Origin of the sequence: Pseudohaliea rubra DSM 19751 (assembly GCF_000764025.1) — a bacterium.
GTDB lineage: Bacteria > Pseudomonadota > Gammaproteobacteria > Pseudomonadales > Halieaceae > Pseudohaliea > Pseudohaliea rubra.
This window is the reverse complement of the sequence record NZ_KN234759.1, coordinates 1-57,671: the sequence shown is the minus strand read 5'-3', so window position 1 is coordinate 57,671 and position 57,671 is coordinate 1. Positions and strand designations below refer to the sequence as shown.

The 57,671-nt window shown below is 67.0% G+C and carries 40 protein-coding genes, 1 other RNA gene and 2 pseudogenes (1 of these 43 running past the window's edge); 17 read left to right on the top strand and 26 right to left on the bottom strand.

Features of this window, described 5'->3' with window-relative positions:
- The 6 genes from HRUBRA_RS07450 to HRUBRA_RS07425 form a co-directional block, all read right to left on the bottom strand.
- A protein-coding gene (locus HRUBRA_RS07450; RefSeq protein WP_035515983.1) for a FecCD family ABC transporter permease crosses the window boundary here: on the bottom strand, nucleotides 1-797 show its 5' portion. Its footprint begins 250 nt before the window's first position; 797 of the gene's 1,047 nt are visible here — the first part of the coding sequence; the start codon lies at nucleotides 795-797; its stop codon lies beyond the left edge, outside the window.
- On the bottom strand, nucleotides 794-1,654 hold the full coding sequence (locus tag HRUBRA_RS07445) for a heme/hemin ABC transporter substrate-binding protein (RefSeq protein ID WP_161787605.1): 861 nt from the start codon (nucleotides 1,652-1,654) through the stop codon (nucleotides 794-796). The genes HRUBRA_RS07450 and HRUBRA_RS07445 overlap by 4 nt, the downstream gene beginning before the upstream one ends.
- Nucleotides 1,655-1,662: 8 nt before the next feature.
- Nucleotides 1,663-3,915 (bottom strand): TonB-dependent hemoglobin/transferrin/lactoferrin family receptor, encoded by a 2,253-nt coding sequence (locus tag HRUBRA_RS07440; RefSeq protein ID WP_035515978.1) that lies wholly within the window; start codon nucleotides 3,913-3,915, stop codon nucleotides 1,663-1,665.
- A 592-nt stretch (nucleotides 3,916-4,507) separates the two neighbouring features.
- Nucleotides 4,508-5,521: a dihydroorotate dehydrogenase-like protein gene (locus HRUBRA_RS07435; RefSeq protein ID WP_035515977.1), complete on the bottom strand. Its 1,014-nt coding sequence runs from the start codon at nucleotides 5,519-5,521 to the stop codon at nucleotides 4,508-4,510.
- A 1-nt stretch (nucleotide 5,522) separates the two neighbouring features.
- Entirely contained in the window at nucleotides 5,523-9,173 is a 3,651-nt protein-coding gene (nifJ, locus tag HRUBRA_RS07430) for a pyruvate:ferredoxin (flavodoxin) oxidoreductase (protein ID WP_035515974.1), read from the bottom strand.
- Between the two features lie 101 nt (nucleotides 9,174-9,274).
- The gene (locus tag HRUBRA_RS07425; protein ID WP_052094509.1) at nucleotides 9,275-10,072 is read right to left on the bottom strand and encodes a thioesterase family protein; all 798 of its coding nucleotides are present in this window, start codon (nucleotides 10,070-10,072) and stop codon (nucleotides 9,275-9,277) included.
- 150 nt (nucleotides 10,073-10,222) lie between these two features.
- Here HRUBRA_RS07425 and HRUBRA_RS07420 point away from each other — a divergent pair, with 150 nt between their 5' ends.
- From HRUBRA_RS07420 to HRUBRA_RS07410, 3 genes are all read left to right on the top strand, one after another.
- Nucleotides 10,223-10,876, top strand: coding sequence for a peroxiredoxin (locus tag HRUBRA_RS07420; protein WP_035515969.1), 654 nt, complete (start codon nucleotides 10,223-10,225; stop codon nucleotides 10,874-10,876).
- 108 nt (nucleotides 10,877-10,984) lie between these two features.
- The gene (acnA, locus tag HRUBRA_RS07415; protein WP_035515966.1) at nucleotides 10,985-13,738 is read left to right on the top strand and encodes an aconitate hydratase AcnA; all 2,754 of its coding nucleotides are present in this window, start codon (nucleotides 10,985-10,987) and stop codon (nucleotides 13,736-13,738) included.
- Between the two features lie 147 nt (nucleotides 13,739-13,885).
- A complete protein-coding gene (locus tag HRUBRA_RS07410) occupies nucleotides 13,886-16,489 on the top strand; it encodes an acyl-CoA dehydrogenase (RefSeq protein ID WP_084592522.1) in 2,604 nt (867 codons plus the stop codon).
- Between the two features lie 21 nt (nucleotides 16,490-16,510).
- Here the strand turns inward: HRUBRA_RS07410 and HRUBRA_RS07405 are convergent, their stop codons facing one another.
- Nucleotides 16,511-17,596 (bottom strand): AI-2E family transporter, encoded by a 1,086-nt coding sequence (locus HRUBRA_RS07405; RefSeq protein ID WP_144244422.1) that lies wholly within the window; start codon nucleotides 17,594-17,596, stop codon nucleotides 16,511-16,513.
- A gap of 165 nt (nucleotides 17,597-17,761) precedes the next feature.
- On the opposite strand from HRUBRA_RS07405, the gene ssrA reads away from it, so the two are divergent.
- From ssrA to HRUBRA_RS14690, 3 genes are all read left to right on the top strand, one after another.
- Nucleotides 17,762-18,131, top strand: a transfer-messenger RNA (tmRNA) gene (gene ssrA / locus HRUBRA_RS14955).
- Between the two features lie 256 nt (nucleotides 18,132-18,387).
- A complete protein-coding gene (locus HRUBRA_RS07400) occupies nucleotides 18,388-18,588 on the top strand; it encodes a hypothetical protein (RefSeq protein ID WP_035515964.1) in 201 nt (66 codons plus the stop codon).
- A gap of 104 nt (nucleotides 18,589-18,692) precedes the next feature.
- Nucleotides 18,693-19,085, top strand: a complete 393-nt coding sequence (locus HRUBRA_RS14690; protein WP_052094507.1) for a hypothetical protein — start codon at nucleotides 18,693-18,695, stop codon at nucleotides 19,083-19,085.
- 228 nt (nucleotides 19,086-19,313) lie between these two features.
- Here the strand turns inward: HRUBRA_RS14690 and HRUBRA_RS07390 are convergent, their stop codons facing one another.
- The 3 genes from HRUBRA_RS07390 to HRUBRA_RS07380 are packed head-to-tail and all read right to left on the bottom strand — an operon-like array spanning nucleotide 19,314 to nucleotide 22,119.
- Entirely contained in the window at nucleotides 19,314-20,390 is a 1,077-nt protein-coding gene (locus tag HRUBRA_RS07390; RefSeq protein ID WP_052094506.1) for a diacylglycerol/lipid kinase family protein, read from the bottom strand.
- Nucleotides 20,387-21,028: a hypothetical protein gene (locus HRUBRA_RS15400; RefSeq protein ID WP_035515962.1), complete on the bottom strand. Its 642-nt coding sequence runs from the start codon at nucleotides 21,026-21,028 to the stop codon at nucleotides 20,387-20,389. The genes HRUBRA_RS07390 and HRUBRA_RS15400 overlap by 4 nt, the downstream gene beginning before the upstream one ends.
- Nucleotides 21,022-22,119 carry a mitochondrial fission ELM1 family protein gene (locus HRUBRA_RS07380; RefSeq protein WP_052094505.1) on the bottom strand — a complete coding sequence of 366 codons (1,098 nt, stop codon included), beginning with the start codon at nucleotides 22,117-22,119 and terminating at the stop codon, nucleotides 21,022-21,024. The genes HRUBRA_RS15400 and HRUBRA_RS07380 overlap by 7 nt, the downstream gene beginning before the upstream one ends.
- A 181-nt stretch (nucleotides 22,120-22,300) precedes the next feature.
- Between HRUBRA_RS07380 and HRUBRA_RS07375 the strand changes: the two genes are divergently transcribed.
- The 3 genes from HRUBRA_RS07375 to HRUBRA_RS07365 are packed head-to-tail and all read left to right on the top strand — an operon-like array spanning nucleotide 22,301 to nucleotide 25,526.
- Nucleotides 22,301-23,215, top strand: coding sequence for a lysophospholipid acyltransferase family protein (locus tag HRUBRA_RS07375; RefSeq protein ID WP_052094504.1), 915 nt, complete (start codon nucleotides 22,301-22,303; stop codon nucleotides 23,213-23,215).
- A complete protein-coding gene (locus HRUBRA_RS07370) occupies nucleotides 23,170-25,011 on the top strand; it encodes an ABC transporter ATP-binding protein (protein WP_201771556.1) in 1,842 nt (613 codons plus the stop codon). The genes HRUBRA_RS07375 and HRUBRA_RS07370 overlap by 46 nt, the downstream gene beginning before the upstream one ends.
- A 2-nt stretch (nucleotides 25,012-25,013) precedes the next feature.
- Nucleotides 25,014-25,526 carry a LuxR C-terminal-related transcriptional regulator gene (locus HRUBRA_RS07365; protein ID WP_035515961.1) on the top strand — a complete coding sequence of 171 codons (513 nt, stop codon included), beginning with the start codon at nucleotides 25,014-25,016 and terminating at the stop codon, nucleotides 25,524-25,526.
- Nucleotides 25,527-25,627: 101 nt separating this feature from the next.
- On the opposite strand, the gene HRUBRA_RS07360 is transcribed toward HRUBRA_RS07365, so the two are convergent.
- The 11 genes from HRUBRA_RS07360 to HRUBRA_RS07310 all read right to left on the bottom strand — a co-directional run bounded on the left by HRUBRA_RS07360 (nucleotide 25,628) and on the right by HRUBRA_RS07310 (nucleotide 37,667).
- Nucleotides 25,628-27,112 (bottom strand): complex I subunit 4 family protein, encoded by a 1,485-nt coding sequence (locus HRUBRA_RS07360; protein ID WP_035515960.1) that lies wholly within the window; start codon nucleotides 27,110-27,112, stop codon nucleotides 25,628-25,630.
- Between the two features lie 7 nt (nucleotides 27,113-27,119).
- Nucleotides 27,120-29,156: an NADH-quinone oxidoreductase subunit L gene (locus HRUBRA_RS14685; protein ID WP_052094503.1), complete on the bottom strand. Its 2,037-nt coding sequence runs from the start codon at nucleotides 29,154-29,156 to the stop codon at nucleotides 27,120-27,122.
- 5 nt (nucleotides 29,157-29,161) lie between these two features.
- On the bottom strand, nucleotides 29,162-30,625 hold the full coding sequence (locus HRUBRA_RS07350) for a complex I subunit 5 family protein (protein WP_035515959.1): 1,464 nt from the start codon (nucleotides 30,623-30,625) through the stop codon (nucleotides 29,162-29,164).
- Nucleotides 30,622-31,008 (bottom strand): sodium:proton antiporter, encoded by a 387-nt coding sequence (locus HRUBRA_RS07345; RefSeq protein ID WP_035515957.1) that lies wholly within the window; start codon nucleotides 31,006-31,008, stop codon nucleotides 30,622-30,624. Before HRUBRA_RS07345 ends, HRUBRA_RS07350 begins: the two co-directional genes overlap by 4 nt.
- Nucleotides 31,001-31,474, bottom strand: a complete 474-nt coding sequence (locus HRUBRA_RS07340; protein ID WP_052094502.1) for an MnhB domain-containing protein — start codon at nucleotides 31,472-31,474, stop codon at nucleotides 31,001-31,003. The genes HRUBRA_RS07345 and HRUBRA_RS07340 overlap by 8 nt, the downstream gene beginning before the upstream one ends.
- Nucleotides 31,471-31,995, bottom strand: coding sequence for a DUF4040 domain-containing protein (locus HRUBRA_RS07335; RefSeq protein ID WP_035515956.1), 525 nt, complete (start codon nucleotides 31,993-31,995; stop codon nucleotides 31,471-31,473). Before HRUBRA_RS07335 ends, HRUBRA_RS07340 begins: the two co-directional genes overlap by 4 nt.
- Nucleotides 31,985-32,290 (bottom strand): monovalent cation/H(+) antiporter subunit G, encoded by a 306-nt coding sequence (mnhG, locus tag HRUBRA_RS07330; RefSeq protein ID WP_035515953.1) that lies wholly within the window; start codon nucleotides 32,288-32,290, stop codon nucleotides 31,985-31,987. Before mnhG ends, HRUBRA_RS07335 begins: the two co-directional genes overlap by 11 nt.
- Nucleotides 32,287-32,571 carry a monovalent cation/H+ antiporter complex subunit F gene (locus HRUBRA_RS07325; protein ID WP_052094501.1) on the bottom strand — a complete coding sequence of 95 codons (285 nt, stop codon included), beginning with the start codon at nucleotides 32,569-32,571 and terminating at the stop codon, nucleotides 32,287-32,289. Before HRUBRA_RS07325 ends, mnhG begins: the two co-directional genes overlap by 4 nt.
- Entirely contained in the window at nucleotides 32,568-33,035 is a 468-nt protein-coding gene (locus HRUBRA_RS07320; protein WP_052094500.1) for a Na+/H+ antiporter subunit E, read from the bottom strand. The genes HRUBRA_RS07325 and HRUBRA_RS07320 overlap by 4 nt, the downstream gene beginning before the upstream one ends.
- Nucleotides 33,032-35,908 (bottom strand): DUF2309 domain-containing protein, encoded by a 2,877-nt coding sequence (locus tag HRUBRA_RS07315; RefSeq protein ID WP_035515950.1) that lies wholly within the window; start codon nucleotides 35,906-35,908, stop codon nucleotides 33,032-33,034. The genes HRUBRA_RS07320 and HRUBRA_RS07315 overlap by 4 nt, the downstream gene beginning before the upstream one ends.
- Nucleotides 35,909-36,026: 118 nt before the next feature.
- Entirely contained in the window at nucleotides 36,027-37,667 is a 1,641-nt protein-coding gene (locus HRUBRA_RS07310; RefSeq protein ID WP_035515947.1) for a SulP family inorganic anion transporter, read from the bottom strand.
- Nucleotides 37,668-37,897: 230 nt separating this feature from the next.
- Here HRUBRA_RS07310 and HRUBRA_RS15795 point away from each other — a divergent pair.
- Both HRUBRA_RS15795 and HRUBRA_RS07305 read left to right on the top strand, forming a co-directional pair.
- Nucleotides 37,898-38,065, top strand: a pseudogene (locus tag HRUBRA_RS15795) (helix-turn-helix domain-containing protein); the annotation flags it as partial.
- A 15-nt stretch (nucleotides 38,066-38,080) separates the two neighbouring features.
- Nucleotides 38,081-38,815, top strand: a complete 735-nt coding sequence (locus HRUBRA_RS07305) for a LysR substrate-binding domain-containing protein (RefSeq protein WP_052094499.1) — start codon at nucleotides 38,081-38,083, stop codon at nucleotides 38,813-38,815.
- A 9-nt stretch (nucleotides 38,816-38,824) separates the two neighbouring features.
- On the opposite strand, the gene HRUBRA_RS07300 is transcribed toward HRUBRA_RS07305, so the two are convergent.
- The gene (locus tag HRUBRA_RS07300; protein WP_035515942.1) at nucleotides 38,825-39,706 is read right to left on the bottom strand and encodes a LysR family transcriptional regulator; all 882 of its coding nucleotides are present in this window, start codon (nucleotides 39,704-39,706) and stop codon (nucleotides 38,825-38,827) included.
- A gap of 160 nt (nucleotides 39,707-39,866) precedes the next feature.
- On the opposite strand from HRUBRA_RS07300, the gene HRUBRA_RS07295 reads away from it, so the two are divergent.
- Genes HRUBRA_RS07295 through HRUBRA_RS07285 form a run of 3 tightly spaced genes read left to right on the top strand, consistent with a single transcriptional unit; the run spans nucleotide 39,867 to nucleotide 41,379 of the window.
- Nucleotides 39,867-40,058, top strand: a complete 192-nt coding sequence (locus tag HRUBRA_RS07295; RefSeq protein ID WP_035515940.1) for a hypothetical protein — start codon at nucleotides 39,867-39,869, stop codon at nucleotides 40,056-40,058.
- Nucleotides 40,055-41,041, top strand: coding sequence for a universal stress protein (locus tag HRUBRA_RS07290; protein WP_052094498.1), 987 nt, complete (start codon nucleotides 40,055-40,057; stop codon nucleotides 41,039-41,041). The genes HRUBRA_RS07295 and HRUBRA_RS07290 overlap by 4 nt, the downstream gene beginning before the upstream one ends.
- Nucleotides 41,038-41,379 carry a hypothetical protein gene (locus tag HRUBRA_RS07285; RefSeq protein WP_035515937.1) on the top strand — a complete coding sequence of 114 codons (342 nt, stop codon included), beginning with the start codon at nucleotides 41,038-41,040 and terminating at the stop codon, nucleotides 41,377-41,379. The genes HRUBRA_RS07290 and HRUBRA_RS07285 overlap by 4 nt, the downstream gene beginning before the upstream one ends.
- Here HRUBRA_RS07285 and HRUBRA_RS07280 read toward each other — a convergent pair.
- From HRUBRA_RS07280 to HRUBRA_RS07265, 4 genes are all read right to left on the bottom strand, one after another.
- Complete coding sequence (locus HRUBRA_RS07280) at nucleotides 41,376-44,477, bottom strand: efflux RND transporter permease subunit (RefSeq protein WP_035515935.1); 3,102 nt, start codon at nucleotides 44,475-44,477, stop codon at nucleotides 41,376-41,378. The two genes, HRUBRA_RS07285 and HRUBRA_RS07280, sit on opposite strands and share 4 nt — an antisense overlap.
- Nucleotides 44,474-45,835, bottom strand: coding sequence for an efflux RND transporter periplasmic adaptor subunit (locus HRUBRA_RS07275; protein ID WP_035515933.1), 1,362 nt, complete (start codon nucleotides 45,833-45,835; stop codon nucleotides 44,474-44,476). The genes HRUBRA_RS07280 and HRUBRA_RS07275 overlap by 4 nt, the downstream gene beginning before the upstream one ends.
- Nucleotides 45,832-47,160, bottom strand: coding sequence for a TolC family protein (locus HRUBRA_RS07270; RefSeq protein ID WP_052094497.1), 1,329 nt, complete (start codon nucleotides 47,158-47,160; stop codon nucleotides 45,832-45,834). Before HRUBRA_RS07270 ends, HRUBRA_RS07275 begins: the two co-directional genes overlap by 4 nt.
- Nucleotides 47,161-47,317: 157 nt before the next feature.
- Nucleotides 47,318-47,677 carry a hypothetical protein gene (locus HRUBRA_RS07265; protein WP_035515931.1) on the bottom strand — a complete coding sequence of 120 codons (360 nt, stop codon included), beginning with the start codon at nucleotides 47,675-47,677 and terminating at the stop codon, nucleotides 47,318-47,320.
- Between the two features lie 498 nt (nucleotides 47,678-48,175).
- Here HRUBRA_RS07265 and HRUBRA_RS07260 point away from each other — a divergent pair, with 498 nt between their 5' ends.
- From HRUBRA_RS07260 to HRUBRA_RS07250, 3 genes and pseudogenes are all read left to right on the top strand, one after another.
- Nucleotides 48,176-53,593: an AMP-binding protein gene (locus HRUBRA_RS07260; protein ID WP_144244421.1), complete on the top strand. Its 5,418-nt coding sequence runs from the start codon at nucleotides 48,176-48,178 to the stop codon at nucleotides 53,591-53,593.
- Entirely contained in the window at nucleotides 53,590-57,219 is a 3,630-nt protein-coding gene (locus HRUBRA_RS07255; RefSeq protein WP_035515926.1) for an SDR family NAD(P)-dependent oxidoreductase, read from the top strand. The genes HRUBRA_RS07260 and HRUBRA_RS07255 overlap by 4 nt, the downstream gene beginning before the upstream one ends.
- A 10-nt stretch (nucleotides 57,220-57,229) precedes the next feature.
- A pseudogene (locus tag HRUBRA_RS07250) lies at nucleotides 57,230-57,671 on the top strand (class I SAM-dependent RNA methyltransferase); the annotation flags it as partial.

Here is a 57,671-nt window from a genome sequence, read left to right as displayed (position 1 = left end):
CCCACGGCCACGGCCACGCCGAAAACCAGGCGGCGCTTGAGCGCTACCACGCAGACACCGAGCCGCGCAGCTTCAAGCTCCCCGAGCTGCAGAAGGTCGAGACGTCGCGCCGCGGGCAGCAGGTAGGCTGTAGCCAGAGCAATCAAGGCCATCGCCGGCAGGGCCGTGCGCCACTGCGTGCCGCCGAAGCTGCCCATGCTCCAGAACGTCAGTGAACGCAGTTCACCATCGTTGGCAAGCCAGGTGAACAGGCCAATACCGACCCCCGCAAGGGCATTGACGGCGATCCCCACGAGCAGCAGCGTGGTCACGCCGCCCTGCCCCCGCCGGCTGGCAAAGGCGTAGAGGGCGCCGGTGACGGTGACCGCGCCGAGGATGGCGGCGGCCGGAAGACTGTAGGGGCTGAGCGCCTCGGGGAGCGCCAGGGCTTCCCCGAAAACGATCATGGCGATGGCGCCGAGCGCCGCGCCGGAAGACACTCCGATCAGCTGCGGCTCCGCCAGCGGATTGCGAAAAAGCCCCTGCAGGCAGGCCCCGGCAAGCGCCAGGCCGGCGCCGACCATGCCCGCAAGGACGACCCGGGGAAGGCGCAGCTCGCTGAAGACCATGGCCTGCAGAGGCGTCACCGTCGAGCGGTCGAGCAGGAGGTCCAGCACCGGAACCGGCACGGCCCCGACGCTGACCCCCGTGGCGGCGGCCAGCAGCATGAGGGCAGCCAGGGCCAGCAGCCGCGGCTCGGGCAGCGGGATCGCCCGGAGCGGCCATAGCTGCCGCCACGGCAGGGGCAGCTCGTTCATGGCGCAGCCTGCAGCTGCTTGCGGAGCCTGGCAGCCGTGGCCACGGTACGCGGGCCGAAACCGAGCATTGCCATACCGTCCATGGTGATGACCCGTCCGGCCTGCGCCGCCGGCGTCAGGCGCAGGGCCGGATGAGCAAGCAGCGCGTCCAGACCGCCGGCGTCAGCAACGCCGCGCTCCGGAACCACGATAAAGGCCGGCGCCGCCAGCGCCATGGCTTCTTCGGAAACGGGCTTCCAGCCCTCGAAGCCCTCGAGGGCATTGCGCACCCCGGCCATGGCGAGCAGGCCGCTGCCGGAGGTGTCGCGGCCGGCGGCCACCGGGGAGCCTCCCCGCAGGCCGAGAAGGACCATGCCCCGGGGTGCATCCGGCGCCGCCGGCGCAGTCACAGCACCGGCAAGGGTCTCGGCTACAAGGGCCTCGCCCGCAGCCGCACGCCCCACCGCGGCGGCGACACAGCGGATCTTGGCAGCGACCCCCTCGGCGTCGAAGCGCTCAGGCACGACCAGCAAGTCGAGGCCCAGCGCCGACAGCTGATCGACAACCGCCGGCGGCCCCATATCGTGTTCGCCCAGCACCAGCGTCGGCTGCAGCGACAGCAGGCCCTCGGCAGACAGGTTCCGCACGTAGCCGATCTGCGGCAGCTCACGCGCGGCCACGGGGTAGGTGGCCGTGCGGTCGACAGCGACGATGCGCGCCTCCTCGCCGAGGGCGTAGAGGATCTCCGCGAGGGAGCCACCGGCCACAGCGATGCGGCTGGGATCCGGCGCAGGCTGACTGCATTCGAGGGCGGCTACGCCGGTCGCCAGCAGGCAGCTGCCCAGGAAGGCAAGCCCGCGCTGCAGGGGTTTCAGCACGGCGCCCATCACCAGTCCGCCCGCAGCGTCACGCCCACGTTCCGCCCCGGCCGGGTGAACCGCTCCGGGTTGTCGAGCTCGGCGATGCCCGCCGTATCCGCCCAGCGCAGGTAGGTCTCATCGAGCAGATTGAACACACCGATATCCAGCTGCAGGTTGTCGCGAAGGTCGATATGAGCGAGCAGATCCAGCACATGGAGGCTATCGGAAGCAAAGCGTGGGCCGTCGATGTCCTCCTCGTCTTTGTCCGCGGCGAAGGTCCAGACCAGCTCTGTCTCCCAACGGGCCTGGGGAGGCGCCCAGCGCAGCCCGAGTACCGCGTTGAAAGGATCCACGGTATTAACGGGAACACCGTTGTCGTCGTCGCCCTCGGCCCAGGCGGCGGCCGCTTCCAGAGAGAAAGCAGCAAGCCGCGGCGCCAGGACTTCCAGGCTCAGGCGCCCGCGGAACTCCAGGCCCTCGATGTCGACGCGCCCGCGATTAATGGACTGGAAGGTCAGCAGCCCATCGCGCGGGTCGACGCCGCCGGTTGCGAGAAACGCCGGGGCGATGGCGTTTGCCTCGATGAAGTTGTCGTACTCCGTACGGAAGGCGGCGAACTGCGCCTGCCCCCAGTCGCCCTGGAAGCGAAGGCCGACCTCGAAGCCCGCGCTGGTCTCGCTTTCCAGGTTGGGGGCGGCAATGGACTTGTAGCCACCGAGGAAATTGGAAAAGCCGACGTTGACGTCGTCATAGGGCGGCGCACGGAAGCCCTCACTGTAGCGACCCCAGGCCGAAACCGACTCGGTGAAGCGATAGAGCGCGCCGAGCTTGAGGGTCAGATCCGAGTCGTCGTAGTCCTCTGGCGGCGCCACGCCCGGGTTGCCCTCAAAATACAGGGCGTCCGGCGACACATCGGCGCTGTAATCGTCAAAGCGCAAGCCCGGCGTCACGCGCAAGCGGCCGTCCATGAGCACGATCTCGTCCTGAAGAAAAAAGGCGCGGTTCTCGACCTGAGTAGATGGAAAGTCTCGCGTCGGCAGGGGCATGAACTGAAACTGCCGCTCACCGGTAAGCGCGTCAAAGGTGCCGCCGTCGCGGATGTTCTCATTGTCTGTGCGGTACCAGTCGATGCCGAAGGTGACCGTGTGCTGTGCCCCGGCGAACGCCAGGTTTCGGCTGCCTTGAGCAAAGAGGCCCTGGATTTCCTGATCGAAGGTCGAGAAGCGCTGCCGCGTCTGTGCCCGGAAACCCGGCGCGGTTTGCTCCTCGAAGGTAGCCTGGAAGGTCTCGGAGGTCTGCTGGTACAGCGTCACCCGCGCCGAGTCGATGACGCCGCCGGCGTTGTCGTAGCGATATTCGAGACTGTAGCGTTCGCGCTCGCGCTCATCACCGGACACACGGCTGTCGGTCACCGTGCCGCGCACCACTGTGCCGAAGTTCGAGAGAAGCGTGGTGTCAACGGTGCTCTCGAAGCGCTCGAGGCCGAGGATGAGTTCATGGCCCTCAGCCGGCATAAAGGCAAGCTTGGCGCCCAGACTTTCCGTGTCGATGGCCTGGGGGTCGGCCTGACTGCGGCCCGGGCCGTTGCCGCCGACGCTGCCGCCGGTCTCGGTCTCGTCACCGCTGCGGTAGGTGTAGTTGATGAGACCGGCAAAACGCTCGCCACCGTAGGCTCCGGTCACGGCGCCGACATAGCTGTTGTCTTCACTGGAGTACCCGGTCTTGACACCAAGAAACCCGGGATCGCCATCATCGAGATACTCCCGCGGCGACCGGGTCGTGATGGCCACTACCCCGCCGAGGGCATCGCTGCCATAGAGCGTAGACACCGGGCCCCGGGCAATTTCAACCCGTGAGACCGTGTCGACGTCGACGAAGTCCCGCCGCGCCGAAAGAAAGGGGCCGAAGGAGAACTCCTCCGGCATGCGGATGCCATCAACCATGGTGAGCACCCGGTTGCCGCCCACGCCACGGATGGTAAAGCCCTCCAGGCCAAAGCGGCTGCCGGTACCGCCGACACTGACGCCGGGCTCGTAGCGGACAAGATCCTGGATATCGCGCACGACCTGCCGCTCGATGTCCTCCCGGCCGTAGACGGAGATGGTAGCCTCTACCTCGTCAAGGGTGCGCTCCGTACGCGTGCCGACGACGGTGACTGTTTCCAGGCGGGCCTCCAGTGCGCCGGGCTCTTCCTCCGGGGCTGCGACGCCGCCCAGAGGCAGGAGGGCCAGGCCCAGAAAGGACCAGCGATGACGGGTGGGGGGGAGCGAGCAAGACACGGGTAACCTCCATTCTCATATGCAAATGCGAATTAGATGCATTTGATTAAAGGTTACGTTTATTGGCTTGTCAAGCCCGGGGGTGGACGCAAGCCAGCGCGCAGGCGTGCTGCTGCTTTTGCGAAGCTCCGGGCCTTCCGTCTGGTCCTCGCAATGCCGGTACGGACCAGAAGCGCTGTTAACCGAGCAGCACGAGGATGTACCGGGGCCGGTCGAAGCAGCGCCGGCAATTATTATTGATAATTATTTGCATTTGCCGGCCGATGGACTATGCTCGGTACTCAGCCGTTACCCGAGGCCGCTCCATGACACATCAGACGCCCGAAAAGCATGCCGGCCTGAAACCTGCCCACTCTCTCTTCGACTGGCCCTCTGCCCCCGAAGCCGGGACCCGGACACCAGCACAGCGCTGGCCCGGCCAGGGAATGCGGATGCACCCGGCAATGGCGGGCACCGCCTGGGTGGTCACCGGTGCGGCCCTCATCGCGCTCTATATCGTAAGCTGGCGGTACTTTCCTTACTGACCCGCCCTTACTGACCCGCCTCTATTGACCGGCCCCGACTGGCCGGCTGCACCGGCAGCGGTCACCCCCTAGAAACGCACCCCTGAAGGCACGCTGTAGTTCTCCAGCACCTGCACATAATTGGCCCTGGCATAAGCTGCCGGGTCCGGCGCATGCTGGCAACTCAGGCTGCCCTTGAGCTGGTCAACGGACTCGTACTCGCGCTCTTCGAGCCAGCAGCGGAGCGCCACGAGCATGGCCGCAAGGGCTGCGGGACCCTCCCGGAGCAGCACACTGCACAGGTGAACCACATCGGCACCGGCCAGCAGCGCCTTGAGGGCGTCATCGGCGCTGTGGAAGCCCCCGGTCACAGCGATAGCACAGCGGGTATGGCCACGGAGCATGGCGGTCCAGCGGATCCGCAGGAGTGCTTCCTCCGGCGTCGACAAGGCGAGTCGCGGCACCACCTCCAGCGTCTCCAAGTCGATGTCTGGCTGGTAAAAGCGATTGAATAGGGCCACCCCGCGTACGCCTACGCGCTCCAGCGCCCGCACAAGGTCCAGGGGCGCCGTGAACTGTGGCGATAGCTTGACCGCGACGGGCAGGTCCACCGATGCCACCAGCTTCTCCGCCACCGCAAGGTAACGCGCCTCCACGGCAGCTGCCGTAGCAAGGGGATCCGCCGCCAGGTAGTAGATGTTGAGCTCCAGCGCGTCGGCGCCGGCTTCGGCGAGGCTTGTTGCGTGGCTGAGCCAACCGCCGTCTGTCGTGCCGTTGAGACTTGCGATCACCGGGATGGCCAGCGCCTCCTTGAGTTGCCGCAGCCGGTTGAGGTAGGTCTCTTCGGTGCCCTGAAAGCGCGCCGGCAGCGGGCGGAAGCTGTCTGCCTCCCCATGGCCGATGCCCTGATCGTCGAGGAAGCGCGTCATGCGCGCCTCCTCGGCAAGGATCGTCTCTTCGAAGAGGGACGGCAGCACGATCGCCGCCGCGCCGGCATCCTCGAGGCGGCGGGCGCCATCGAGGTCACCGGTCAGTGGCGACGAGGACGGTATCAGCGGGTTCTTGAGGGCCAGGCCCAGATAGGCGCTGCTGAGGTCTGCCATATCACTCGTCCTCCCCGCGGCTGCTTTCCACCTGCTTGCGACGCTGCGCCTTGGCGGCGCTGAGCGTCTCGCCTTCGTTCCAGTCCAGGGCCGCCAGCTGCCGATAGTGCTCAAAGCGGGTGTCGATTTCGCGCTGAGCCTGGTCGGCGAAGGTCTCCGCGTCGTCAGGATGGCTGTGCCAGAGCATACTGAAGCGCGTTTCCGATGCCATGTACTGCCGGTAGGGTACGCTTGGCGCCTTTGAATCCAGCTGCAGCGGGTTCTGCCCGTTCGCAAGGCGCGCCGGGTTGAAGCGGAACAGGGGCCAGTGGCCGCTCTTCACAGCGAGATCCTGCTGGTGGTGGTTGTTCGACAGGTCGACCCCGTGAGCGATGCAGGGGCTGAAGGCGATGATCAGCGACGGCCCCGGGTGCGCCTCGGCCTCGAGAAAGGCCTTCAGGGTCTGCGTATCCTTGGCGCCATAGGCAATGTGGGCGACGTAGACGTCCGGGTACTCCATGGCAAGCAGAGCCAGGTCTTTCTTCGCCACGGCCTTGCCGCCGGCAGAGAACTTCGCCACGGCGCCCCGTGGCGTCGCCTTGGAGGTCTGGCCACCGGTATTGGAGTAGACCTCCGTATCCAGCACCAGGATGTTGATGTCCTGCCCGGACGCCAGGACGTGGTCGACACCGCCGAAGCCGATATCGTAGGCCCAGCCGTCGCCGCCGACGCACCAGACCGACTTGCGGCACAGGTTTTCCGACAGCTCCACGAGGTTTGCCGCGGCCTCGCCGTCAAGGCGGGCGAGGGCCTCGCGCAGGGCGGCAACGCGCTGGCGCTGCTCGTGAATGCCCGCCTCGTCGCTCTCGTCCGCGCCGAGGATGGCATCGACCTGGGTTGGATCGAGCCGGTCCCGGAGCGACAACAGCAACTCCTGCGCGTGGACAGCCTGCTGGTCAATCGCCATACGCATGCCGAGGCCGAACTCCGCGTTGTCCTCGAACAGCGAGTTGTTCCAGGCCGGACCCCGCCCCTCCGCATTGGCCTTCCACGGCGTGGTCGGCAGGTTGCCGCCGTAGATAGATGAGCAGCCGGTGGCGTTGGCGACCACCATGCGGTCGCCGAAGAGCTGGCTGACGAGCTTGAGGTAGGGCGTCTCGCCACAGCCCACGCAGGCGCCGGAAAACTCGAACAGCGGCTCCAGCACCATCGCGCCGGGAATCGTGCCGGTCTTCAGCGCCGGCCGCGGGTACTCGGGCAGGCCCGTAAAAAAGGTCCAGTTATCGCGCTCATCGTCCCGGAGCGGCGGCTGCGGCGCCATGTTCAGGGCCTTGTGGCTGGCGTTGGACTTGTCGCGGATCGGGCAGATGTCCACGCACAGAGTGCAACCGGTGCAGTCCTCCGGCGCCACCTGGTAGCTCATGAGGGTACCGTCGGGGTAATCCTTGCTGCGGGTGGGTACGGCCTTGAAGGTCGGCGGTGCATCGTCCATGAGCCCCGCATCGAACACCTTGGCGCGGATCGCCGCGTGCGGGCAGACCAGCGCGCACTTGCCGCACTGGGTGCAGAGGTCCGCATCCCACACCGGAATTTCCAGCGCGAGGTTCCGCCTCTCAAGGGCGGCGGTCCCCACCGGGAAGCTGCCGTCCACAGGCAGGGCACTGACCGGGATCAGGTCGCCCTGCCCCGCCATGATACGGCGCGTGACCCGGTCAGCGAAGCTGTCGCCGGGAACATCCCCTGCCTCGCTGTGGGAGAGACGTCCCCGCGCCGACGCATCCGCCACCGTGCCCACGGGTACCTCGTACAGCGCGGCCAGGGTCGCGTCGATCGCGGCGAAGTTCACCTCGACGATACGGCGACCCCGGCGGCCGTAGGTTTTCTCGACGGCGTCCTTGATGGCGACCATGGCGTCTTCCCGCGGCAGCACGCCGGAGATGGCGAAGAAGCAGGTCTGCATGATGGTGTTGATGCGCTTGCCGAGGCCACAAGCGGCAGCCACCTGGTAGGCATCGATGCAGTACAGCGAAAGCCCCTTGGCCGAGACTTGCGCCTGCACTTCAGTCGGAAGACTTTCCCAGAAGCGCTCCGGAGGCTCCGGGGAATTCACCAGAAAAACGGCCCCGGGCGCCGCCCCGGCAAGCATAGCGACGCTGCCGAGGAAGTTCGGCTGGTGGCAACCAACGAAGTCGGCGCCGTCGTCCTCGATGAGGTAGCTCGAGCGGATCGGCCGGGGTCCGAAGCGCAGATGGGACACGGTCGTCGCGCCGGACTTCTTGGAGTCGTAGACAAAGTAGCCCTGGGCGTAGAGGTCCGTCGCTTCGCCGATGATCTTGATGCTGTTCTTATTCGCACCCACCGTACCGTCACTGCCGAGACCGTAGAACAACGCCTGGAAGCAGCCGTCGTGGGCGTCGGCACGAAAACCCGCGTCCCAGGGCAGGCTGGTGTGGCTGACGTCGTCGTGGATGCCGATAGTAAAGCCATCGGCCGGCGTATCCGTCGCCAGCTCGTCGAGCACGGCCTTGACCATCCCCGGCGTGAACTCCTTGGAAGACAGGCCATAGCGGCCGCCGACCACGCGCGGCAGTGCCGGCAGTCGACGCCCGCTCATGGCATCGCGGGCCAGCGCCGCGACCACGTCCTTGTACAGCGGCTCGCCGTCGGCACCGGGTTCCTTGGTCCGGTCCAGCACGGCGATGGCGCGCACCGTAGCCGGCAGGGCCGCAAGCAGGGCCCCGGCGTCAAAGGGTCGGTACAGGCGCACCTTGAGCACGCCCACAGGCTCACCCTGGCGCACGAGGTAGTCAACGGCCTCCTCCGCGGCCTCGGCACCGGAGCCCATAAGCACCACAACCCGCTGGGCGGCAGCGTCGCCCACATAATCGAAGAGCCGGTACTGACGCCCCGTAAGGGCGGCGAAGGCGTCCATGGTTTCCTGCACCAGGGCCGGAAAGGCAGTGTAGTAGGGATTCACCGTTTCCCGCGCCTGGAAGTACACATCCGGGTTCTGGGAGCTGCCACGCAGTACCGGGTGCTCCGGCGACAGGGCCCGGCGCCGGTGCGCATGAACCGCCGCCTCGTCGATAAGCGCGCGCACCGTCTCTGGGGACACCGCCGTCAGCTTCGCCACCTCATGGGAGGTGCGGAAGCCGTCGAAGAAGTGCAGTACCGGGATGCGTCCACGGAGCGTGGCGGCCTGGGCGATGAGCGCCAGGTCATGCACCTCCTGCGGGCAGTTCGCCGCAAGCATCGCAAAGCCCGTGCTCCGCGCCGCCATCACGTCGCTGTGATCGCCGAAGATAGACAGCGCCTGGCAGGCCAGGGAGCGCGCGGCGATGTGAAAAACCGTCGGCGACAGCTCGCCGGCGATCTTGTACATGTTCGGCAGCATCAGCAGCAGGCCCTGGGAGGCCGTAAAGGTCGTGGTCAGCGCACCGACCTGCAAGGCGCCGTGAATCGCGCCGGCGGCGCCGGCCTCGCTCTGCATCTCCACCACCCGGGGCACGCTGCCCCAGAGGTTCTGCCGCCCCTGCGCCGACCACTCGTCGGACCATTCGCCCATGGGCGAGGCCGGGGTGATGGGATAGATGGCAATGACTTCGTTGGTAAGGTGGGCGATACGAGCCGCCGCCTCGTTACCGTCAATGGTGAGCGTAGCTGCGGCAGCCATGGCCGCCTCCCGGGCTTGAAAGTGACGCCCCCATGCTGCGCCCGCCGGACGCAGCAGGGCATTGACCTCGGTCAGGAATCGGGCCGATCGGCCCGGTGAGCTCAACCGCCCCGGGGCACCAGCGCCAGCTGCCGGGACTGGGCGACGAAATGGCCCTCGGAGTCCCAGAGCTCGCCATCCTCTTCCATGAGCCCCCCGGCGATGAAGCGGGTGCTGAAGCGGCAGCGCAGCCAGCCCGGCGCGGGGATCGCGCGCAGGTGGGCGGTGAGTTCCACCGTCGGCGTCCAGCTCACGGGGAGGTTGGCGTTGAAGATCGTCGGCGGGAAGGCATCGAGGGCCAGGAGCAGCGCGCAGGCATCCAGCGGCTCTTCGTCCAGCAGCCGGAACCAGCCGCGAAACAGAGGGCGCCCGGAGGGCCTGCCGGCCTTGAAGCCCGCATCCTCGGGGTGCAGCCGGAGATCGATGCGGTCCATCATCGCCGGCGGAAAGCCCTCCGGCGCGGCCCGCACCCGCGGGCACTCGTCCGGCGGCGGCAGCTCGGGGGGCTGCTCCTCGATGCGCGCGGGCCCCTCCAGGGCGCCGAGATCAGCAAAGCCGCCGAGCAGGCGCAGGAGCGGTCTCTCCGCGCTGGCCAGCGTCGCCGACAAGGTTGCGAAGCGGCGCCCCTCCTTGATGGTCTCGCAGTCGATGGTCAGTGGCCCGGGGCGCCCCGGGGAAAGGAAGTGCGCACTCAGGGTGACCGGGTGCGGCCGGCCTGACGCGGCCATCATGGCCCGGGCTGCGATCGCCAGGAGGTAGCCGCCGTTGGCGTTGCCGACCACGTCCCAGCCCTCCTGGAGCGTGGCGCCATAGCGCCCATCGGCGACGGCCTCGACGGCGGTGTCGGCGTGAAATCCCATGCGTGTCGCTCCCCGACGGCTCCTGCAGGAAGCGAGCAACTTAGGGGCTTTCCCGGACGCGGTCAACGCGCGATCACTGCGGACAGGACGCCGCCCGGTCCGAGGGTCTATACTCTGTGCCCCTCCCGCCAACAACAGAGGAGCGACCGCATGGGTCTTCGCATCAACGACACCGTCCCCAACCTCACCGTCGAGACCGACCAGGGCACCTTCAGCCTGCATGACTTCGTCGGCGACAGCTGGGCGATTCTCTTCAGCCATCCCAAGGACTTCACCCCGGTCTGCACCACCGAATTCGGCGCCGTCTCCACCCTGGCCGCCGAGTGGGAGAAGCGTGGCACAAAGGTCATCGGCCTGTCCGTGGACGGTGTCGAGGAGCACAGGCAGTGGAAGGCCGACATCGAGGACTTCTGCGGCGCGCCGGCCGGCTTCCCGATCATCGCCGACGAGAACCTAGAGGTGTCCAAGGCGCTGGATATGCTGCCGGCGGACGCCTACCTGCCCGACGGGCGCACCGCGACGGACTCGGCCAGCGTCCGCTCCGTGCTCATCATCAGCCCCGACAAGAAACTGCAGCTGTCCATGACCTACCCCATGAGCGTCGGCCGCAACTTCGCCGAGGTCCTGCGTGCCCTGGACGCGCTGCAGGCAACCTACGGCGTCCCCATCGCCACGCCGGCCAACTGGGAGCACGGCCAGGACGTCATCGTGGCACTGTCTCTCGATGACGACGCCGCGAAGGCGAAGTTCGGCGAGATCGAGATCCGCCTGCCCTACCTGCGCACCACGAAAATGCCGCAGTAGGGGTCCGGCGACCCCGCGCGGGCGCCGGGCGCGACCAGCGCGCCCACCGGTGCCCGAGCCTGCGCCCCGGCAACGGGGCACCCCCCCCGAAGTAACCCGGAGGCCACCGTGACCCACTCCAGCGCCAAAAACAGCCTCAACACGCTTACCGACCTGCAAGTCGGTCATCGCAGCTACGGCTACCACAGCCTGCCGCGGGCGGCAAAGCAGCTCGGTGACCTCGAGCGCCTGCCCTTCTCCCTGAAGGTGCTGCTTGAGAACCTGCTGCGCTACGAAGATGATGAAACCGTGAGCCGCAGCCATTTCGACGCCATGGCGGCATGGCTCGACGACAAGCGCTCGAAAACGGAGATTCAGTTCCGGCCGGCGCGGGTGCTCATGCAGGACTTCACGGGCGTGCCTGCCATCGTCGATCTTGCGGCCATGCGCGACGCGCTCGCCGCCGCCGGCGGCGACCCGGCGAAAATCAATCCGATCTCTCCGGTAGACCTGGTGATCGACCACTCCGTCATGGTGGACGAATACGGCTCGGCTTCGGCCTTTGCCGACAACGTGTCTATTGAAATGCAGCGCAACCAGGAGCGCTACGAGTTTCTGCGCTGGGGCCAGCAGGCCTTCAACAACTTCCGGGTGGTGCCGCCCGGCACGGGCATCTGCCACCAGGTGAATCTGGAGTACCTGGCGCGCACCGTGTGGAGCGACGATCGACACGGCAACCTCACGGCCTTCCCGGATACGCTGGTGGGTACCGATTCCCATACCACCATGATCAACGGTCTCGGCGTCCTCGGCTGGGGCGTGGGCGGGATCGAAGCGGAGGCCGCCATGCTCGGCCAGCCGGTATCCATGCTGATTCCGGAGGTCGTGGGCTTCCGCATGAACGGCCGGCTGCGCGAGGGCATTACGGCCACGGACCTGGTGCTCACGGTGACGGAGATGCTGCGCGCGCACGGGGTGGTCGGTAAGTTCGTGGAGTTCTTCGGCGACGGCCTCGCCCAGATGCCCGTGGCGGATCGCGCCACCATCGCCAATATGGCGCCCGAGTACGGCGCCACCTGCGGGTTCTTCCCTGTGGACGAGCAAACCCTGGCCTACCTCGAGCTCACCGGTCGCGATGCAGACCAGGTCGCGCTGGTAGAAGCCTACTGCAAGGCCCAGGGTCTGTGGCGCACGCCGGGGCACGAGCCGTCCTACACAAGTGTTCTGGAGCTGGATCTGGACACGGTGGAAGCGAGCCTCGCCGGCCCCAAGCGCCCGCAGGACCGGGTTGGCCTCAGCAAGGTGCGCAGCACCTTCGAACTGCTTATGGAGCAGGGCGAGGGCACGGCCCCCGCCGACACCGGCCGCCTTGAGAGCGAGGGCGGCCAGGGCGCTGTCGGCATCGACGCCAGCTATCTGCACGCCAGCAGCCAGTACTGCGAGCTCGACGGCGAGCCCCTGCACCTGAACCCCGGTGCCGTGGTGATCGCAGCAATCACCTCCTGCACCAACACCTCCAACCCGAGCGTGATGATGGCCGCTGGCCTGCTCGCGCAGAAAGCGGTGGCCCGGGGGCTCACCGTAAAACCCTGGGTAAAGACCTCCCTGGCACCAGGCTCCCGGGTGGTGACCGAATACCTCGCGGCGAGCGGCCTGCAGGCGGCCCTCGACCGGCTCGGCTTCAATCTGGTCGGCTACGGCTGCACGACCTGTATCGGCAACAGCGGCCCACTGCGGGAACCGATCGAAAAGGCCATCGTCACCGGCGACCTCACGGTCTCCTCGGTGCTCTCCGGCAACCGCAACTTCGAAGGCCGGGTGCACCCGCTGGTGAAGGCAAACTGGCTGGCGTCGCCGCCGCTGGTGGTGGCCTACGCCCTCGCCGGGAATGTGCGCCTGGACCTCAGCAGGGATCCGATCGCCGAGGACGCCAACGGCAACGCCGTGTACCTGGCGGATCTGTGGCCGAGCCAGGCCGAGGTCGCTGAAGCGGTGGCCCGGGTGAGCACGGCCATGTTCCGGGACGAATACGCCTCGGTCTTCGACGGCGACGCAACCTGGCAGGCCATCAAGGTACCGGACAGCAAAACCTACCAGTGGACCGACAGCTCGACCTACATTCAGCATCCACCCTACTTCCAGGGCATGGCGCCGGAGCCCGGGGCGCTGACGGACGTCGAGGGGGCCCGCATCCTCGCGCTCCTCGGCGACAGCGTGACCACAGACCACATCTCCCCAGCGGGCGCCTTCAGCACCGACAGCCCCGCGGGGCGCTACCTTATCGAACACGGCATTCACAAGCCGGACTTCAATTCCTACGGCTCGCGCCGCGGCAATCATGAAGTCATGATGCGGGGAACCTTCGCCAACGTGCGCATCAACAACGAGATGCTCGACGACGTGGAGGGCGGCTATACGCGCCACGTACCGAGCGGTGAGCAGCTGTCGATTTACGACGCCGCCATGCGCTATGGGAAGGAGGGCACCCCGCTGGTGGTGGTGGCCGGGCGGGAATACGGCACCGGCTCAAGCCGCGACTGGGCGGCCAAGGGCACGCTGCTCCTGGGCGTGCGCGCGGTGATCGCCGAATCCTTCGAACGGATTCACCGGTCGAATCTCATCGGCATGGGCGTGCTGCCGCTGCAGTTCGCGGACGGCGAGAACCGCCGGACCCTCGCCCTGACGGGCGAGGAGACGCTGGCACTGCACGGTATCGCCGGCGGCGTCACCCCCGGGCAGACGGTGACCCTGGACGTTACTTACCCCGACGGCAGCACCCGAAGCTGCAAGCTGAAGGCCCGCATCGACACCGCCAACGAAGCCAGCTACTACGCCGGCGGCGGCATCCTGCACTACGTGCTGCGGCAGCTGATGGCTGACTGAGACCCCGGTCCTCAGGGCCGGCAAGGCGTCCCCCGGGGCGCCGGTGGAACAACCGGTTGCGAAGCCAGCCGCTCCAGGCGCAGCGCCACTGGAAAATTGCCATCCATGAACTAGGGTTTAAGCGACCCGCCCCTGAGGAGCGCCGTCATGACCCTGTTGCTCTTTTTCATCACTGCCCTCGTTCTCATCTACCGGGAGACGGCGGCAACCCCCGCCACCATCACCCTGGCCCTGGGGACATTGCTGGGTATGGTCCTGGACGGCGGCGGCGCCTTCGCCATCGCCCTGGGCCTTGTCCTTCTCATCGCCGCGCTGATACTGCTCCACCCCAACCCCCTGCGGCAGCGCTACCTGAGCGCCCTGCTGCTGCAGCGCATCCGCGGCATGCTGCCGACGCTCTCGGACACGGAGGCGCAGGCACTGGAATCCGGCTCCGTGGACTGGGACGGTGAGCTCTTCTCCGGACATCCGGACTGGGACAAGCTGCTCAAGGCGCGGCCGGCGCAGCTGAGCGAGGCCGAGCAGGCCTTCGTCGATGGTCCGGTTGAGCGCCTCTGTGCCATGCTCGACGACTGGGCGATGGTGCATGAGGACTTCGACCTGCCGACACCGGTCTGGGAGCAGATCAAGGCCGATGGCTTCCTCGGTCTGATGATTCCCGAGGCCTACGGGGGCAAGGGCTTCTCGCACACGGCCCACTCGGAAACGGTCATGAAGCTGTCTACGCGCAGCGTCTCTGCCGCCGTCACGGTCATGGTGCCGAACTCCCTGGGCCCGGGCGAACTGCTCCTCGAGTACGGTACGGACGAGCAGAAGGACTACTACCTGCCGCGGCTGGCCCGCGGTGACGAGATCCCCTGCTTCGCCCTCACCTCTCCCGTGGCCGGCTCTGATGCGGGGGCCATACCCGACAAGGGCATCGTCTGCCGCGGTCAGTGGCAGGGCGAGGAGGTGCTCGGCCTCAGCGTCACCTGGAACAAGCGCTATATCACGCTGGCCCCGGTGGCGACGCTCATCGGCCTGGCCATCAAGGTCTACGATCCGGACCGCCTGCTCGGTGGCGACGAGGCCGTGGGCGTTACCTGCGTACTGGTGCCCCGGGACCTTGCCGGCGTCAACGCCGGCGCGCGGCACCTGCCCATGAATACCGTGTTCATGAATGGCCCCACCTGGGGCGAGGACGTGTTCATCCCCCTGGACCAGGTCATCGGCGGCCGCGCGGGGATCGGCCGGGGCTGGACCATGCTGCTCGAGTGCCTGTCGATCGGCCGCTCTATTTCACTGCCGGCGCTCGGCACCGGGGCCGGCAAACTCGCCAGCCTGGCCACCGGTGCCTACGCCTATACGCGGGAGCAGTTCGGCCGCTCTATCAGCGAGTTCGAGGGTGTGCAGGAAGCGCTGGAGCCGCTCGCCGGCCACGCCTACCAGATGAACGCGGCGCGGCTGCTCACCGTGGGCATGCTCGATCGCGGCGTGCGCCCCTCCGTGCCCTCGGCGCTGCTCAAGTATCGCAACACGGACCTCATGCGCCAGGCCATCAACCACGCCATGGACGTGGTCGCCGGCCGCGGCGTGATCACCGGACCGCGCAACTTCCTCGCCCGGGCCTACCAGGCCGTGCCCATCGCAATCACCGTCGAGGGGGCCAATATCCTTACCCGAAGCCTGATGGTCTTCGGTCAGGGTGCGATCCGCTGCCACCCCTTCATCACCCGGGAGATCGAAGCCGCGCGGGACAGCGACAGCGCACGCGGTACCCGCAGCTTCGACGGTGTATTTTACCGACACATGGCACACACCGTGCGCAACGGCCTGCGCGCTCTGCTCCTGGCCTATGCCGGCGGACGGCTCGAGCGCGTGCCGTTCAAGGCAGACCTCGAGCGCTACTACCGTCAGCTGGCCCGCTTCTCCGCCGCGTTCGCTCTGCTAACGGACGTGACCCTGCTCTCCGTCGGTGGCGGCCTGAAGGCCCGCCAGCGTCTCTCCGGGCGCATGGCCGACAGCCTCGTCGCGCTCTACTATGCCTCGGCGGTGATCAAGTTCTGGCATGAGCAGGGCTATGCGGCGGAGCAGAAACCGCTGGTGGAGTGGTGCCTGCAGCGCAATCTCGCGGAGCTGCAGGCCGCCCTGCGCAGCGCCGTGGATAATTTCCCCGTTCCCGGCCTCCGCCGCCCGCTGCGCTGGCTGGTGTTCCCGCCAAGCCACACGCGCCTGAGCGGGCCCGACGACACGCTGGGCCGCACCGTTGCCGCTGCCATCGTCGAGGACACGCCGCTGCGCGACGTTCTGGCCGAAGGCTGCTACCGGAACGAGAGCCCCGACGATTCCCTCGGCCGGGTGCTCAATGCCTACCGGCTCGCCCGGGAGACCCAGCACATCCGCGACCGGCTGCACGCGGCGATACGCAAACGCGATGAGGACGAGCTCGACGGCATCGCCCTGCTCATGGGCCACCAGCGCACCGAGCTGGTGAACTGGGCCGTTGCCGAGGGCATTGTCAGCGAAGAAGAGCGTGAGCCGCTGCTGGCGGCCCTGACCGCACTCTATGACGTGCTACGCGTAGACGCCTTCGACCCGGACGGCCTGCGCGAGCTGGCAGCCGCGGCGAAGGGCAAGCGCCGGGTGGTGGAGCGCCCCGAGCCGCTGGATCTCCTCGAAGAACCCGAACCCCACCGGGAACCCGGCAGCTATGCGGTTGAGGAAACCGGCGACACAACGGCTACGGACACCGGCCCGGACAACGCCGCCTGAGGCAACCGGCCCGGTGGGGCGTTACCCCTCGCCGGCCTCCTCCTCGGCGGAATGTTCTATCCGGGTAACGGGGTTGAACTCGTCGCTGAAGATCTGCCAGAACGCCACGAACAGCACGGCGATGAGCGGACCCACGACAAAGCCGTTGATACCGACCAGGGCAATGCCCCCGAGGGTAGACAGCAGCACCATCCAGTCCGGCAGCTTGGTATCACGGCCCACCAGAATCGGCCGCAGAATATTGTCGGCCAGGCCGATGATCAGGACACCGTAGGCAATGAGCACGGTCGCTGCGACAAGTTCGCCGATCGCGTACAGATAAAGCGCTGCGGGGAGCCACACGACACCCGCGCCGACCACGGGAATCAGCGACAGCACGGTCATCACGACGCCCCAGAGTAGCGCCGCAGGGAGGCCGAGAATCCAGAAAATAAGGCCGCCCAGCGCCCCCTGCACCATTGCTACCAGGAGGTTGCCCTTGACGGTGGCCCGGGCGACCTCGGCAAACTTCTGGAACAGGTGCCTCTCGCGTTCGTCCCCCAGGGGCATGGCATGAATAAGATGCTCGATCAGCGCGCGACCATCGCGCAGCAGGAAGAACGCAACATAAAGCATGAGCGCAAGCTGCAGCATGAAGCCGAAGGCACCCTGACCGAAGGCCAACGCGTTACGGGCGAGGAACTGGCTCGCGCTGACGGCCGCCTGCGCCGCGTTTTCCCGGGCGGTCGCCATGTCGATATCCAGTCGCTCGAGGAACGCCTGGATTCCCGGAAAAGCGGCACGGACCTTCTCAAGGTACATCCCGGGCTGGAGCTGGCCCGCCTCGATCTTCTCGAACAGTGCCAGCCCCTGCTGGAGGAACGAGATCAGCAGGAAGAGCACCGGGATCACTACCAGCACCACACAGGCCAGCAGCGTAACCAGGGCAATAGTATTCGGCCGATCGCCCCAGCGCCGCGACAGCCAGAGCTGCACCGGGTGGAACAGCACGGCAATGATCGCAGCCCAGAGCAACGGCGCCAGAAAGGGCCAGAGCAACAGCCCGAAAAGCAGCGTGACCGCTACCAGCAGGCTGAGGAAGGCCATGTGTTCGAGCTTTTCGCTCACAGCTGCACTCCGGCGGCAGTTAACCGTGGTCGTCATTATGCAGGCCTTTGCAGCCTGGCGGCCACCGGGCAGGGCAAGGGAACTATTCCCAGCCCGCCCCGTCAAAGATCGTGACAACTGGGTAACAGCAGTATGTTATTCTCTCTCAGTACGTTTCGGGGGCGATATGGATTCGACGGCAGTCACGAACCCTGAGGTGCATGCCGTGATGGCAGCCAATCACGTAAATCCAAAGCTGCAAACCAATAGTTGCCAATGACGACAACTACGAGGTAGCGCTGGCCGCGTAAGCGGTCCATCGTGATCCTCATCTGGTGGCTTCGGCCCCAGCGGTCCTTAGCAAGGTGCCAGTACCGCGCTACTGACTGTCATAGAGAACTGGATCGCAGCAGGGTTCGCCCCGGATCATGCTGCTAAACCTAAACGGGGCTCGCCGACCACGTCCTGCCCGCCGGGCTGTGGAAGGTTAAAGCAATAGACGGAACCTAAGCATGTAGAGCCGAAGGCAGAGTACTGGCGGACGCGGGTTCGATTAACATCATGGTCGCCACGGGGAGTGATCCCCGTTGGAAAAAGAGGGCTCATACGGTGAACGCTACGGGGCTGGCAGCAGAAAGCCCTATGCCAACGCCGTCCGGTGAATGGGAAACCAGCAAGCCGGCTAGAGACTCATAGGCTCCTACCGGTGCCAAGAGCACCCAGGGAGTACTAGGGTGGGCGTTTCGATGTCCACAACACGCCCTCCCCTGCCATGGGCTCTGCCCATGGCAGGTGAAGGAATAGTCCAGCCCATGTCGAAAGGCATGGATCAGCTGTCCCGCCGCCTCCACCAATTCCCCTCTCCGGCCCAGGGCCGGAGAGGCTTTCATACCGATATCGCCCTCGGCCAGCGCAACGCCTGGATTGGCTCGGACTTCGGGGCCGCCCCGGCCAGCGGTGGCAATAACGATCTTCAGGTACCGTTGGATCTGAATCCGGGCATCTACTTCTGACCCGTTCCTCGACGCAAAAGGCCGCAGGCCGCTGAGCACGGCGGCTGTTGGCATTCCCCCGGGGCACGCTAAGATGGCCCCGGGAAACGGTGAGGAAACCATTCATGTCGACGTCGGAAGTCATTGCCCTGGCGGGCTTCGCCGCCGCCGCTTTTGCCATGCTGCTTGTAACCCAGACCAAGGACCGCGTTGCCTGGCCGGCCTGGCTGGTTCCGCTGGCAGTGGCGCTGCCCCTGGCGGCGTGGGGTGGCGTCGCGATTTACCGGGAAGAGCTGTCCGGCTTCTGGCCCCTGCTGACCGGATCCGCCTGGGGACTGCACGCCTGGTTCGATCGCCTCATGCTGCTGGCGGCAGGCTTTTTTCTTTTACAAAACCGGGCGCGGGCTGCAGGCATGAAATCGGAAGTGTGGGTTATCGCCGTCATGTTCACAGGCGCTGTCGGGCTGCTCCTTATGCTTGCGCGCACGGTATACCTCGAGCGCCAGCCGCCGAGGTAGTCGATCCAGGCACCGCGTTAGCGGCCGGGAAAGCCGCCGGCAGTTGCTTCAGCAGTGCCGCGGGCTGGCGCCTTTTCGACCAGCGTCACCTGCGCGCCTGTGCAGCAGCGGCCACGGTGCCGATCACAAGGTCAGCCACCTCGCTGCCATAGACTCCGGCCGGAGTGTCGCCCCCGGTGGCCAGGAGCCGCCGGCACCGGTCGAGGCCGCGCCAGAAAGTGAGGTTGCTCAGAGCCTCAGGAATTCGAAGCGGCCACCGACATCCACCACCACAGGGCCCATGGCCCGGCGTACCTCGTGACATTCCCCGTCGATATTCAGCGTTCCGTCCAGCGCAAGCTCCAGGCACTCGCCGCAGCGACTCCGGTAACCGGCGGCCTCGGTCATGGCGCCGCTCGCGCGCCCGGACAGCAGCCAGGGCAGACTGCGCAGCAGACGCCGGGGCGCCGGGCCGAGGACGGTACTGCGCAGCGGGCCGTCACCGCCTCCCCAGAACGGATTGATCCCGAGGAAGAGGCGCTCAAGGCTGCTGACAAGCAGCGTAGCCATCGGCTGACCCGCTACCGTGGTATACCCGTCGATGGTCATGGTCAGGTTGACCGGCTGCACAAAACGGGGATCGCCACGGTGCAAACCCCACAGCGTGCGCGCTACGGCAACCGCGAGACCGGCGTTGTTCCGCAGGCCACGCGCGTGCACCTCCCGGTGCGCGTATTCGGTGCCCTGGATGACCGCGCCGGCGCCGAGGAACATGCCGTAGGCGTTATCGCGACCGTCTGCAAAGCGTACCCGCAGGAGCGGGCGCACAAGCGGCCGGCAGTTACCGTCGCCCCCGCCGGCCCAGACAAACAGGCGCCGTGCGGCCCGGAGCAGGCCGCCGCGGACGCCCAGCCGGTCCGCGGTCATGTTGGCGGTCCCCCCGGGCAACAGCGCTATGGGCAGACGCGCCGCAAAGGGCCGGCGCTCCAGCACCTCCCCGAGAACCCGTGCGATCGTGCCATCACCGCCGTTGATCGCCAGCACATCGATCCCGCGGGCGGCAAAGTCCTGAAGCGCGCCGAGCACTTCATCCCCATGGCCCGTGGCCCGGTGCATAACGTACGGATAGCGCGCAGCCAGCGCGGCCAGCCGCGCAAGCCGGCGTCGGTTGTGACCACTATTGGCATTGCTGAGCACGCCGATGCGCAGGGTACGACTGCGCAGGATCAAGGATGTCGCGGCGGTCGCGGAATCCCCGAGCACCGGCAGCGGCCAGCGGGCAACGGCCCCTGCGGACAGCAGCCCCGCGCGTCCAGCGGCAGTCACGGCGGCCCCGGGAAGCGCGCGCTGCCGGCGACCCCGGGCCCGGCCGCCGTGACCGTCGGTCGCCTTTCGCCGAGCGCCACCAACAGCAACAGCAGCGCATAGGCGTTCAGCTCCAGCACCTCCTCCACCAGGCGGCCGGGGCCCGGTACGTCCAGCAGACTTTTGTCGAGCGCTGCGGCGCACAGCACCAGGGCCGTGGCGAGGGGCAGAAGCACACCGATGTCGGCGAAGAGGAAGCGCAGCAGGCGCGGTGGGTCCGCACGCAGGCAGTGGAGCAGGAGAAACAGAAGGTAGCCGTAGCACGCCGGGAAGATGGCGTACTTGAGCAGGTAGGAAAGCTGATGCATAAGGCTGCCGGGCGCTATGCAGGCGCGGAAATCCGCCTCGCGGTAGACGATGGCCAGGAACGCCAGCGCCAGTGCGGCGAAGAGCCGGCGACCGAAGTCGCTCTCACTGCGGACGGCGCGCCCCGCGGCGAGCAGCGCCGCGAGCACAGCGAGGGCCAGCTGGCCGTGCTCGAGCAGGCCGTTTTCCTGGTAGACCGCGCTCAGCGACGCCCAGGGCAGCCGCGCCAGCCAGACGTTCAGCAACAGCAGCCCAAGAAGGGAGAGGGTGATCACCGCCGTGCGGCTCAGCATGGCAGCGTCAGGCCGAGGAGGTCGCGGATGCGCCCGAGCGCGCGCAGATCATCGGCCATCGCCGCCGGCCGCGGCGCGGCCTCCCGGAGGTTGCCGCCGCAGCGATTGAGCCAGTCAGCCCTGCCGCTGGCGACGAGCTGACGCTGGATGATCTCGATGTCGCGCTGCATGTAGGCCGGCCCCAGAAGGCGGGCAAAGCGGTCGCGCAGCGCGTGGTAGCAAAGCGCCGCGCGAAGGCGCTGCCAGGCGCCGGCGTCGACCGGCAGGTGCTCGGCGAGGTCATAGATGAGCAGCGGCTTGCCGGTCACGCTGGCCTCGGCGAGCATCGACACGCTCTCGCCGGTCGTTACCAGCCGGTCGGCCACGCCGAGAAAGGCGAAATAGGGATTGGCCGCGGCACCCTCCTGCCAGCGGTAGACATAGACCGGCACCGTGAGCTCCGCCCGGAACGCCTCGAAGGTCGCCGGGCAGGTGCGAGCGCTATCGGTCACCAGCAGGGAGCCACCTTCGGCGCGGGCGCGGGCGTTCACCAGGCGCCCGAGCTCGGCGCCCTTGCGCGGGCTGAACACGAAAGAACCGCTGCTGCCGCCAAGCAGCACCGCCGTCCGCGGACCGGGCAGGTGGGCGAAGCGTGCTCCCCAGACGGACGCCGCCGCCGCCAGGCGGGCGCGGTGGACGCGGTGCAGGGGCAGGCCGATCATCAGCACGTTGTCCCGCTCCGGGAGCGCGTACTGGGGCGTGCTGATAACCAGATCAAAGGCTTCCAGCGGCGCCCAGGGACGGCCCATATGCACCAGGCGGGTCCGTCCCCCCGACTGCCGGCGGATCCAGCGTGCAACAGGTTCCATCTCCCTGCCGGCGCTGATGACCAGCGCCGGCCAGGGCGGCGCCAGGGGTGCACTGCGACGCCGGTCCACACCGGCCACAAGCAGATTGCGGGAACGGGCCGACACAATCTTCGGTAATAGTACCGGGGAGCGATAAACGATGCGTTTCCGGGTCGCCGGCAGCCCGAGTAATTCCCCCAGGGCCAGGACCTGGTTGTTGTCCCCCGCGCGGTCACTCTGCAAAAGCCAAACCACTGTTTCCATGGGTTTTTCAAGGCATGCGCTGGCAAGCGGTGCAGTCATGGTTCCCGGGGCTGTCGACGAAAGAGGCGCCGAAGCTAGCCCAGGGGTCGCGCGCGGCAATCCACCCCAGGGGCTTATCCGATCGCGCCACGCCCTTTGCTAGGGTGCGCGCCATGTCAAACCCGCGGACCGTCTACACGCTATGACCGCCCGAACCCTGACCCCGGCGGCCCGACCGCCCTGGTCCCGTCGCCTCGCCTGGCGCGCCCAGGCGTTCGCCCTCGGCGTCTTCTGGCGCGGCGCCGGCCTGCTGCCGCCCCGGACTGCTGCGACGGTGGGGGCCCAGCTGTTCCGCCGCCTTGGGCCCCTCACCGGCAAGCAACGCTTCGTCAGGCGGAACCTCGAACTCGCCTACCCGACGCTCACCCCGGCCTCCTGGGAGGCCCTGGCCAGGGATGTCTGGGGCAATTTCGGAGCGGTGCTCGCCGAATACCCGCATCTCAACCGCTACAGCGAAGGGGACGCGGACGCCCTGGAGACCGCAGTGCACCCCAGCAGCCGGGCGCTCATCGAAGCCGGTGAGCCGGCGGTGTTTGTGACCGCGCACCTGGCCAACTGGGAACTCCCGGGGCTGGCCCTCAGCCGCCTGGGGATCGCCCTGAGCGTTGTCTACGCACCCCAGAGCAACCCGCGAGTGGATGCCATGCTGCAGCGCCACCGCGACGTGCTCGGCTGTGATTTCGTGCCCAAGACCGATTCCATCCGCACCCTCCTCGGCGCTCTGAAGCAAGGCCGCTCCGTGGGCCTGCTTTCGGATCAGCGCACAGACTTCGGCGAGGCACTGCCCTTCTTCGGCCGCCCGGCCATGACCGCCATCAGCCCGGCCTGGCTCGCCCTGCGCCAGGGGCGACCGCTGATCCCGGTGCGGGTGGAACGCCTGCAGCACGGCCGCTACCGGGTCCGAGTGCTGGCACCGCTCGACGGCAAAGACCGGTCGCGCGCGGGTGTCATCGCGCTTAGCCGGCGCCTGAATGCGCTGTTCGAGTGCTGGATTCGGGAGCAGCCCGGCCAATGGCTGTGCATGCGGCGGCGCTGGCCCGGCAGCATCGAGGCCTGACCTTGCAGCTCCTCGGTGACATCTTCCGGCGCTACCCGCTGCGCGGCGCGGTCATGCTGCTGGCTCTTCTGCTGGCCAGTCTCTCCGAGGGCCTGGGGCTCGGCAGCCTTCTGCCGATGCTCACCGTGGCGGTGGAGGGCCAGGCTGGCGACGGCCCGGGCCAGACGGTTGCCGGCTGGCTCGCCGCGGCGGGCATCGAACCGGCCCTGGGCCCGCTGCTACTGCTGATCCTCCTCGCAATCACATTGAAAAGCGCTCTGCTGCTCCTCGCCCACAGCCAGGTTGGCTCCACGGCGACCCGCTTTGTCACCGCGCTGCGCCACGACCTCCTGGCAAGCACCCTGGCCAGCCGCTGGGAGCACTTCCTGCAGCTCCCCGGCGGCGCACTTACCAACACCGTGAGCATGGAAAGCCAGCGCGTCGCCACGTCTTTCCTCGCCGGCGTCAATGCCATGACCTTCCTGCTGCAGGCGCTCGTATACGCCGGTGTTGCCCTGGCGATTTCCTGGCAGGCGACGCTCGTCGGCCTTGCCGCCGGCGTCGTGGTCATCGGCGCCTGCAGCCTGCTGGTCAGCGCCTCGCGCCGCGCCGGGCAACGGCAGACAGCCTCCATGCGGGACCTGGCAGGGCAGCTGGCCGATATCCTGCTCTCCGTTCGTCCCCTCAAGGCCATGGGCCGGGGCGCACTGGTGGAGACGGCACTGGTCAGCGAGAACGAGCGCCTGGACCGGGCACTGCGCCGCCAGGTGGTCAGCGCCGCCGCCCTCACTGCCGGCCAGGAGGAGCTCTTCGCCGTCGCTATTGTGGCCGGCCTCTATATCGCCCTTGCGCCCCTGCAGATGCCCTTCCCCACCGTGCTTGCACTGGTGCTCTTACTCGGGCGCATGCTGGCGCAGCTGGGCAAGGTGCAGAAGGAGTACCAGAAGGTGGCCATCGGAGAGAGTGCCTACCTGGCCTGCAAAGACACCATCGCCGCCGCCCGGGGGGCGGCAGAACGGAGCGGCACGCTGCCACCGCCACCGCTGCGCGACGGGGTCACCCTTGCCCGCATCCGCTTCGCCTATGGCAACAAGGACGACAACAAGGACGGCCACAGACCTCTCTTCGACGGCCTCGACCTGCACATCGCCGCCGGCAGCATCACCACGCTCATGGGCCCCTCCGGCTCCGGCAAGTCCACCCTCCTCGATCTGGTTCTGGGCTTTGCGACCCCCGACGCGGGGCAGGTGCTGATCGACGGCCAGCCGCTGGCGTGCACCGCGCTCACCGCCTGGCGGCAGCAGATCGGTTACGTCCCGCAGGAAACCCATCTGCTCCACGACACTGTGCTGCACAACGTTACCCTCGGCGACCCGACGCTGGACGCCATCGATGCGGAACGCGCCCTGCGCGAGGCCGACGCCTGGGAGCTCGTCGCGCGCCTGCCAGACGGCCTGGACCACGTGGTCGGGGAGCGGGGCGGGCGGCTCTCCGGTGGACAGCGCCAGCGCATCCTTATCGCCCGCGCCCTCGCCCACTGGCCCCGGCTGCTGATCCTCGACGAGGCGACCAGTGCCCTCGACGACTTCAGCGAGGCGGCGATCTGCCGCACGCTCCGGGGGCTGCGGGGCAGGCTCACAATCCTGGCGGTATCGCACCGGCCCGCCCTTGGGGAGATCGCCGACCGCGTCTACCGCCTCCCGGCACCGGGCCTGCACCCTAAGGACTTGATCGCGGTCAATAAGGCACGCGATTGCACCCCAGGCGGCCAGGCAAATCCGATACCCTGTTTTTCTACACTCCCGATGGAGGATTGATTGTGCTCGAAGAAGCTCTCACCGGTGCCGAACTCGGCATCTGCATCAAGGACACGGAGCGGGCGGTGCTCGCGCAGAACGACCGCTGCCGCAGCATCTGCGGCGACCGCAGCGGCGAGGTCTGCGAGGATGGCTGCATGGCTCTGCACCGGGATGATGACAGCCTGCAGTGGCCCGACTGGGGCACGACAGTGCATCGCAATGCCCGCATCGAGGACGGCCACTACGATGTCACGCTCATCTGCAGCAGCGAGCGCATGGTCACCCTGCTCCAGCCGCTGGACAAGAAATACGAGGAGGCCATGGCCTACTACCGGGCTCAGGACCTCACGCCGCGGGAGCTTGAGGTTGTCTCCCTGCTGCTGCGCGGCCGCAGCAACACGGAGATCACCGGCGATCTCGGCATCAGCCACGCCACGCTGCGTACCCACCTGAACCGCGTCTACAGCAAGCTGCGCGACCAGGGTATCGACACGCACTTCCTGCCCCGCCGGCGCACCGCGGCGGGGCAGTAGTCAGGAGTCCTGCAGGCCTGTTCTACTGAACAAGGTGTTCAGGACTGTAGGAGAAAGCGCCCCGGCGTCCGGCGCTGCCGCTCCGTGAGCTGGCCGGCTGGTCAGGGCGCTGGCAGTACCGCTGCGAACTGCGCCACAACATGGGTGACGCTGGCATGCATCACCTCAAGCAGCGGGCCCGGGTATAGGCCGACACCAAGCACTGCAATCACCAGCGGTGCCAGCGTCAGCAACTCCCGCGACCCAAGGTCGGTGAGTTGCCGGGCTGCTTCCGTGCGCGCTGTCCCCAGAGCGACCCGTTGCAACATCCACAGCATGTAGGCGGCGCCGAGCACGATCCCCCCCATGGCCAGCACCACAAAGACGAAGTGCCGGGACGAAACGCCGACCAGAATCAGGAACTCGCCAATGAAATTGGACGTAGCGGGCAGACCGAAAGATGCCACGGCAAAAAGACTCAACAGGGCGACGAAGCGCGGCATACGCTTGTAAAGGCCGCCGTAGTCGGCAATCTCCCGACTGTGGGTGCGGTCGTAAAGCTGACCCACGATCAGGAACATCGCCCCGGTGGTGAGGCCGTGGGTCATCATCTGCAGAATGGCGCCCTGAATGCCTTCGTTGTTCAACGAGAAGATGCCCAGGGTCACAAAACCCATGTGGGATACGGAAGAATAGGCGACGAGGCGCTTGAGATCCGACTGGGCCAGCGCCATGTAGCCACCGTAGAGAATGCCCGCCACCGAAAGCCACAGCAGGAAAGGCATGTACGTCGTCGCCACCTCCGGAAAAATCGGCAGACAGAAGCGTATCAGGCCATAGCCACCCATCTTCAGCAGGACCCCCGCCAGCAGCACGCTCCCCGCGGTCGGCGCCTCCGAGTGGGCGTCGGGCAGCCAGGTGTGGAAAGGCAGCATGGGAAGTTTTATGGCAAAGCCGAGGAACAACGCCAGGAAAATCCACCGTTGGGATGCGGCCGAGTACTCGTGCTCCGCCAACAGGGCAATGTTGAAGGTATCGGCCTGCAGGGACAGCCCAAGGATGCCCACCAGCAGAAGCAGGCTGCCCGCCAGGCTGTAAATCACGTACTTCAGCCCCGCTGCGACACGGTTGGGGCCGCCCCACAGCACGATCATGAAGTACATGGGGATCATGGTCACTTCCCAGAGCATGAAGAACAGGAAGGCGTCCAGAGCGGTGAATACAACGAGCATGGCGCCCTCTACCAGGAGGATCAGCATCATGAACGCCTTCAGGCGGCTGGTGATACTCTCCCAGGAGGCCAGGACACATAGCGGTGGCAGCATACTGGTCAGCAAAACCATCAACAGGCTCACCCCGTCTACACCGACCGCGTACTCAATTCCGAAGGTGGGCATCCACTGCGCACGCTCGACGAACTGCATGCCCTGCTCCGAGGTGTCAAAACCGAGCCAGAGCAGAACCGCCAGCGCGAGGCTTACCAGCGTTACCGCCAGCGTGGTGGAGAGGATCCACCAACGGGACTGTACAAAAGCGAGACCCACGATGCCCAGGAACGGCACGGCGATCATTATGCTGAGCAGATGGTCGGAGAAGAAGGTGCTCATAGGCCGGCTATCCCGCTACCAGGTAAAAGAAGATCAGTGCTGCGACCAGCCATAGGACCACCACCAGCAGATGATGCTGCAGCGTGCGCGGCTCCATACGCTCGGCAGCATGGCCCGAGACGTCCGCACCTCTGCCCACGCTGTCGACGGTTCTGCTGATACCGCCGGTATCGACGGTGCGGCCCAGCCACCGCGCAAGGACAACACTGCCGCTCCCCACGCCCGCCAGCTGCCGATCCACCGCCATGTCGATCCGGCCCAGGCGCCGGGCGCCAGCCACGCTGCCGGCGCCCAGTGACAGCACCAGTCGATCGACAATATCCCGGTCTATGGCTTTCCACAGCCAGCGGGCGCTGTTGAGGGTGGGGCGCACGATGAGGCTATCGTACAGCTCGTTGAAATATCCCTTGTTCAGGAAAAAAACATAAAGGCGCTTTCTCCAGGCTGGCTCAGACCCGGGCGCAGCGCGACGCGCCTGCGTGTAGGCAGCCGCGATTCCCAGCAGACCCGTTAGCAGCGGCCAGAGAAGCCACATCGACGACGAGGGGCCGGCATCCATCCCGGCCGGCTGCTGAGCGTCGCTGCTAAGGGACGCTGTCGCCAGGGCAGGCGCCAGGAACGAGGCAAACCATTGCCAGGTCACCAGCAGCGCGGCAATCAGAATCGCGGTTACACCTGCCAACCCCAGCACCAGGCCGGCGGACGCAGGCGAGGGCCGCACTCGCTGGCCCGGGACTGTGCCGGTCACGTCGTGATGGAAGACCGTGCTGAAACCCCGATACAGGTAAACTGCCGTGAAAAAAACGGTACCGAGCCCTACTACCCACAGGGCGACACTGGCACTGCTGAAACCCTGCGCCAGCCAAAGGCTGCGATAGGCGCCGGAAAACACCACCAGCGGTGGGACCAGCGACAGCACCAGGGCCCAGAGGAACAGGCTGCCCGGGGCGGCCTGGGGTGGCCGGGGCGTGTCGAAGCGCCGGTGGGTGGCCGCCAGGGCGTTGCCTGTCGAGAGGAACAGAAATGCCTTGAAACAGCCGTGTGCCACCAGGTGGAATATGGCTGCCGCAAAGGCGCCAACACCGCACAGAAAAACCATAAAGCCCAACTGGCTGATGGTCGAGTAGGCCAGGGTGCGTTTTATGTCGGTCTGCGTAAGCGACACCACCGCGCCGAACAGGGCAGTCGTCGCGCCGACCCCGGCGATGATCGCCATGCCGACATCGGAAAGTATGATGAGGGGGCTCAGCCGCACCAGGAGGAAGGGACCTGCGTTGACCATGGTTGCCGCATGGATAAGGGCTGACACCGGCGTGGGAGCTTCCATGGCCAGGGGCAGCCAGGCGTGGGCCGGCACCTGCGCCGACTTGCCCATGGCCCCGATAAAGAGACACAGCGTCAGCGCCGTCGCCGTCTGCGCCGGAATCCCGGGCCCGGATTGCACCTGAGTCAGGATCTCCGGAATGCTTAGGGTGCCGAAGGTCATGTAGGCGAGGATGACACCGCAGAACAGGCCGACGTCCGCGACGGCGTTCACCAGGAATACCCGCGTGGCGGCACGGGCCGCGTTATCGCGCTCCCCGTAATGGGACACCAGCAGATAGGAGCACAGCCCCATGACCTCCCAGAACATGAACGTCAGCAAAAGATTGCTGCTCATGACCAGTACCGTCATGGCGCCGGTAAAAAGGGCGGTCAGCGCGAAAAAGCGGCTGTGCCGCGCATCGCCGATCATGTAGCGCGCCGCGTACACCTGCACTACCGCGCTGACGCCGGTGACCAGCAGCAGCAGCAGGACGGTGAGTTCATCGATGTAGAGACCGGCATCTATCTGCAGGCGACCGACTTCCAGCAGGCGGTACAGGTGAATATGTACAGCGCCGTTCGCCGCAACCTCAGCGAACAGCGCGACGGACAGCAGAAAGGCCGCCGTCACCGCGGGAACGACCAGCTTGTGGCCGTATGCCTCCAGGCGCGCGCCGAACAGCCCGAGCACCAGGGCGGCGAGCAGGGGCAGCAGGGGTATCAGCGCGTAAATCAACATAACGGCTAGCCCCCCCCGCCAGACGCAAAACCGACCAGCAGGTGGAAGATGGGATCACTGAACACACCCAGCCCCACAATCGCGATGGCGGTGAGCCCGAGGGCCGTGCTGAGTGGGGCAGTCATTTCCGGCGGGGCCGGTGCGTCAGCCGCCGCTGCATGGAACCAGCAGGCGAACACCTTGATGAAGAACCCAAGGGTCAGCAGCGTGGACGCGAGTACCGAGAAAGCCGCCAGATAATGCTCCGCTTCCAGCGCCCCGAGCACGATGTTCCACTTGCCGAAGAAGCCGCCGGTCGGCGGGAGACCCACCATACCTATGGCAACGACAAGCAGTGAGCCGGTGAGCCAGGGGGAAGGCGTTTGCATGGCGCGCAGTTCATCCAGCGTGCGCACACCGTGCAGGTGCAGCAGGGCGCCCGCTATCATGAACAGAGCGACCTGCATGACCGCGTCATTGATGAGGTAAGCCATGCCGCCGGCAAAGCCCGTGGCATTGCCCAGGCTGACACCCACCAGGATCAGCCCGACGTGGCCGATACCGGCATAGGCGAACATACGCTTTATGTCCGTCTGCACCAGCGCCAGCGCGCCCCCCGCAAGGGCAGCGATCACACCCAGCTCTTCCAGCAGCACCAGCACCGGCACCGCGCCGACCTCAATACCTGGAAGAATCAGCGAGTGTTCAATGCGCACCCAGGCCGCCAGAGATATTTTGGTGATGGTGGCGGCCAGCAGGGGCGTCACTGCATTCGGCGCATTCCGGTAGGCATCGGGGAGCCAGCCGTGCAGCGGCAGAAGCGCCATCTTTATGGACAAGCCCAGAAAGATGTAAATCAGGCCGCTTGCCACAGCGGTGGAACTCAGCAGCCCGGGGATGCGGATCGCGAGATCCGCCATGTTGAGGGTGCCCGTGGCCACGTACAGGTGGCCGACGCCGAGCAGGTAGAGCGCCGCCCCCAGTGAGCCCAGGAGCAGATAGCGGAAGGCGAACACTGCGCTTTTACCACCTGCCGCGCCGGCCAGAGCGTAGGCCGCCAGCGCGGCGACTTCCAGAAAGACGAACAGGTTGAACAGATCGGCGGCAAAGACAATACCGATGAGGCCGGTCAGCAGCATCAGCACCAGCGCGTAGTAGGCCATGCTGCGCTCGAGCCCCGGGGAAGTGACCTGATATCCATACAGCAGTGTCACCTGGGCAACAAAGGCCACGGTCAGAATCAGCATGGCAGCCAGCGAATCATTCAGCCAGGCAATGCCCAGGGGTGCAGCCCAGCCTCCCAGAGCATATTCCATCGGGCCGTAGGTCAGCACATGCACCAGGTTCAGCAGCGCCAGGAACAGCAGCAGGGCTACGGTCCCCAGGGTGACAGGCCGGCACCAGCCAGGACGCTTCGCCGTCAATAGGGGCATGGCGACACCCGCGACAAAGGGTGTCAGGAACAGCAGGATGGGCAGTTGGTTCGTCACGCGGCGCGCTCGACCTCCTCGAGCAGTTCATTCTCATCGAGACTGCCAAAGCTTCTGTAGGCCGCGGATACCAGCGCCAGCGATACCCCCAGGGTGGCGACCTGAACAACGATTGCCGTAACGGTAAGCACGTGGGGCAGCGGGTTGGCGTAGCGCAGGGCATCCACCGGCAGGCTGTCTGTCTCAATCACCGGTACCGTGGCACCCTGCTTGGCGCTGAAGGCTACCAGGAAAAAGATCACGCTGGTTTGCAGTATGTACAGGCCGATCAGCTTCTTCACCAGGTTGGGGTGCACCATCATGATGTAGAAACCCCATAGGAACAGAATAACGAACACGATGAAGTTGGGCCGCTGCAGCCAGTCCTGTAACAACTCAAGCATGGCTCACCTCGCCGTCACTGTCGTCTTCGTCCTCGTCCTCGTCCTCGGAGGACAGACTGATGGAGATGGATATCCCGGTCACTGCCACGTCCAAAGCCACCCCGATCTGCGTTGCCAGGATACCGAGGCTGCGCCGCGCCGGTTCGTCCAGGCCGGGCACCTGAAGATGGGCGTAGTTCAGGAACTGGCCGCCACCGATCAGGCACAAGCCACCGACACCGGCAAAGATCAGCAGGCCCAGGCCATCGCCGTGCAGTGCGACGCGGGCCAGCCAGCTGTCATCGGCGTCCTGGCCGAAAATCAGGATGGCGAGGATCATGCTGGCGGCCAGCACCACACCACCGACAAAACCGCCGCCGGGACCGTACTGGCCGAACACAATCACGTAGCAGCCGTACAGCTGGGCGACGGGTATAAGGATGCGTCCCAGGGTGCGAACAATCACGCTGTCGTGCGCGTGAATCATTTGCCGCGCCCCCGCAACAACAGGGCGCAGGCAATGCCGGCGGTGAAGATCACAATCGTCTCCACCAGGGTGTCCAGCGCGCGGTAGTCCATCAGGATCGCGGTCACCACGTTGGGGGTCTTTGTTTCCTCAAGGCTGTTTTCCAGATAAACCGGCGAAACATGGCTAGCGGCCGGTGCCTGGGGGTCGTTGAATACCGGGAGATCGCCGGCACCGTAGAGCATCAGCAGGGCGAGCATCGGCAGGCCCAGCAGTGCGATCCTGGGCACCGGCACCCGGTGGATACGGGTGTCCTTCTCACCGGTACGGAACAGAGCAAGCAGGAAGAACACCGTGCCAAGCCCAGCACCGACCACCGCTTCAACAAAAGCCACGTCCACTGCGCCCACAAGCGCCCAGACCAGGGACAGGGCGAAGCTATAGGACCCCAGGATAAATACAGCAGACACCAGATCCTTCACCACCAGGGCTCCGGCCGCCGTCGTTAACAGCAGTATCAGAAGGGGTAGCTCAAAGATCATCCTGTTCTCCCTTGCCGGGGCGCAAGCCTGCGCGGTAGGCCGCGCGGATGGTGGCATGTGCCACTACCGGGTTCAGCAGGTAGACCAGCCCCAGCACCAGCAGGATCTTGAAGAAACTGGCGCTGAAGCCATGATGCACGGCCAGTCCGCCCAGCACGAACAGCCCGCCCAGAGAGTCGGTCAGGGACAGCGCATGGGAGCGGGTAAACACATCCGGGAGCCGGAGCATGCCGATGGAACCCACCACGAGGAAGAACAGGCCAAGGACGATCAGCGCTACCGTTAGCCAATTCATGACCGCTCCTCGCCGGACGTTTCGCCGCGCTGCTCCAGGAACTTGGTGATGGCAAGAGCACCCACCAGGTTGAGGATTGCGTAGCCGGTGGAGATGTCGACAAACATATCCACGCGCTCAAAGAGGGTGCCGATCAGCACGATGAGGATAATGGCCTTGGTGGAGATGCCATTCAGGCCGAGTACGCGGTCAAAAACGGTGGGGCCGCGCACCACTCGGTACAGATAGACGAGCATCACCGCCGTGATAATGACCATCACGTAGAAGAAAAACGTACTCACCGCGGACCCTCCGGCGTGTTGAATACGCCCCTGATCCTGCGTTCCAGGCGCCCGCTCACGAGGTCATCCGCGGACGCCTCGTCGATCACATGCACCAGCACCTCCCCGGGGCAGACGTCTATGGACACCGTGCCGGGCGTCAAGGTGATCGAGTTGCCCAGTGCCACCAGTTCTCCGTCGCTGCTGAGCCCCGTGCGCTGCCGCACCAGCCGTGGTGCGATGGGTAAGGAAGGAGTGAGGATAAGCCGGCTGACGTGCAGACCGCTTTTCAGGATACGCCCGAGCAACCATGGCTGGTACGCCAACGCCGCCAGTAGTGAAAGCCTGCGCTGAGGCTTCATGACCGGATTGACCCAGGCAATCAGGCCGGAAAGCAGAGCGCCCAGAACAAGATGCCCGGGCGACAGCGTAGCGGACAGGGCGAGCCAGAGGGCGAAAAGCAGCAAGGCAGTCGCAACTCTCACAGCGCAACCGCCTCCCAGCTCGCGTCGGTATTGTAGCGCTGGAACGCTCCTGTGTGCCGGTCCAGCACCACCAGGTTCAGCCAGCCCTTGTGGAAAAACTGCTGCAGAATAGCGTGACGGGCAATAATCGCTGCGACAACGAGGGCTTCCGCCTCGATGATAGTAAGCAGACGCATGGGTTCATGGTAGTGGCTGGCGCCGTCATTGACCGTCTGCAGCGGAAGACCGGTAGCGAGGTCGCTTTGAGAGCCGTACATCACGCCGATGCCACCGACGACATTGTGGATGACCTTGCTGCCGCTCCCGTACTTCCAGGGGTCGGTGGCCGAGGTGTAGTACTGCATATTGATCCACTCACCCACTACCAGGGGGGCGGTCATGATTTTCTCGAGGATAGCGCCCTCCGGGTCCGTACTGGCGTCGTAGGAGTGCAGAAAACAGCGGCCCCCGATGTCCAGGCCCCGGGTAACGGCGCGGCGGCCGATGATAAATGCGGCGTTGCCCGAGAGACCCCACTCCGGCCGCGTGGTGGCCCAGTCCACCGCGCGCGAGCCGACATGCGCGTGAGCCTGGGCCGGCGACATCCGGGCCGGTGCGCCGGGCAGGCTGGCGCAACGTTCCAGGGCCAGCTTCTGCCCGGCCTGCAGGAAGCTGCGGCGCAGGATCTCAAGGTCTTGTTGATGACTCCCGGGCAGGTCTGCGAGGTCATAGAACGCGACGGTATCGGCGGTGGTGTCGTGTTTGGCAGGCAGGAACCAGGTATCGTCGGGGACGGCAAGGCCACGGCGGGCGAGCTCTGCACGCACCGCCGGCTTGTTGGCCATGGCGGCAAAAGCCCGGGCATTGGGATCGCCGTGGCGTCCGCCACAGGCGCCGCAATCCAGGGCCGCTGCGTAGGGATTGTTGTCGGTGCTGCTGCCGTGACCGCACAGTACAACAAAGCGACCGAAGTTCTCGACCAGGCCGATGGTGCGCAGGCCGCCCTCGACGAAGTCCGCCTGCTGCTCAAGGGAAAATCCCCGGGAAAGTTCAATGGGCAGACCGGTTACGTAGGGCGCAGGCGCCTCGCCGGCATCAACCTCCAGAGCTGTGGCAACCGGGCGACGAAAAAGCCGGCGGGCAGCCCGCGCCAGCGCGGCATAGGGTCGCCGCAGCAGGGTCTTGCCGATCAGGGCGACACTGAAGAACAGCCCCAGAACGTCCACCAGTAAAAACGCAGCAATCGGGTTGTGCTTCAGGTCGTGAAACAGGTGTTCACCGAGCTGCTGCCAACGCGACCCCGACGCATAGCGCGCCAGCGCATCATCCTGACCGCCCCGGGGAACCTCCAGGGTGGCCTTGGCCGGTGAGAGCAACACCGGGCACAGGGGGAAGGACTCCCCGCTATCGAAACTGCGGTGATCAATAGGAATCCCGAAAAATCCGGCATAGCCAAAGGTCTCGAACGGTCCGGTGGCCTCGAAGTGGCGACGAAACGGCTCAGAACGCACATCGATGCAGAACGCTGCCTGCGCCAGGGGACGCTCCAGCCGGGATTCTTCCGCCGCCCTGTGTTCTGCTATTTTGCCGAGCAGGCGACGCCGAAAGGAATCCTCATAGGCTTCCAGCCATACGCGTTGATGGTCTTCCGGGGGGAAAGCATCCAGCCAGGCGAGAACGGTGTTCGCATCCTGCTGTCGCAGCGACCCCAGCTCGTCAGCCGACAGCTTCAGTAACTGAGCGAGCTGGAAAAGACGCCAGCCGTCGCGACACACGCGCCCGGCGTTGGCGCCGGCGGCGAGCAGCGCGCCCTGCCCGGCACTCTCTGCCCGGGCAAGGCGGCGGCTGATCGCAGGCAGCGTACCCGCTATGCCCCAACGGCGCTGCGCCGCCAGCTCGACCAGCTGCACCTCGTAGAAGAGGCGCACGGCCAGATACTGGCTGACGTCAATAGGATTGTGCTTCTGAATCGGATCGTCAGGGTTCTCGCTGCGCCAGCGAATCAGGCCGGTCCAGCCAGGCAGTTGCGCCAGCGTTCGTGCCAGGTAATCAGACCAGCGAGCCTCGGGGACCTGGAGTGCCTCCATGCATCTTTGAATGCAGGTCTCGGCATCACCGGGCAACGCACGCACTTTCTCCTTGAAAGCGCTGATGCCCAGCAGGCGGCCGCTGCTGTCGTACTGGGATAGTTCCCGCCAGGCGCTGAAGAATCCCGCCTGTTTCGAGGGCATGACCCAGCCGGCCATGCCTTCATCGACAAAGGCCGATACCCACTTGATGACCTGCGCGTCAATGGCAGACACCACGCCATCGTCTCCCGTTTCGTCCAGCCAGTCACTCAGGCAGCGTTGAAAAGGCAGGTCTGCCTCAGCGGATGGCTGCGCTCGCGAGGGGACAGCATCAGGCAAGCCCAGGCGGGGATCATCCAACCCGAGGGATGCCAGCGCAGCCTGCCACAGGGCGGGGATTTCAGCGGAAACAGATGCGCCTCCCCGCGGGCGCTCGAGTGCTTTTTGTTGCGTCACCTGCCAGTCAAAGAGGGCCGGGGGCAGCGCATCGATCCCGTGCAGCAGGTGCAGATGCTGCACCTGCCCGGCACTCAAGGAGCGCGAGAGCAGGCTGATGCAGCCCTTGTCTGCCGGTCCACAGCGTCGCAGCGCCTGTTGGACGCTTGCTGCATCGATGCGACCTGTCCAGTGCAGCGCGCGGTACTCTGTCAGCGGCAGGTAACCCGCTGCACCGAACAGGTTTGCAGCCTCACGAAACGCCTCGTCGAACGGCAGGTGCTCCAGCCCCTGAAGCGGGTTGTGGGAGACAAAGCCCTTCATGGGCCAGAACTGGGAGACGGGCGCCGCTGCCGCTTCGATATGCTGCTTGAGGGTGGCCGACGTCATGGACGGGCCGCGCGCTTGTGAGCGCCTATCCGCGTTACCCCGGGCGCACGATACAGGTTCATTCCCCGGGGGCTGGCGAGCGGCGTGGTCGGCAACATCATGATGGCAGGCGCTCCGGTCAGCCCGGGGGCGGCATCACCCCGTCGGGGGCCGCCTCAATGCGACCGCCCTCGAGATCGTCTACCGCCTGGCGCACAGCATCGATACGCACCTTGAAGCGCGTATCCATGGGCAGATGATGGTCGGCATCGAGGCCGGCAAGGACTCGTGCCACCTCATCACGCAGACCGGTCACGTAGACGTGCTTGCCCGCCTCGCTCGCGTCGGTGGCGATGGTCTCCACCGCGCGGGCCGCAGAAACGTCCATGAAGGGTACGCTGGCGAAGTCGAGGATCAGCGCTGCCGCCCCGGTGCGCTGACGGACATGGTGCCCGAGATCCGCGGCCGCGCCGAAGCTCAGGGGGCCACCGAAGTCGAAGACCTGCACCGCACCGCGAGCGCGCTCGAGCAGGGCCGCTTCTTCCTCCGAGTCCGGCTCGAACTGCATCTCACGGATGGCGCGGATCTGTTGGTCCGCTACCTGCCGCACGAAAGCCAGGGCGGCAAGCACGACCCCGACACCCACGGCGGTAATCAGGTCGACAAATACCGTGAGCCCGAGCACCAGCACCATCAGCGCAAGATCCCAACGCGGGCCGCGATGCGCGTTCTTCAGATAGCGCCAGTCGATGATGTCCCAGCCCACTTTCACCAGGATACCGGCCAGCACCGCATGGGGTATTTTCGCCGCCAGCGGCCCGAGGCCGAGCACGACGGCCAGTAGCACAAGGGCGTGAAGCATGCCCGAGAGGCGCGTGCGCCCGCCGGTGCGGATGTTGACCACCGTACGCATGGTCGCGCCGGCACCTGCGAGGGCGCCGAAGAGGCCGGCTACCGCGTTGCCAACGCCCTGCCCGACGAGTTCGCGGTTGGAATCGTGCCGCGAGCGGGTCATGTTATCGGCAACCAGCGAGGTCAGCAGCGAGTCGATGGCACCCAGGGCGGCCAGCACCACCGCCGCCTTGAGAACCAGAATCAGGCCCTCGCGCTCAAAGACGGGCAGGTGCAGGGTTGGCAGGGCACTCGGGATGCTGCCGAGCACCGGCGCTGCCGGAAGCGTGAGGCCAAGCAGCGTACCCAGTACCAGCGCGGCGAGGGGACCGGGCAGATACTTTGCCCAGCTCGCCGGCCAGAGGAACACCGTGGCCAGCGCCGCAGCGCCAATGGCGGCGGCCGACGCGTTAAAACCGGAGACCGCCGTAGGAATATAGGCGAGAGCGGGAATCGTTCCGCCGGGGGGATCTCCACCGATGAGCCGGCCGACCTGGAGGATGATAATGATCGCTCCGATGCCACTCATAAAACCGGACACTACGGGGTACGGCACAAGGCGGATATAGCTGCCGAAGCCGAGGACGCCAAGCGCAAGCTGGATGATGCCGGCAAGAAAGATAGCGGTAAAGATCATCTCCGGCTGGCCGGACAGGCTGGCGGCGAGGCCGGCGACCACCACGACCATGGGGCCCGTCGGCCCGGAGATCTGCGACGCAGTGCCGCCGAAAAGCGAGGCGAAAAAACCGACGAAGATCGCCCCGTAAAGGCCTGCGATGGGGCCCAGCCCCGAGGCTACACCGAGGGCCAGCGCCAGCGGCAGGGCAACCACGCCGGCGGTGATGCCGCCGTAGCTATCGCCGCGCAGATTGCTCAGATCAATTCGCATTGCCACCGTTTCCAACCGGGATCACGCTAGCGCCGCCTGTCCTTCGGCCGCGCGCTCACCAACCCTGACCTTAAGGGGAGTGCCCTCAGCGCGACTACGGCGCTCTGCGGAAGTTTGTGATAAGGTTTTCTTATCGCTAACCGCCAGGTCCGGCATCGTGCCCCGCGGCAGAGGAGAAGGCTGCGAAACATCCACGTCGAGAACGCGCTGTCGACCCGGAGCGGGTTTCCCTGAAGCAGCTACGCTTCCTGGCGGCTATTGCCGAGAGCGGCAGCTTCCGGCGGGCGGCGGAGCGGCTGGGCGTTACCCAGCCTGCGCTTACCGCACAGATCGCGTCCCTTGAGGTCAGTATCGGTCTGCAGCTTTTCGAGCGGTCGCGCCGGGGGGCCTCACTCTCCCCGGAGGGCAGGGAGTTGCTGGGCAACGCCCACCGGGTGCTGGAAGAGTTTCAGGGCTTCGCCGACCGGGCGGCGACCCTCTCCGGTGGTGCGGTAGTCACCTACCGTACCGGTGTCCCGCCCACGCTGGGCCCCTACCTGCTGCCCCACATCCTGCCACCGCTTCACCGCAAGTACGGCGGCCTGCGTCTCTACGTCCGCGAGAGTTCCACCCGGGATCTCGAGGAGGGGCTGCGCAGCGGCCGCCACGACTTCATTTTAACCTCGCTGCCGATCGCAGACAGACAGTTCACGGTCATGCCGCTCTTTCGAGAGCCGCTTCGGCTGGTAATGGCCAAGGACCATCGGCTGGCGAAAAACCCCCGGATCAACCGCGAAGACCTGCTCGGCGAGGAAATCCTCAGTATGGAGGAGCAGCACCACTACCATCGCCAGGTGGCGCAGCTCTGCGAGCGCCTCGGCGCTACGGTGCTCCGTGATTTCGAGGGAACCAGCCTCGACACGCTGCGCCACATGGTGGTGATGGGCACGGGCATGGCCTTCCTGCCTTCGCTCTATGTGGCCTCGGAGATCCATGACCAGAGCGATCTTCGGGTGACCGATGTGCAGGGTGACCGCATCACCCGGACTCAGGGCATGGCCTGGCGCGCCTCTTCGCCGGCGCGAACCCTGTTCCGGGAACTGGCCCTGGAGATCCGTGGCATCCTCCGCAGGGAACGCCCCGCCGGCATCACTGTTCTCGACCACTGAGCCGACGGCTCACTCCACGCGGCCGATATCCACAAGCAGCGTCTGCAGGGCCGTGGGGACATAGCTGCGCCGGATAGTGATGGCGTAGAAGTACTCGAAGACATTCGGGAGGGTCATATACTCCACGAGCTGGCCACGGCGGATCTCGTCGCGCACCACCACCGTGGGCAGTACCGCGAGGGCATCGCCGTCCCGGGCGAGAAGTCTCAGCATAGCCATATCATCCGCCTCTGCCTGGATGTCCGGCCGGTACTGCCAGAGGGTACAGAGACCGTCGAAGGCCCGGCGCACTTCGCTGTCCCGCGAGGGCAGTACCCAGTACAGGCCTTCGTAGCCACGGGGAAAAGTGGTCTCCGGGCGCAGCTGTGGTGGGCCAACAATCGATACGGGCTGGCTCGCCAGGAGCTGGCTCTGCCACAGCTGCTCGTCACTGCCGCGCACGTCACCGTTGGTCAGCGCCACATCGAGCTGGTGCCGGGCGAGGCCGTCGAGGAGTCCCTCCAGGGTGTTTGCGTGCAGGGTGAAGCGGATTTTGCGGTCGATAAGCAGCGGCGTGACCAGGTGGTCAATGAAGTTCCGCGACAGCGTCGACAGCATACCGACGCGCAGCTTCTGTGCCTCCGGCTCCATGCCGTGGCGCAGGAGCGACTCCAGCTCCTCACCCTTGGCAAAGATGTCATTGGCGTAGCCGAGCACCCGCTGCCCTGCATCGGTGAGGGTCATGCGTCTGCCGCTACGATCAAAAAGCTGGGTAGCGGTGCTCTCTTCGAGCAGGCGGATCTGCGACGACAGTGCAGATTGAGAGACATGCAGCTTCTTCGCAACCGCCGTGAGGTTGCCCTCCGTTGCCACGCGCCAGAAATAATAGAGATGCCGGTAGTTGAGACGCACAGGGCTGCTCCCGCCAGGTAAACATCATCACAGGGGCGTTAAGTAAAACAGAACGCACTGCCGTGACATCTTTATTATAGAACGAGCTGCCAATATATATCTATTTTACTTGCCTTGTATGGGCCCGGATACTGCCGCCATCGACGGAAAGGACGGACCCATGACGCTCGCACCTGCGCTTCACAGCCTGTCAGCCCTGCTCCTCGCGACCGGTCCCCTGTTGGCATTGCTGCCCTTAGCGCGGAGCGAAGCTCCGCGCTTTGCCTGCTTGCTGCGTCCTGCGCCGGTCGCCCACACCGGAATGATCGCCACCGCCTTTGCCGTCCTGTTGCTCGCAGCGGTCAGCCCATGAGTGTTTTCCGCAATATCCTGGTTTACGCCGAGACCGCCGATGAGGCCTGCCTGGCCGAGGTTGTCGCTTTTGCCGAACAATCCGGCGCGGCGCTCAGCGTCTGCGATGTCATTGCCCCCGCCCCGACCTTGGACGCCGGCGACGCCGTAGCCCGCCTCAAGGCCCTCGACTGGAGCCTCGCCTTCGAGCGCCTGCGCGGCCTCTGCGCACCCCACCAGGGTCGCTTACCCCTCGACTATGCCGTACTCACCGGCAACCCCTTTCTCACGGTTACCGAACAGGTCGCGCGCCAGGGGTTCGACCTGGTCGTGCATATCTCGGAAACCCGCACCGAAGGTCCCGGCGCCGCCCTCAATCCCACGGGCATGCACCTCGTGCGCAAGTGTCCGGCAGCGGTATGGACCCTCCACCCGAGGCAGAAAGAACCCGCGGCAAGTCTCCTGCTGGCCGTCGACCGGGAGGTCACCGCAGCTGGCGCCGGCGCTGAACGCTTTGCTCGCGAGCTGGCGGCCACGGCCTGCGACCTCGCCGCCGCCCGCGGGGCAACGCTGCACCTCGTGCATGCCTGGCAGCCCTATGGCCAGACGCTTCTAGACGACCCCCGGGCCGGCCTGTCCCCCGTCGAGGTGGAGGCCTACCTCGCCGCCCAGGAAAAAGACCACGTGGCCTGGTTCGAATGCCTCGCCAGTGATGTGGTCAGTGCCGCACCGGCCGTGAAGCTTGAGCGACACCTGGAACGCGGCTCGCCGGTCGACGTCATTCCGGCCCTGGCGCGGCATAGCCGTGCTTCGCTGGTTATTCTCGGCACCGTGGGCACCAGCGCCCTGCCGGGGGTACTGATTGGCACCACCGCCGAGGCCATTCTCGCCGCGGCCGAAACACCGGTACTGGCGCTCAAGCCACGCGGGTTCACCACACCGATTCAGTTTGCCGCCCCGGCAGAAAAGCTCCGCGCGGTTGACGAAGGAGGTACTGCACAGTGAATAAAGCACCTGAACGCCAGAACACCGCGCCCCACCGCGACGCCCCGCCACAGAACCTCAGCGCCCTCTGGCAGCCGGCAGAACCCGTCAGGCCGCCCCTTCGCAACCTAGAGGACGCCCTCGAGCACCTGCCCCTTGAAGAGCGCTTCGTCGCGCTCTGCCAGCTGGCACAGGCGCCCTCGGTGTTCCAGCGTCTCGCCGCCTACCGCTGGCTCGCCGGCCTCTACCTTCTGGACCTGCGCTACGAGCAGCGGGCCAAGCGCATCATTGCCGCCGCCCGGGACCGGGAGGAAGGTCTGGCACGGCAGCGTGTGGAGCAATTGCTCAGGCGCTGCTAACGCCCCCTTCCCCGCCACAGCAGGAACACCGCCGGCAGCACCAGGAGCGTCAGCACCGTAGCGCTGATCATACCACCGACCATCGGCGCCGCGATGCGGCTCATGACCTCGCTCCCGGTACCACTGCCGAGAAGAATCGGCAGCAGGCCCAGGGTCGTGGCGGCAGCGGTCATCAGCACCGGGCGTACGCGCCGCGTCGCCCCGGCCAATACCACCTCGCGCAGCGCTTCCCGGTCCAGCGTCGCCGCCCCCTCGTGGTCAGCGAGCGCCTGGTCGAGGTACACCAGCATGATGACCCCTGTCTCGATAGCCACGCCGGCCAGCGCGATGAACCCCACGCCGACCGCTGCGGACAGGTTGTAGCCCAGAACGTAGAGCAGCCAGAGGCTGCCGACCAGCGCCAGGGGCAGGGTCCCAAGGATGACGGCCACCTCCGCAACCCGGCGGAAGTTCAGGTAGAGCAGGAACGCAATCAGCGCGATCGTGAGTGGCACCACAAGCGTCAGCCGTGCCCGCGCCCGCTCGAGGTACTCGTACTGGCCCGACCAGCTGAGCGAGTAGCCGGCCGGCAGCTCGAGCTCGCTGGCCACCGCGGCCTGCGCCGCCTCGACATACTGACCGACATCGATCCCGGCGATATCGACGAAGGTCCAGCCGTTCAAGCGCGCGTTCTCGCTCTTGATGCCCGGCGGGCCCTCGGCAATGCGGATGTGCGCCACATCGCCGAGGCCCAGGTGGCGCCCGTCGGCGGTAACGATGGGCAGCTCCGCCAGCTGCTCGGGGGAGGCGCGCCAGTACTGCGGATAGCGCAGATTGATCGGGTAGCGCTCGCGTCCCTCCACGGCCTCGCCGGCGCTGGCGCCGCCGACCGCCGCGGCGACCATGCCCTGCACATCGGCGATGTTGAGGCCGTAGCGCGCCGCGCGCTCACGGTCGATGTCCACGGTGACATAGCGGCCGCCGGCCACGCGTTCGGAGTAGACCGAAGCGGTGCCCGGCAGGTTCTCGAGGATTGACTCCAGCTGGCGACCGACGGCTTCGATGGTGCCGAGGTCGGGGCCGGCCACCTTGATCCCTACCGGGGTCTTGATGCCCGTGGCCAGCATGTCGATACGGGTCTTGATGGGCATGACCCAGGCATTGGTGACCCCCGGTAGCTTTACCAGCTGGTCCAGCTCCGCCTTGAGCCCTTCCGTAGTCATGCCCGGCCGCCACTGGTCCCGGGGGCGCAGCTGGATAAAAGTCTCGATCATGGTCAGCGGCGCCGGATCCGTCGCCGTTTCCGCGCGTCCGACCTTGCCGAAGACCCGCTCGACCTCCGGCACCGTGGCAATGAGCTTGTCGGTGTGCTGCAGCAGGCGCCGTGCTTCGCCGATCGACAGCCCCGGGTAAGTCGTAGGCATGTACATGAGGTCGCCCTCGTCCAGCGGCGGCAGAAACTCGCTGCCCAGGCGGCCCAGGGGCCAGAGGGCACTCAGCACCAGCAGGACCGCAACGGCCAGCACGCTGCGCGGGTACCGGAGCACCCGGCGCAGCAGGGGGCGATAGCCCGCCACCAGCAGCCGGTTCACCGGGTGCGCCGCCTCGGGCCGCAGCCGGCCACGCACGAAGTAGCCAAGCAGCACCGGCACCAGCGTCACGGAGAGCGCCGCCGCCGCCGCCATGGCGTAGGTCTTGGTAAAGGCCAGCGGCGCGAACAGCCGGCCTTCCTGCGCCTCCAGGGTGAATACGGGCAGGAAGCTCACGGTAATGATCAGCAGGCTGAAGAACAGCGCCGGCCCCACCTCCACCGCAGCCGCCTGCACCACCTGCCAGCGGTTGCCATCGTGCAGGGGCTCGCGTTCGGCGTGCCGGTGCAGGTTCTCGACCAGCACGATGGCCCCGTCGATCATCGCGCCCACGGCGATGGCGATGCCGCCCAGAGACATGATATTGGCGTTGATGCCCTGCCACTGCATGACCACAAAGGCGGCGAGGATGCCTACCGGCAGGCTCACCACCGCAACCAGCGACGAGCGCAGGTGGAACAGGAACAGCAGGCACACCAGAGCCACCACGAGGAATTCCTCGAGCAGCTTCTGCCACAGGTTCTCCACGGCCCGGTCGATGAGGCCCGAGCGGTCGTAGACCGTGACCAGCTCTACCCCATCCGGCAGACCCGCGCGCAGCGCCTCGAGCTTCGCCTTCACGCCCTCGATGGTCGCCCGGGCGTTCTCGCCGGAGCGCATGACGACAATGCCGCCGACCACCTCGCCCTCGCCATCCAGTTCGGCGATGCCGCGGCGAAGCTGAGGTCCGAGGCCGATCGTCGCCACATCGCGCAGCTGCAGCGGCGTGCCCGCCGCGCTGGCGCCGAGCGGAATGGCCCCGAGGTCCTTTACGCCAGCGATGTAGCCGCTGGTCGTCACCATGTACTCGGCTTCGGCGAGCTCCAGCACCGAGGCACCCTGCTCGCCATTGCCCCGGCGGATCGCCGTCTGCACCTGCGCCAGGGGCACGTCGTAGGCGCGGAGCTTCTGCGGGTCCACCCGCACCTGGTACTGCTTGACGATGCCGCCCACAGTGGCCACCTCGGCAACACCGGGCACAGTCTGAAGCTCGAAGCGCAGGAACCAGTCCTGCAGGCTGCGCAAAGCGGCGAGATCGTGCCGGCCGCTGCGGTCGACCAGGGCATAGAGGTAGACCCAGCCCACCCCCGTGGCGTCCGGCCCCAGCGCGGGGCGCACCCCCTCCGGCAACGACGACGCCGCCTGGTTCAGGTACTCGAGAACCCGCGACCGGGCCCAGTACAGATCCGTGTCGTCGTCGAAAATGACATAGACGTAGGAGTCACCGAAGAAGGAGAAGCCACGCACCGTCTTGGCCCCGGGCACGGACAGGAGTGCCGTGCTTAACGGGTAGGTGACCTGATCCTCGACCACCTGCGGCGCCTGGCCGGGATAAGGTGTCTTCACGATGACCTGCACATCGGACAGGTCCGGGATCGCATCGACCGGCGTCCGGTAAACGGCATAGCCGCCCGCCAGCACCACCCCGAGCGTGCCCAGCAGTACGAGTGCGCGGTTGTGCAGGGACCAGCGAATCAGGGCAACAATCACCGCGCCCCCTCCCCTTCACTATTGTGTTTCATGGCACTGTGATCCATCGCGTCGTGGTCCATTGCATCGTGGTCCATTGCATCGTGGTCCATCGCCTCGTGGTCCATTGCATCGTGGTTCATCGCGTCGCGGCCCATCGCGCCATTATCGACGGAAAGCCGCGCAAGGCCGGCCCGCTGGCTGGACTCGGAGTCGAGGAGGAACTGGGCGGAGGTGACGACCCGGTCACCAGCGCCGAGGCCGGCGCGCACCTCGACGAAACGGTCGTCGTGGGCGCCGAGCTCGACGGCGACCGCGCGGAAGCGCCCGTCACCCAGGGCGAGCACCACGCGATCACCAGCACCGGTGCGCACCACCGCCTCACCGGGGACGGCCAGCACCGGCTCCCCGGGTTCCGCCTCGAGAACCACCCGGGTGAACATGTTCGGCCGCAGCGCGCCGTCGGGGTTGGCGAACCGCAGCCGCAGCCGCAACGTGCGGGAGACAGGGTCCAGGGACGGGTAGATAAAATCCACGCGCCCGGTCCAGACCCGCCCGGGGCGGTAGTCCGCGGTCATGCGCACCGGCATGCCCACCCGCACCCGGTCCAGCTGGCGCTCCAGCACCTCGGCCTCGACCCAGACGCTGTCGAGGGCACCAATGGCCATGAGCGTCGTGCCGGGCTCCACGTAAAAGCCCTCGCGAATACCCAGCTCATCGACGATGCCATCATGCCGGGCAGTGAAGGTAACCGTCTGGCGCACGCGCAGATCCTCCTCCAGAGCACGCACCAGCGACATCGGCACCTGCAGCGCCGCAAGGCGCTCCCGCGCAGCCCGGGCGAGCGTCGCATTGTCGTGCCGCAGGGCCAGCACCAGCTCCTCCTGAGCGTTCACGAGATCCGGCGAGTAGAGCGTGTAGAGGGGCTCATCGGCAAACACCGGGTCCCCTGCGGCCTTCACGTGCAGGGTTTCGATCCAGCCTGAAACGCGCGGATGGACGTGGGTGAGGCGGTCCTCGTCCCAGCGCACATAGCCGACCGTGCGCAGCGTGGGACGCAGCGTCCGGCGCTCCGCCGGGGCACTGCGCACGCCGAGGTTGTTGACCACCGCCGACTCGATGCGCACGGTGCCCGCCGGGTCATCCGTGGGGTTATCGCCGGCGCCCTCTTCGTAGACGGGAACCAGGTCCATCCCCATGGGAGATTTGCCCGGCGCATCACGGCGATAGGACGGATCCATGGGGGCAACCCAGTAGCGGGGCTCACGAACGGCGGCCGCGTCACCGTCGGACGCCGCGTTCGACAGCAAGCGGTTTCCAAGGGCGCCAACCGTGGCGGCGGCGATAAGGGCGGGGACAACAAGAAGCGATCGGTTCATGGCTGGGCTGCCTCCGGGTGGCCGGCGAGGAAGTAGTTCAGGCGGGCAATGGTGCGCTGGCGCTCCACGTCGATGACGAGAGCCTCAATACGCGCATCCAGCTCATCGATGCGCGCGCGGATGGCCTCAGCGAAATCGCCGTCATCAGCGCTGTAGGCCGCCTGCGCGGCGGCGGCCTGCTGAGCCATCTCTTTCAGTAGCCGGGAACGGTAGAGGTCGCGGCGCTGATCGAGGCGAGCGAGGCGGGCCCGGGCGCTCAGCAGCCCTGCCCGCAGGTCCCGGAGCAACAGCGCGCGCTCTGTGCGCAGCGCCTCGGTGTCGGCGTGGGCGGCCCGCAGCCGCTGATCCTGGCGCTCCCCGGGAAACAGGGGCAGCTCCACCGCTACACCCAGGGAGAAGAAATCAGGGCGGGCACTGCCGTCCATGGCGTCCTCCCGATACCCATAGCCGGCGTTCACGGTGAAGCCGGGCTTGTAGCGCTCCTCGGCAAGGGCCACGCCCGTATTCCCCGCATCGATACGTCGGTCCAGGCTGCGTACGCTCGGGTGGCTCCCGAGCAGTGCCGCGATGCGCCCCGCCGGCAGCGACGCCTCGCCCACAAGGGCCGGCTCCGCGGGCGCGAGTTCCGGCAGTGCGGTCTCAAGGTGCTGCGCGGCAGCCCCCAGCCATTCGCCCAGGCGAGACCGGGCTACCTCTTCCTGTTCGCCGAGGCGCGCGAGCCGGTCCTCCAGGCGGGTCAGTTCGAGCTCCGCGCGCACCAGATCCTGCTGCCGGGCAGCGCCGAGGGCGCTGCGGTAGCGGGCGGCCACCACCTCCTGCAGCTGCAGGAACAGTTCCCGGTCGCCCTCAATCAGTGCTCGCGAGCGGCTCGCCAGGTAACTGTCGAGCCAGAGCTCCGTCACCGAGAGGGCAAGCTGGGCGCGACGCTCATCGCGGCGCTCGGCCTGCTCCGCGCCCAGGGCCTCCAGGCGCTCGCGCTCCAGTTCCCGCGTCGCTCCCCGGGGGATAGCCTGGCTGAGGCCCACCTGGAACTGGGTCATGGCCTCCTGATTGAAGGCGAAGCTGTCCGTCGGCAGATTGGCAGCGCCGAGGCGCAGCACCGGGTCCGGCAGGGCGCCGGCGGCGCGGCCGCGGGCGCGCAGGCTCTCCTGGCGCCACTCACTGCCGGCGAGCCACGGATCACCCGCCAGGGCTTCGGCGATGGCGTCTTCCAGCGAGCGCAGCTGCGCAGCCAGGGGTGCTGCCGCACACAGCAGCAGCAATGCGCACACGGCCTTCGCGGCACGGCGTTGCAGTCGCCCGCAGGCGACAAACGGTTTGTTCATGGTTTTCATCCACCCACACTGTCTTGCCAGAAAGCTGTCTCTGCGAGAACCGATTCCGGGTGACAGACACCAGGCAGACCGGTTCAGCAAACCGGGGGCGCGTAGCGAAGGCGCCTGCGACCGCAAGGCCGCAAACGACAGGCGCAACTACCCCGTATCAGGCAGCGATGGGCGGACGGAAATGGCGCTGGGGAATAGCGCGGGGGTTGAGCACCACTGCGGCAGGGCCGGGCGCAGCGAGGGGAAGGCGGACGAGCATCGGCGGCGCCGCACAGGCACCGACCGGTGCCATGCAGTGCGCCAGCAGACAGGGACCGTCATCCTGGCAGCAGTCGGCGGCGTCCATGGCGCCCCCGTCTTCCATGGACCCGTGCTCGGCCATGGCAGCCATGGCGTGCCCGCCCTCGTGAGGCATAGGACAGGGCTGCGCGAGCGCAAGCGCCGGCACGGCCAGCTGACCCAGGAGGCCGAGGGCAAGGATGGTGCGCAGCACACGCTGGCGGAGCAGGCGGTTCACAGCATCAGGCGTTGCAGTGGCTTCGATATCCAGAGCTTAGCACCGGCAGAGGGCCGTCACCATGGCAGCGTCCTGTCTCTGATAAAGATCATCTGGGGCAAGCGGTCGGTGGATATGCCACGCATCCCTGTCGAGCCTGACGCCTCCCATCTTAGCCCCCCCTCGTCTTCACCTACGTGTACGTACTGGACTGGTAGTCCCCCCGGGGGGGCGCTACCGACCCTCGCCTTAGGCGACGCTACGTCAGCGGAAAGTCAAACGGGTCTCATTCCCCTACTAAAAACGCGGCAATTGTGCCATTTGGCCTTGCCGTGTACGGGGATTGCCTTCTACTTTTCGTAAGCCGGCTGCCTTGCAGGCTGGTTTTTGGCATGGCGTGGCCCTGATCCGCCGTTTGCCGGCAGACGTAACTGACTTGCAGCCGCGCAAACCCACGCCCCGATCGGGGGGCGGCCCGGCGACCACACCATAACAACAATTTATGAGGGGAGGGATCGCGTGACTGCGAACAGCGACCTGTGGGGGCGTCTGTCCAGCGAGGCGGACGAAGCGGCACAACGGCAGCAGGCCATTGATGATCCCGGTGCCTATCACGGCACGATTGCGGCCAGCGAACTGCACTGGTATGACGGCGAAGGCTGGGTCAACCGTGACCCGGCAGGCGGCTGGCACCGCCTCGGCGCCGGCGGCGCAGAGACGGCCGGCCACGACGATAGCTGGCGGCCCTGGCACACGGGCTTTGACGACAGCGCTGCACCCTTCTATCGCTGGTATGTCGGCGGCGAGACCAACGCCTGCTTCAACGAGGTCGACCGCCATGTGCTCGGCGGCCGCGGCAGCCATACAGCCATCATCTTCGAAGGTGACCGCTGGGACCCGTCCCGCAACGACGGCCGCGGCGGCCCGGTGCACGAGGAGCACATCAGCTACCGCCGGCTGCTCCGGGAGACGGTACTGCGCGCGCGGGTACTGACGAAGCTGGGCCTCGCCCGCGGCGACCGCATTGCCTTCAATATGCCCAACATCCTCGAGCAGATCTACTACACCGAGGCCGCCAAACGCCTCGGCATTATCTATACGCCGGTCTTTGGCGGCTTTTCCGCCAAGACCCTGTCCGACCGGATCTACGACGCCGGCGCCCGGGTGGTCATTACGGCGGACGGCGGCTACCGCAACGCCGAAGTGGTGCCCTACAAGGAAGCCTTCACGGACCAGGCCCTGGACAACTTCATTCCCCGCCCTGCGGCGCTCTCCTGCTTCGAGGAGGTGCTGGGAGCCTATGACCTGGGCGCTGCACGGGAGCGGATCGTCGCGGCGGTGCGCGACGGCGTTGCCGGAGAAATCACCCTCGAGCGCAGCGACCTGATGCGCGAACTCGGCGCGGCCCTGGCCGCCGAGGAGGGCCTGCCCGCGGAGCGCTCCGCAGAACTGCGCACTGCGGTGGCGCGGGAACTCGCCGGCGTCAGCCACACGGTGGAGCAGGTCGTGGTGGTCCGCTACACCGGCCAGGATATCGTCGTGCAGCCCCGCGACCGCTGGTCGCCGGACCTCGTGGCCGAAGCGACGACCGAGCTGCTCCGCGAGGCAAACGAGACCGGCTTCGCCGCCGACAGCCTCGAGGCCCTCGACACGCTGGACGACGGCGACTACTGGCGCGCCCTGGCGGGCAGCCAGCCGGCGGTCCCGGTACCGGCCGACTGGCCGCTGTTTGTCATCTACACCTCCGGGTCCACCGGCAAGCCCAAGGGCGTGGTGCACACCCACGGCGGCTGGCTCGCCGGCATCGCGCACACGATGCGTATGGTCTTCGACGCCGGCGAGGACGACCGGCTCTACGTCGTCGGCGACCCGGGCTGGATCACTGGCCAGTCCTATCTGGTGGCGGCGCCGCTGGCTCGCGGCATCACCACGGTCATCATCGAGGGATCGCCGCTCTTCCCGCACGCGGGCCGCTTCGCCTCGGCCATCGAGCGCCACGGCGTCACATTGTTCAAGGCGGGCTCGACCTTCCTCAAGGCGGTGATGACCGATCCGGCGAGCATCGAGGACATGGCCGCCTACGACATGAGCGGCGTCAAAGTCGCCACCTTCTGCGCCGAGCCGGTATCGCCGGCGGTGCAGCAGTTCGGTATGGAGCGTATCTGCCCCCGCTACATCAATTCCTACTGGGCCACGGAACACGGCGGCATGGTGTTTTCATGCCCCCGGGGTGACTTCAAGGATCTGCAGGCGGACGCCCGCACCTGGCCCCTGCCCTGGATCCAGGCCGAGGTCCGCATCGCCACGGAAACGGACGAGGCCGGCCGCGCCACAGCCTGGCGTCGGGCCGAGCCCGGCGAGAAGGGCGAACTCGTACTCACCCGGCCCTACCCCTACCTCGCCCGCACCATCTGGGGCGATGCGGAGAACCTCGGCACCGATGACTGGCGCGGCGATAGCGAGCGCTTCGCCGAGGTCTACTTCAACCGCTGGACCGACGGCCTCGCCTACACGCAGGGCGATTACGCGCGCGAGCTCGCCGACGGCGGCATCACGCTGCACGGCCGCTCCGATGACGTGATCAACGTCTCCGGGCACCGCATCGGCACCGAGGAGATCGAGGGCGCCATCCTGCGCGACAAGACGCTGCGCAGCGACTCGCCGGTCGGCAACGCCGTCGTTGTCGGCGCCCCGCACGACGAGAAGGGCGAGACACCGGTAGCGTTCCTCATTCCCGCCCCCGGTGCCCGCCTCGGCGACGACGACTTCGCCAGGCTGCAGGGGCTGGTGCGCGCCGAGAAGGGCGTCACCGCCGTGCCCTCGGACTTCCTCGTGGTCTCCGCCTTCCCGGAAACCCGCTCGGGCAAGTACATGCGACGCACCCTGAGAGCGCTCCTGCTGGAAGAGCCCACCGGCGACACCTCGACCCTGCGCAATCCGGAGATCGTCGACGAAATCCGCGATACCGTGGCCCAGTGGAAAGCCTTCGGCCAGCTGTCGCAGGCGCGCCAGATCGTGCAGAGCTACCGCCATCTCCGGGTCGAGACCCACGAGGTCATCCCGGGGCACCAGGTCGCGCTGCTCGTGATCAACTCCCCGCCGGTGAACTCGCTGAACGAGCGTTCGCTGGACGAGTTGAACACGGTGCTGCAGCACATCACCCACCAGGACAACATCGAAGCCCTGATCATCACCGGCGCCGGCAGCGCCTTCGTGGCCGGCGCCAACGTCAAGGAGCTGCTGGAGGTCGGCGAGGCCGGCGATCTCGAGTCGGCGCAGACACCGCCGAACGCCGCGCACACGGCCTTCTCGCTGCTGGAGAACCTCGGCAAGCCGGTCGTTGCCGCGGTGAACGGCCCGGCGCTCGGCGGCGGCTGCGAGCTGATGCTCGCCTGTGCCTGCGTGGTGGCGGATCCGCACGCGCGCTTCGGTCAGCCGGAAATCAACCTCAACCTCCTGCCCGGCTACGGCGGCACGCAGCGGCTGACCCGGCGCCTGTACCAGCGCCGCGGCGAGGACGGCCTCCTCGAGGCCGTGCGCCTGATCGCCTCCGGCCGGGCGCTGGACGCAGCGGAAGCGGAAAGTGCGGGGCTCGTCGACGTGGTCGTCAAAGGCCAGGGGCCGGTGGAAGCCGCCATGGCGCTCGTGCGCGAGTACCTCGCCGGCGGTGGCCTGCTGACGGCCGCCATGGATCGGCACCAGGCTTATCTCGCGGCTCGCGAAGAGACGCTCCCCTACGACGACCGCCTGCTCGAAGACCCGCGGCTCGCGCCAACGCTCGCGCAGCTGCGCGCCGGCGGCCGCGGCCACTGCCTGGACCGCATCGTTGACGCTATCGCCTACGGCGCCCGCGAGGGCCAGGCCGCCGGCCTCAAGCACGAGGCCCGACTCTTCGCCGAGGCGGTCTGCGACCCGGCCGCGGGCCCCGTGGGCATCAGCGCCTTCCTCGAGCGCCGCAGCGCACCGCTGCCGCTCAAATACAACCCCGTTGCACCCGATGCCGACGCCGAAACACGCGCCGGCCTGGAGGCCCGGGGCGACCTGCTGCCCCTGGACGCACCCTTCTACCCCGGCGTGACGCCGCTGCCGGCCTACCAGTACGGCATGGGCGTCGCCCGCAGTGCTGTCGACGGCGCACCGGCCCACGGCGACCCGGCGGTGGCCGAGAAGCTGCTGGTGTTCCCGACGCCGAAGCCGGGCCCGAACGAGGCGCTGGTCTTCGTGCTCGCCTCGGAGATGAACTTCAACGACATCTGGGCCATCACCGGCATCCCGGTGTCGCCCTTCGACGCGCGGGACGCTGATGTGCAGGTCACGGGCTCCGGTGGCGTGGCGCTCATTGCCCAGCTCGGCGAGGAACTGGTCCGTGAGGGCCGCCTGTCCGTGGGCGACCTGGTCACCGTCTACTCCGGCCAGAGCGAACTGCTGTCCCCGGACCAGGGGCTGGACCCGATGGCCGCGGACTTCCGCATCCAGGGCTATGAGCGCAACGACGGCAGTCACGCGCAATTCCTCGTGGTGCAGGGGCCGCAGCTGCATAAAAAGCTGCCGACGCTGACCATTGAAGAAGCCGGCTCCTACGGGCTCACCCAGGGCACGATCCATCGCGCCCTGTTCACCACCCTCGATATCCAGCCAGGCCGTCGCCTGTTCGTCGAGGGGGCCGCCACCGGTACCGGCCTGGACTGTCTGCGCAGCGCGCGGCAGACCGGGCTTGCGGTGGTCGGCATGGTCTCCTCCGAGGAGCGCGGCGAGCGCGTCCGCGCCTTCGGCGGCGAACCGGTGAATCGGCGCGACGAGCGCTGGGCAGGCTGCTTTACGCCGGTGCCCGACGACCCTGCCGGCTGGGACAACTGGGAAAAAGCCGGCGAGCCCTTCGTCGACTTTGTCCGGGAAGCCGCCGGTGGCGACATCGATTACGTGGTCTCCCACGCCGGCGAGAACGCCTTCCCCCGCTCCTTCCAGGCGCTCGGGGAAAACGGCGTACTTACCTTCTACGGCGCGTCCTCGGGCTACCGCTTCTCCTTCATGGGCAAGCGCGGTGCATCGACACCAGCGGCCATGTTCGAGCGAGCCGGCCTGCGCGCCGGCAATACGTTGCTGGTGGTCTACGGCCCGGGCGCCGAAGACGGCATCGTCGACCCGGTGGCCATCGAGGCCATCGAGGTGGGCTGCAGCCTCGGTGCCCAGGTCGCTGTGCTCGCCGATACCGTCTCGCAACGTGAGTTCGTGACCTCCCTGGGCTTTGGCACACGGCTCACGGGCGTCGTCAGCATCGACGCCATCGGCCGGCGCCTCGGCGACGAGTTCGATCCGCCGGGGCCCTTCCCGGTGCTGCCCGATGCCTTCAGGGAATCCGGGGAGTTCAAGGAGGCGGTGCGCCGCTTCTCCGACCGGACCCTTAAACCCATCGGCTCCGCCGTCGCGCCGTTGCTGCGCAACACCCTCGACAAGCGCGGCCTGCCCGACGTGGTCTTCGAGCGCCCCGGTCGCGACGGCCTCGGCCTCGCGACGGCGCTGGTCAAGCCGAACATCGGCAAGGTCGTCTACGCCGAAGACCTTGCCGGGCAGCGCCTGTCCTTCTACGCGCCCCAGGTATGGATGCGCCAGCGGCGCATCCTCATGCCCAGCGCGGAAATCCGCGGTACACACCTGAACACGGCGCGGGAGTTCGCCGAAATGCAGGAGCACATTGCCGCGGGCATGGGTGACGTGATGGCCCCGGTGGCCGTGCCCCTTGAAGAGATCCACGAAGCGCACCAGGCCATGTGGGAGAACCGCCACGCCGGCGCCAACTACGTCGCCGTCCACGGTCTGCCGCGGACGGGCCTGAAAACCCGCGACGAGCTGTACCGGGCCTGGGCCATCCGCGAGGCGGAAAAACGGGGCGAGACCCTGCAAAACATCGATACGGGATCGGCAGGAGCACTGCGATGAACGACAGCATAGCAACCACCGCCGGGGCACGCCTCGCGGACAAGGTCATCATCCTCACCGGTGCGGCCGGCAGCATCGGCAGCTGGATTTCCCGCAGCCTGCTGCGCGAGGGCGCAAAGGTGGTCATGACCGGCCGCAACGGGGGAAAACTCGAGGCCTTCATGGACGAACTGGCCGCCGAGGGTTTCGACCGCGCGGCCATGGCTCCGGCCCTGGGCGACACCGCCGACCCCGCCGTCTGCCGGGAGATCGCCGCCACGGCCCTGGAGCACTTCGGTCGCATCGACGTGCTGATCAACAATGCCGGCGCCGCCGGCCCCCGGCGCACGCTGCGCGAGATTCCCTTCAGCGAAGCGGAGATGCGCGCCCGCGGTGACGACCAGACCATGCTCGACTCGGCCATGAACCTGCTCGCCGCGCCCTGGAACATGGCCCGGGCCGTGGTACCGCACATGGCCGAGTGCGGCTCCATCGTGAACGTCTCCACGATCTTTTCACGCACGCACTACTATGGCCGCATCCCCTACACCGTGCCCAAGAGCGGCCTCAATGCGCTCTCCCACGGCCTCGCCCTGGAACTCGGCGACGAGCGCGGCATCCGCGTCAATACCGTATTCCCCGGGCCCATCGAGTCGGAGCGCATCGACAACGTATTCGCCAACATGGACGCGCTGCAGGGCGCCGACCCCGGCAGCACGTCCCAGGAGTTCCGGGACCTGATGATCGCCCGGCGCCCGGGGCCCGACGGCGAGCTCGAGTACCGCTACCCGACGCCCGCCGACGTCGCCTCGACGATCACCTGGCTGTCCACCGGCGAGTCCGCCTCGCTATCCGGCCACGCCTTCGAGGTCACCAACGGCATGCAGGTGCCGGCGCAGAGCCGGTCCAAGCTCGTGTCCTGGCCCGACAAGCGCCTCGAGGACCTCACCGGCCAGGTGGTTTTCATCCTCGGTGGCAGCGAGTACGAGGAGGCCCTCGTGTTCGCCGAGCGTCACCTGGTAAGCGGCGCCCGGGTGGTGCTTGCCTTCCGCACCCTCGAGGCTCTCGGCTACGCGCGGTCGCTTACCGCCTCCCGCGGCCTCGACCAGCTGCACCTGCTGCACCTCGAGCCCCTGCGGGGTGAATCGGCAGACCGCTGCTTTGACTACATCCGCGACCACTTCGGCCGCCTCGACGCCGTGGTCGTGCTGCCGCGCTCCGGCAACGGCGTACACGGCTACTCCCTGGTCACCGCCGGCGACGAGGACGTGGTGGACTTCGTCCGCGACGAAATCGTCTCCCCGGTGGCCTTCGCCCGGGCCCTGGCCAACAACCTCGACCGCTGGGGCACGGTCACGGAGGCACCGGCGCTGACCTACGTCACCAACCCCAGCGACGGCCACGGCAATTACCTGAACGAGATCAAGCGCGCCGCGATCGAAGCGCTCCTGCGCACCTGGCGTCACGAAGACTCGCAGCAGCAGAAAAAAGGCGAGCGCTGCTGGGCGACGCTGCCGAACCAGCTCGTGCGCTATGACAACCAGGAGGAAGACAACCTCACCTTCTCCGCAGACTGGGCGGCGACGCTCACCAATCGCGTGCGGCGCATGGACCCGATCAACCTCTGGGTGCCGAAGAGTATCAAGCGCGCCACCGGCAAGGGCAGCATGCCCGCGGCGATCCAGCGCGTGCTCCCGGGCCTGCACAAGGGCAAGACCGCGGTCATCACCGGCGGCAGCCTCGGCATCGGCCTGCAGCTCGGCCGCTTCCTGGCCATCGCCGGTGCGCGGGTACTGCTCTCGGCGCGCAGCGAACCCAGGCTGCGCGAGGCTCGCGACGAGATCGTGGAGGAGCTGCGCGGCATCGGCTATCCGAAGCCCGAAGAGCGGGTACACATCCTCGCCGACACCGACGTCGGCGACGAGGCCTCCCTCGAAACGCTGTTCCAGCACTCCATCGACCTCTTCGGCCATGTCGACTTTCTCATCAACAACGCCGGCATCTCCGGCGCCGAGGAGATGGTGGTCGACATGACCCTCGAGGCGTGGAACCGCACCATGGATGCGAACCTCATCTCCAACTACTCGCTCATCCGCAAGTACGCGCCGCTTATGAAGGCCCATGGCTCCGGCGTGGTCATGAACGTCTCCAGCTACTTCGGCGGGGAGAAATACGTGGCCGTAGCGTACCCGAACCGCGCGGACTACGCCGTGTCGAAGGCCGGGCAACGCGTGCTGGCAGAAATCCTGTCGCGGCACCTCGGGCCGGAGATCCAGATCAACGCCCTGGCCCCCGGGCCCGTCGACGGCGCGCGGCTGCGCGGCCTCGGCGGCGCCCCCGGCCTGTTCGAGCGTCGCGGCCGCCTGGTGCTGGAAAACAAGCGCCTCAATGGCGTACACGCGGCCGTGCTGGCGGCCCTCGATGAAGGCATGACGCCGGAAGAGCTCGCGGTGCTGGCACAGAACGCTATCGCGGGGATCAAGCTGCCGCGCACCGCCAAGGCACTGCCCAGGCTCTTCGTACAGGTCGAGGAGAGTCGCGAAGGCGGCAACTCCACCGCCTACCTGCTCAACCGCGAGCTCGCCGGCAAGCTCATGGACCGGCTCACCACCGGCGGCCTGTTCCCGCCGGCGATCGCCGAGCGCTTCCTGGAGGCCTTCGTCGACTGCCCGACACCGTTCTTCGATGAGGCCGCCGTCAAGAAGGCCGCCAAGGGCATCGAGACGGGCATCCTCAACCGCCTGCACCTGCACAAGATGCCGACGGACGAGCAGATCGGCCTGTCCACGGTGTTCCACCTCGCCGACGACATCGCCAGCGGCGAAACCTTCCACCCGTCCGGCGGCCTGAAGTTCGATCGCTCCGTCACCGAGGGCGAGCTACTGCTGCCCCCGGATCCGGCGCGCCTTGCACAGCTTGCGGGCAAGCGGGTCGTGCTTATCGGCGACGCCATGCGCGAGGAGCTGGCCGCGATCGGCGAGGGCTTCCTGGCCCTCGGCGTCGCCTCTCTGGCCGTACTGACGCGCTCAAAGGAAGCGCAGGAAGACATCCAGCACGGCCTCGAGCCGAAGGCGAACATCCCCATCGACGTGCGCGTGATCGGCGATGACCTGGAAGCGGCCCTGGACGACCTGCTGCAAAACCAGGGCGGCTTCGACGTGGTGGTGAGTGCCCCCTTTGCCCGGCTGCCCTTTAATGCCCTTGCGGCGGAAAAAGGCGAGTCCTGGGATCGGGTGCTCTCGCACACCGATTTTGCACGCCTGGTGGAGGAGCAGCTCACCCACCATTTCCGCGTCGCGCGCCGCGCCGCGCTGGTGCCGAACTGCCAGATCGTGCTGCTGACGCCGGACACCTCCTTTGTGTCTTCCCGGGAAGAGTTCGCTCTGGCCCTGTTCGTGAAGAACGCCCTGCACGCCTTCACGGTGACCCTTGGCGTGGAAACAGAGCGGCTGCCGACAACACCGGCGGTGAATCAGGTGCAGCTCACCCGGCGCGCCCGGGCCGAGGAGCCTGCCAACGAGCAGGAACTGGAGGAGGAAATGGAGCGCCTGGTGCAGGGGGTGCTGCAGTGTGCCGTTCCCGCACCCAGCCCGGCGGAGAGCCGCTATCTGGCGCGCATCTTCCGCGGCAACGCGGTGACCGTCTGACGGCAGGCTCATGAGCAGGCGAAGAGCGCCGCCGGGCAGGAAGCCGGGCGCGCAGCAGCGGCCGCGGCCGCCGCGCTCCGGCGCTGCGGTCGGCAGTGAGTTCATCGGTACGGTGCGTGACGTTGCCGACACCGGCGATGGTGTGGTCGAACATCCGAGCGGTCAGGTGTGCTTCGTACCCGGCGTCTGGACCGGCGAAGGAGGCCGCTTCCGCATCACCGGCAGCCGCGGGCGAGCGGCCCTGGCGGCCCTCGTTGCGCTGGAGCAAGCCTCCCCCTACCGGGTGACACCGCCCTGTCCGCACCATGGGCACGGTGACAGCCACTGCGGGGGCTGCCCCTGGCAGTTCATCAGCTATGCGGCGCAGCTCGCTGCGAAGGAAGCGCGGCTGCAGCGGGCGCTGGCCCGCCTTGGGGTCGACGGGGCCTGCGCGCCGGCGTGGCCCGCGCCCG

Excerpts from the sequence above, each read along its gene's own strand:
- nifJ (WP_035515974.1), bottom strand. The coding sequence starts at position 9,173 with ATGGCTGCCGCAGCTACGCTCACCATTGACGGTAACGAGGCGGCGGCT.
- HRUBRA_RS07410 (WP_084592522.1), top strand. The coding sequence starts at position 13,886 with ATGACCCTGTTGCTCTTTTTCATCACTGCCCTCGTTCTCATCTACCGG.
- HRUBRA_RS07295 (WP_035515940.1), top strand. The coding sequence starts at position 39,867 with ATGACGCTCGCACCTGCGCTTCACAGCCTGTCAGCCCTGCTCCTCGCG.
- HRUBRA_RS14690 (WP_052094507.1), top strand. The coding sequence starts at position 18,693 with ATGTCGACGTCGGAAGTCATTGCCCTGGCGGGCTTCGCCGCCGCCGCT.
- HRUBRA_RS07370 (WP_201771556.1), top strand. The coding sequence starts at position 23,170 with ATGGCTGTGCATGCGGCGGCGCTGGCCCGGCAGCATCGAGGCCTGACC.
- HRUBRA_RS07315 (WP_035515950.1), bottom strand. The coding sequence starts at position 35,908 with ATGACGTCGGCCACCCTCAAGCAGCATATCGAAGCGGCAGCGGCGCCC.
- HRUBRA_RS07375 (WP_052094504.1), top strand. The coding sequence starts at position 22,301 with ATGACCGCCCGAACCCTGACCCCGGCGGCCCGACCGCCCTGGTCCCGT.
- HRUBRA_RS15400 (WP_035515962.1), bottom strand. The coding sequence starts at position 21,028 with ATGCTGAGCCGCACGGCGGTGATCACCCTCTCCCTTCTTGGGCTGCTG.
- HRUBRA_RS07340 (WP_052094502.1), bottom strand. The coding sequence starts at position 31,474 with ATGATTCACGCGCACGACAGCGTGATTGTTCGCACCCTGGGACGCATC.
- HRUBRA_RS07310 (WP_035515947.1), bottom strand. The coding sequence starts at position 37,667 with ATGCGAATTGATCTGAGCAATCTGCGCGGCGATAGCTACGGCGGCATC.
- HRUBRA_RS07255 (WP_035515926.1), top strand. The coding sequence starts at position 53,590 with ATGAACGACAGCATAGCAACCACCGCCGGGGCACGCCTCGCGGACAAG.
- HRUBRA_RS07290 (WP_052094498.1), top strand. The coding sequence starts at position 40,055 with ATGAGTGTTTTCCGCAATATCCTGGTTTACGCCGAGACCGCCGATGAG.
- HRUBRA_RS07425 (WP_052094509.1), bottom strand. The coding sequence starts at position 10,072 with ATGGGATTTCACGCCGACACCGCCGTCGAGGCCGTCGCCGATGGGCGC.
- HRUBRA_RS07270 (WP_052094497.1), bottom strand. The coding sequence starts at position 47,160 with ATGAACAAACCGTTTGTCGCCTGCGGGCGACTGCAACGCCGTGCCGCG.
- HRUBRA_RS07335 (WP_035515956.1), bottom strand. The coding sequence starts at position 31,995 with ATGATCTTTGAGCTACCCCTTCTGATACTGCTGTTAACGACGGCGGCC.
- HRUBRA_RS14685 (WP_052094503.1), bottom strand. The coding sequence starts at position 29,156 with ATGTTGATTTACGCGCTGATACCCCTGCTGCCCCTGCTCGCCGCCCTG.
- HRUBRA_RS07400 (WP_035515964.1), top strand. The coding sequence starts at position 18,388 with ATGTCGAAAGGCATGGATCAGCTGTCCCGCCGCCTCCACCAATTCCCC.
- HRUBRA_RS07345 (WP_035515957.1), bottom strand. The coding sequence starts at position 31,008 with ATGCTTGAGTTGTTACAGGACTGGCTGCAGCGGCCCAACTTCATCGTG.
- HRUBRA_RS07435 (WP_035515977.1), bottom strand. The coding sequence starts at position 5,521 with ATGGCAGACCTCAGCAGCGCCTATCTGGGCCTGGCCCTCAAGAACCCG.
- HRUBRA_RS07360 (WP_035515960.1), bottom strand. The coding sequence starts at position 27,112 with ATGAGCACCTTCTTCTCCGACCATCTGCTCAGCATAATGATCGCCGTG.
- mnhG (WP_035515953.1), bottom strand. The coding sequence starts at position 32,290 with ATGAATTGGCTAACGGTAGCGCTGATCGTCCTTGGCCTGTTCTTCCTC.
- HRUBRA_RS07380 (WP_052094505.1), bottom strand. The coding sequence starts at position 22,119 with ATGGAAACAGTGGTTTGGCTTTTGCAGAGTGACCGCGCGGGGGACAAC.
- HRUBRA_RS07275 (WP_035515933.1), bottom strand. The coding sequence starts at position 45,835 with ATGAACCGATCGCTTCTTGTTGTCCCCGCCCTTATCGCCGCCGCCACG.
- HRUBRA_RS07420 (WP_035515969.1), top strand. The coding sequence starts at position 10,223 with ATGGGTCTTCGCATCAACGACACCGTCCCCAACCTCACCGTCGAGACC.